Annotated in this window: 55 protein-coding genes (2 of these 55 cut by a window edge); 12 read left to right on the top strand and 43 right to left on the bottom strand. The window is 36.9% G+C overall.

Annotated features, from left to right (window positions below; all coding sequences use genetic code 11):
• Both QGM71_RS05430 and QGM71_RS05435 read right to left on the bottom strand, forming a co-directional pair.
• Window positions 1-1226: the 5' portion of a 6-phospho-beta-glucosidase gene (locus QGM71_RS05430; RefSeq protein ID WP_327606512.1), read on the bottom strand. The gene continues 94 nt to the left of window position 1, outside the view; 1226 of the gene's 1320 nt are visible here — the first part of the coding sequence; its start codon is at window positions 1224-1226; the stop codon falls past the left edge of the window.
• Window positions 1207-2193: an N-acetylglucosamine kinase gene (locus QGM71_RS05435; protein WP_327606513.1), complete on the bottom strand. Its 987-nt coding sequence runs from the start codon at window positions 2191-2193 to the stop codon at window positions 1207-1209. The genes QGM71_RS05430 and QGM71_RS05435 overlap by 20 nt, the downstream gene beginning before the upstream one ends.
• A 112-nt stretch (window positions 2194-2305) precedes the next feature.
• Between QGM71_RS05435 and QGM71_RS05440 the strand changes: the two genes are divergently transcribed.
• Window positions 2306-2899: a DUF624 domain-containing protein gene (locus tag QGM71_RS05440; RefSeq protein WP_327606514.1), complete on the top strand. Its 594-nt coding sequence runs from the start codon at window positions 2306-2308 to the stop codon at window positions 2897-2899.
• 589 nt (window positions 2900-3488) lie between these two features.
• Here QGM71_RS05440 and QGM71_RS05445 read toward each other — a convergent pair.
• The 8 genes from QGM71_RS05445 to QGM71_RS05480 form a co-directional block, all read right to left on the bottom strand.
• Complete coding sequence (locus tag QGM71_RS05445; protein WP_327606515.1) at window positions 3489-3941, bottom strand: flavodoxin domain-containing protein; 453 nt, start codon at window positions 3939-3941, stop codon at window positions 3489-3491.
• A gap of 267 nt (window positions 3942-4208) precedes the next feature.
• Window positions 4209-5708, bottom strand: a complete 1500-nt coding sequence (locus tag QGM71_RS05450) for a family 10 glycosylhydrolase (RefSeq protein ID WP_327606516.1) — start codon at window positions 5706-5708, stop codon at window positions 4209-4211.
• A gap of 716 nt (window positions 5709-6424) precedes the next feature.
• Window positions 6425-6859 (bottom strand): DUF4181 domain-containing protein, encoded by a 435-nt coding sequence (locus tag QGM71_RS05455; protein WP_327606517.1) that lies wholly within the window; start codon window positions 6857-6859, stop codon window positions 6425-6427.
• Between the two features lie 848 nt (window positions 6860-7707).
• Window positions 7708-8727, bottom strand: coding sequence for a LacI family DNA-binding transcriptional regulator (locus QGM71_RS05460; protein WP_327606518.1), 1020 nt, complete (start codon window positions 8725-8727; stop codon window positions 7708-7710).
• Between the two features lie 265 nt (window positions 8728-8992).
• Window positions 8993-11347 carry a glycoside hydrolase family 31 protein gene (locus QGM71_RS05465; RefSeq protein ID WP_327606519.1) on the bottom strand — a complete coding sequence of 785 codons (2355 nt, stop codon included), beginning with the start codon at window positions 11345-11347 and terminating at the stop codon, window positions 8993-8995.
• A 90-nt stretch (window positions 11348-11437) separates the two neighbouring features.
• The gene (locus QGM71_RS05470; protein WP_327606520.1) at window positions 11438-12277 is read right to left on the bottom strand and encodes a sugar ABC transporter permease; all 840 of its coding nucleotides are present in this window, start codon (window positions 12275-12277) and stop codon (window positions 11438-11440) included.
• Window positions 12277-13602: a carbohydrate ABC transporter permease gene (locus tag QGM71_RS05475; protein WP_327606521.1), complete on the bottom strand. Its 1326-nt coding sequence runs from the start codon at window positions 13600-13602 to the stop codon at window positions 12277-12279. Before QGM71_RS05475 ends, QGM71_RS05470 begins: the two co-directional genes overlap by 1 nt.
• 119 nt (window positions 13603-13721) lie before the next feature.
• On the bottom strand, window positions 13722-15002 hold the full coding sequence (locus QGM71_RS05480; protein WP_327606522.1) for a sugar ABC transporter substrate-binding protein: 1281 nt from the start codon (window positions 15000-15002) through the stop codon (window positions 13722-13724).
• A 440-nt stretch (window positions 15003-15442) separates the two neighbouring features.
• On the opposite strand from QGM71_RS05480, the gene QGM71_RS05485 reads away from it, so the two are divergent.
• The 3 genes from QGM71_RS05485 (at window position 15443) to QGM71_RS05495 (ending at window position 21370) form a co-directional block, all read left to right on the top strand.
• Window positions 15443-17563 (top strand): alpha-amylase family glycosyl hydrolase, encoded by a 2121-nt coding sequence (locus QGM71_RS05485; protein ID WP_327606523.1) that lies wholly within the window; start codon window positions 15443-15445, stop codon window positions 17561-17563.
• A 135-nt stretch (window positions 17564-17698) separates the two neighbouring features.
• On the top strand, window positions 17699-19474 hold the full coding sequence (locus tag QGM71_RS05490; RefSeq protein WP_327606524.1) for an alpha-glycosidase: 1776 nt from the start codon (window positions 17699-17701) through the stop codon (window positions 19472-19474).
• Window positions 19475-19687: 213 nt separating this feature from the next.
• Window positions 19688-21370 carry a glycoside hydrolase family 13 protein gene (locus QGM71_RS05495; protein WP_327606525.1) on the top strand — a complete coding sequence of 561 codons (1683 nt, stop codon included), beginning with the start codon at window positions 19688-19690 and terminating at the stop codon, window positions 21368-21370.
• 56 nt (window positions 21371-21426) lie between these two features.
• Here QGM71_RS05495 and QGM71_RS05500 read toward each other — a convergent pair whose 3' ends face one another.
• Both QGM71_RS05500 and cudC read right to left on the bottom strand, forming a co-directional pair.
• Entirely contained in the window at window positions 21427-22314 is an 888-nt protein-coding gene (locus tag QGM71_RS05500; protein ID WP_327606526.1) for a glycine betaine ABC transporter substrate-binding protein, read from the bottom strand.
• A gap of 24 nt (window positions 22315-22338) precedes the next feature.
• Complete coding sequence (gene cudC, locus QGM71_RS05505) at window positions 22339-22899, bottom strand: choline uptake/conversion transcriptional regulator CudC (RefSeq protein WP_327606527.1); 561 nt, start codon at window positions 22897-22899, stop codon at window positions 22339-22341.
• A 250-nt stretch (window positions 22900-23149) separates the two neighbouring features.
• Here cudC and betB point away from each other — a divergent pair, with 250 nt between their 5' ends.
• Window positions 23150-24619 (top strand): betaine-aldehyde dehydrogenase, encoded by a 1470-nt coding sequence (betB, locus tag QGM71_RS05510; RefSeq protein ID WP_327606528.1) that lies wholly within the window; start codon window positions 23150-23152, stop codon window positions 24617-24619.
• A 67-nt stretch (window positions 24620-24686) separates the two neighbouring features.
• Window positions 24687-25895, top strand: a complete 1209-nt coding sequence (locus QGM71_RS05515) for an iron-containing alcohol dehydrogenase (protein ID WP_327606529.1) — start codon at window positions 24687-24689, stop codon at window positions 25893-25895.
• A 69-nt stretch (window positions 25896-25964) separates the two neighbouring features.
• Here QGM71_RS05515 and QGM71_RS05520 read toward each other — a convergent pair whose 3' ends face one another.
• The 12 genes from QGM71_RS05520 to QGM71_RS05575 all read right to left on the bottom strand — a co-directional run bounded on the left by QGM71_RS05520 (window position 25965) and on the right by QGM71_RS05575 (window position 36048).
• Window positions 25965-26882 (bottom strand): type II secretion system F family protein, encoded by a 918-nt coding sequence (locus tag QGM71_RS05520; protein WP_327606530.1) that lies wholly within the window; start codon window positions 26880-26882, stop codon window positions 25965-25967.
• A gap of 2 nt (window positions 26883-26884) precedes the next feature.
• Window positions 26885-27820 (bottom strand): type II secretion system F family protein, encoded by a 936-nt coding sequence (locus QGM71_RS05525; RefSeq protein WP_327606531.1) that lies wholly within the window; start codon window positions 27818-27820, stop codon window positions 26885-26887.
• A gap of 5 nt (window positions 27821-27825) precedes the next feature.
• Window positions 27826-29223: a CpaF family protein gene (locus QGM71_RS05530; protein ID WP_327606532.1), complete on the bottom strand. Its 1398-nt coding sequence runs from the start codon at window positions 29221-29223 to the stop codon at window positions 27826-27828.
• Window positions 29220-30053: an AAA family ATPase gene (locus QGM71_RS05535; protein WP_327606533.1), complete on the bottom strand. Its 834-nt coding sequence runs from the start codon at window positions 30051-30053 to the stop codon at window positions 29220-29222. The genes QGM71_RS05530 and QGM71_RS05535 overlap by 4 nt, the downstream gene beginning before the upstream one ends.
• 6 nt (window positions 30054-30059) lie before the next feature.
• Entirely contained in the window at window positions 30060-30989 is a 930-nt protein-coding gene (cpaB, locus tag QGM71_RS05540) for a Flp pilus assembly protein CpaB (protein ID WP_327606534.1), read from the bottom strand.
• A gap of 10 nt (window positions 30990-30999) precedes the next feature.
• Window positions 31000-31920 (bottom strand): pilus assembly protein TadG-related protein, encoded by a 921-nt coding sequence (locus QGM71_RS05545; RefSeq protein ID WP_327606535.1) that lies wholly within the window; start codon window positions 31918-31920, stop codon window positions 31000-31002.
• Window positions 31921-31930: 10 nt separating this feature from the next.
• A complete protein-coding gene (locus QGM71_RS05550) occupies window positions 31931-32308 on the bottom strand; it encodes a TadE/TadG family type IV pilus assembly protein (protein WP_327606536.1) in 378 nt (125 codons plus the stop codon).
• A complete protein-coding gene (locus QGM71_RS05555) occupies window positions 32305-32811 on the bottom strand; it encodes an A24 family peptidase (protein ID WP_327606537.1) in 507 nt (168 codons plus the stop codon). The genes QGM71_RS05550 and QGM71_RS05555 overlap by 4 nt, the downstream gene beginning before the upstream one ends.
• A 72-nt stretch (window positions 32812-32883) precedes the next feature.
• Window positions 32884-33066 carry a Flp family type IVb pilin gene (locus QGM71_RS05560; RefSeq protein WP_327606538.1) on the bottom strand — a complete coding sequence of 61 codons (183 nt, stop codon included), beginning with the start codon at window positions 33064-33066 and terminating at the stop codon, window positions 32884-32886.
• Between the two features lie 38 nt (window positions 33067-33104).
• Window positions 33105-33479 (bottom strand): DUF192 domain-containing protein, encoded by a 375-nt coding sequence (locus QGM71_RS05565; protein ID WP_327606539.1) that lies wholly within the window; start codon window positions 33477-33479, stop codon window positions 33105-33107.
• 206 nt (window positions 33480-33685) lie between these two features.
• A complete protein-coding gene (locus QGM71_RS05570; RefSeq protein WP_327606540.1) occupies window positions 33686-35797 on the bottom strand; it encodes a LuxR C-terminal-related transcriptional regulator in 2112 nt (703 codons plus the stop codon).
• Window positions 35794-36048 carry a hypothetical protein gene (locus QGM71_RS05575; protein WP_327606541.1) on the bottom strand — a complete coding sequence of 85 codons (255 nt, stop codon included), beginning with the start codon at window positions 36046-36048 and terminating at the stop codon, window positions 35794-35796. The genes QGM71_RS05570 and QGM71_RS05575 overlap by 4 nt, the downstream gene beginning before the upstream one ends.
• A gap of 409 nt (window positions 36049-36457) precedes the next feature.
• Between QGM71_RS05575 and QGM71_RS05580 the strand changes: the two genes are divergently transcribed.
• Entirely contained in the window at window positions 36458-36811 is a 354-nt protein-coding gene (locus QGM71_RS05580; RefSeq protein WP_327606542.1) for a hypothetical protein, read from the top strand.
• A gap of 179 nt (window positions 36812-36990) precedes the next feature.
• Here the strand turns inward: QGM71_RS05580 and QGM71_RS05585 are convergent, their stop codons facing one another.
• From QGM71_RS05585 to QGM71_RS05620, 8 genes are all read right to left on the bottom strand, one after another.
• The gene (locus tag QGM71_RS05585; RefSeq protein ID WP_327606543.1) at window positions 36991-37332 is read right to left on the bottom strand and encodes a hypothetical protein; all 342 of its coding nucleotides are present in this window, start codon (window positions 37330-37332) and stop codon (window positions 36991-36993) included.
• A gap of 1 nt (window position 37333) precedes the next feature.
• A complete protein-coding gene (locus QGM71_RS05590; RefSeq protein WP_327606544.1) occupies window positions 37334-39184 on the bottom strand; it encodes a DUF6792 domain-containing protein in 1851 nt (616 codons plus the stop codon).
• 6 nt (window positions 39185-39190) lie between these two features.
• Entirely contained in the window at window positions 39191-39787 is a 597-nt protein-coding gene (locus QGM71_RS05595; protein WP_327606545.1) for a hypothetical protein, read from the bottom strand.
• A gap of 433 nt (window positions 39788-40220) precedes the next feature.
• Window positions 40221-40829 (bottom strand): hypothetical protein, encoded by a 609-nt coding sequence (locus tag QGM71_RS05600; RefSeq protein ID WP_327606546.1) that lies wholly within the window; start codon window positions 40827-40829, stop codon window positions 40221-40223.
• Window positions 40830-41263: 434 nt separating this feature from the next.
• The gene (locus tag QGM71_RS05605) at window positions 41264-41866 is read right to left on the bottom strand and encodes a hypothetical protein (RefSeq protein ID WP_327606547.1); all 603 of its coding nucleotides are present in this window, start codon (window positions 41864-41866) and stop codon (window positions 41264-41266) included.
• Window positions 41867-42159: 293 nt separating this feature from the next.
• Window positions 42160-42294, bottom strand: a complete 135-nt coding sequence (locus QGM71_RS05610; RefSeq protein WP_327606548.1) for a hypothetical protein — start codon at window positions 42292-42294, stop codon at window positions 42160-42162.
• Between the two features lie 7 nt (window positions 42295-42301).
• A complete protein-coding gene (locus tag QGM71_RS05615; RefSeq protein ID WP_327606549.1) occupies window positions 42302-42907 on the bottom strand; it encodes a hypothetical protein in 606 nt (201 codons plus the stop codon).
• Window positions 42908-43454: 547 nt separating this feature from the next.
• Window positions 43455-44108 (bottom strand): hypothetical protein, encoded by a 654-nt coding sequence (locus tag QGM71_RS05620; RefSeq protein WP_327606550.1) that lies wholly within the window; start codon window positions 44106-44108, stop codon window positions 43455-43457.
• Between the two features lie 349 nt (window positions 44109-44457).
• On the opposite strand from QGM71_RS05620, the gene QGM71_RS05625 reads away from it, so the two are divergent.
• Window positions 44458-44595: a hypothetical protein gene (locus QGM71_RS05625; RefSeq protein WP_327606551.1), complete on the top strand. Its 138-nt coding sequence runs from the start codon at window positions 44458-44460 to the stop codon at window positions 44593-44595.
• A gap of 89 nt (window positions 44596-44684) precedes the next feature.
• On the opposite strand, the gene QGM71_RS05630 is transcribed toward QGM71_RS05625, so the two are convergent.
• On the bottom strand, window positions 44685-44819 hold the full coding sequence (locus QGM71_RS05630; RefSeq protein WP_327606552.1) for a hypothetical protein: 135 nt from the start codon (window positions 44817-44819) through the stop codon (window positions 44685-44687).
• Window positions 44820-45119: 300 nt separating this feature from the next.
• On the opposite strand from QGM71_RS05630, the gene QGM71_RS05635 reads away from it, so the two are divergent.
• Window positions 45120-46091, top strand: coding sequence for an ATP-binding protein (locus QGM71_RS05635; protein WP_327606553.1), 972 nt, complete (start codon window positions 45120-45122; stop codon window positions 46089-46091).
• Between the two features lie 351 nt (window positions 46092-46442).
• On the top strand, window positions 46443-47120 hold the full coding sequence (locus QGM71_RS05640) for a LuxR C-terminal-related transcriptional regulator (RefSeq protein ID WP_327606554.1): 678 nt from the start codon (window positions 46443-46445) through the stop codon (window positions 47118-47120).
• A 41-nt stretch (window positions 47121-47161) separates the two neighbouring features.
• On the opposite strand, the gene QGM71_RS05645 is transcribed toward QGM71_RS05640, so the two are convergent.
• The 3 genes from QGM71_RS05645 to QGM71_RS05655 form a co-directional block, all read right to left on the bottom strand.
• Window positions 47162-47518, bottom strand: a complete 357-nt coding sequence (locus tag QGM71_RS05645) for a hypothetical protein (protein WP_327606555.1) — start codon at window positions 47516-47518, stop codon at window positions 47162-47164.
• A 132-nt stretch (window positions 47519-47650) separates the two neighbouring features.
• On the bottom strand, window positions 47651-47824 hold the full coding sequence (locus QGM71_RS05650; protein ID WP_327606556.1) for an anti-repressor SinI family protein: 174 nt from the start codon (window positions 47822-47824) through the stop codon (window positions 47651-47653).
• Window positions 47825-48224: 400 nt separating this feature from the next.
• Window positions 48225-48464 (bottom strand): indolepyruvate ferredoxin oxidoreductase subunit alpha, encoded by a 240-nt coding sequence (locus QGM71_RS05655; protein ID WP_327606557.1) that lies wholly within the window; start codon window positions 48462-48464, stop codon window positions 48225-48227.
• A 291-nt stretch (window positions 48465-48755) separates the two neighbouring features.
• Between QGM71_RS05655 and QGM71_RS05660 the strand changes: the two genes are divergently transcribed.
• A complete protein-coding gene (locus tag QGM71_RS05660) occupies window positions 48756-48953 on the top strand; it encodes a DUF2188 domain-containing protein (RefSeq protein ID WP_327606558.1) in 198 nt (65 codons plus the stop codon).
• A 41-nt stretch (window positions 48954-48994) separates the two neighbouring features.
• Here the strand turns inward: QGM71_RS05660 and rodA are convergent, their stop codons facing one another.
• From rodA to QGM71_RS05675, 3 genes are all read right to left on the bottom strand, one after another.
• Window positions 48995-50173: a rod shape-determining protein RodA gene (gene rodA, locus QGM71_RS05665; protein WP_327606559.1), complete on the bottom strand. Its 1179-nt coding sequence runs from the start codon at window positions 50171-50173 to the stop codon at window positions 48995-48997.
• Between the two features lie 106 nt (window positions 50174-50279).
• A complete protein-coding gene (gene ftsW / locus QGM71_RS05670) occupies window positions 50280-51419 on the bottom strand; it encodes a putative lipid II flippase FtsW (protein WP_327606560.1) in 1140 nt (379 codons plus the stop codon).
• A gap of 108 nt (window positions 51420-51527) precedes the next feature.
• The gene (locus QGM71_RS05675) at window positions 51528-53699 is read right to left on the bottom strand and encodes a DNA topoisomerase III (RefSeq protein ID WP_327606561.1); all 2172 of its coding nucleotides are present in this window, start codon (window positions 53697-53699) and stop codon (window positions 51528-51530) included.
• 377 nt (window positions 53700-54076) lie between these two features.
• Between QGM71_RS05675 and ytaF the strand changes: the two genes are divergently transcribed.
• Window positions 54077-54688, top strand: a complete 612-nt coding sequence (gene ytaF, locus QGM71_RS05680) for a sporulation membrane protein YtaF (protein WP_327606562.1) — start codon at window positions 54077-54079, stop codon at window positions 54686-54688.
• A 19-nt stretch (window positions 54689-54707) separates the two neighbouring features.
• On the opposite strand, the gene QGM71_RS05685 is transcribed toward ytaF, so the two are convergent.
• From QGM71_RS05685 to QGM71_RS05700, 4 genes are all read right to left on the bottom strand, one after another.
• Window positions 54708-55499, bottom strand: coding sequence for an SDR family oxidoreductase (locus QGM71_RS05685; RefSeq protein WP_327606563.1), 792 nt, complete (start codon window positions 55497-55499; stop codon window positions 54708-54710).
• A 708-nt stretch (window positions 55500-56207) separates the two neighbouring features.
• Window positions 56208-56597: a 5-carboxymethyl-2-hydroxymuconate Delta-isomerase gene (locus QGM71_RS05690; RefSeq protein ID WP_327606564.1), complete on the bottom strand. Its 390-nt coding sequence runs from the start codon at window positions 56595-56597 to the stop codon at window positions 56208-56210.
• Window positions 56597-57364 carry a fumarylacetoacetate hydrolase family protein gene (locus QGM71_RS05695; RefSeq protein ID WP_327607043.1) on the bottom strand — a complete coding sequence of 256 codons (768 nt, stop codon included), beginning with the start codon at window positions 57362-57364 and terminating at the stop codon, window positions 56597-56599. Before QGM71_RS05695 ends, QGM71_RS05690 begins: the two co-directional genes overlap by 1 nt.
• Window positions 57364-57671, bottom strand: partial view of a fumarylacetoacetate hydrolase family protein gene (locus QGM71_RS05700; RefSeq protein WP_327606565.1) — the 3' end only. The gene runs 481 nt beyond the window's last position; the window shows 308 of its 789 coding nt (coding positions 482-789); its start codon lies off the right edge, out of view; it ends in the stop codon at window positions 57364-57366. The genes QGM71_RS05695 and QGM71_RS05700 overlap by 1 nt, the downstream gene beginning before the upstream one ends.

The raw sequence follows: 57671 nt of genomic DNA on the forward strand, positions 1-57671 counted from the left end.
ATCAAGGGATGTATAGTTAACGCTTGAATAGCTGTTCCATAACTTCCAGTAACCGCAGCCTTAACAGTCAGCTCCTCATAAGCTTTAACATTTTGAAGAAGCCCACGTATCTCAGGTTTTACCTCACCGATTTGAAGCGGTGTTATTTGGTGTTTTTCCACAACACAATTTACTTCAATACATGCATCATCGGGGAGACAAGAAATAGCTCCATTATTTTTAACGTTTAACGTATGAAGTTCTTTTGTATCTAAATGAATGGATTTAATAAGATTAATTGCCGCCTCAGAATAATAAGCACCGCCACGTTGCTCTAAAGCTTTTGGTTTTTCCTTTAGCTCCTGGTCCCGATAGAGCTCAAATAATTCTTTCTCTACTTTCTGTACCTGATCTGCTCTTGTTTCTTTATTTTCATATTCTTTCACCTGATCTTGCAAAATCCTATTTTGTTGATAGTAATACTTGTGGTAACCACAAGGTATAGCCCCTAACGACTTAAGAAATTTAGTATCCCAACCGAAAGATGGAATATTTTTTGCTTCATAGCTATCCGATTTTCCAGATAAAATATCATCAATACGAGAACGACCTTTAATATACAGGTCGGTTATCCAAGTCAAATGGTTAATACCTACAAAATTGATACTTACATCTCTCACGTCAACGTTATATGTGTCAGCAAATTTTTTATAGAAATTAATTGGATTATTACATAGCCCAACTACTTTGACATTTGTGTGTTTTATTATTGCTTCTGTTACGATTCCAGCTGGATTTGTAAAATTTAATAACCAAGCACTAGGCGCTAGCTCGTCGATGTCATTACAAATGTCCAGCAAAACAGGAATCGTTCGCAAGGCTTTCATAAATCCGCCTGCTCCAGTAGTTTCTTGTCCAATAACACCGTGTTTAATGGATATGTATTCGTCATTTCGTCGCATGGCAAGCTGACCTACACGAATCTGTGTAATGATATAAGTTGCATCCTTTATTGCATCTCTTCGATCTAATGTAGCTATTATTTTTATAGGGCAATTTGCTTTTTTTATCATTCTATTTGCTAGCTTTTCTATGATGGAAAGTTTTTCTTTTCCTTCTGGTATATCTACTAACCAAACTTCCGTGATTTGTAAGGATTTATAATTGTTGATTATTCCTTCTAAAAGTTCTGGCGTATATGAGGAACCACCCCCAATTACAACAACCTTAGTCTTTTTCATAATCATCCATAACCTCCTTATACGTAATTTCAAGCATTTGTTTAACCTCATTTATATTTGTGTTGTAATTTTCAAGTGCAAATAAGCTGGCCCCTATTACCGGACTTGACTGAAGCGGAAATACTTTGCAACTTAAGTCGTAGCTTAGAAGATATGAATGAAATATTTCTTGCAGAATAATACTTTCAGGTTTTGTAACTAAACTCCCTATTAGTACAACTGGTGTTTCGTTTTGTTCATTGCTAAAAAGCTTATTATTAATTACTTTAACTGACACAGCAAGTTCTTTTGCCTGACGTTCAATAAGGCCTAAAGCGAATACATCCTTTTGTGCTGCTGCCTTAAACAATAAAGTAGATAAATGCAAGGGTATTTGAACACGATTATTAATATAAAAGTCATGCATACTCTGGAGACTTGTGAAGTTCAATTTCTTTAAAACATAGTCAACTAGTAAACTACGATCTTCTCTTCCTTGAGCAACTCTCATTACAAATCGAAAAATTTCTTTAGATATCATTTCCCCACCACCATAGTCTCCGAAAGTGTAACCAAACCCTCCTAGTTGCATTAACTCATTTGCGTGGTTAACACCTACTGCATTTGTAGAAGTACCACACACAATTGCTATGCCTTCTCCTTTTACTACACCTGCTTTTAGCCCGATAACAGCATCTACTTTTATCTCGAACTTGTCTATTCCAATGGTTGATAATATACTTTTTAACATTTCTATATCATGTTCTTTATCTGCACCAGCTAGCCCAAAACAAGCATATGATATGCTAGAAACACTTATTCTGGCCATTTTACACGCTTTTAACACAGCTGATTCTATCTCTTTTTTTGCCTTTATCTCGTCAATCTGGTAATTCCCATTACCAGCCAGACCATGTCCTATAACTCTTCCTTTTATATCACTGATTATCGCCTCTGTTTTTGTACCTCCGCCATCAACACCTAAAAAATACATATAGCAAACCTCACTAACTAACTTTTAATTTCCGTTACTGATTAATATTTTGAAATATAATTTCACAACAAGTATAATTATAGTATCGTATTTTAAATTAGGGGGAATAGATATGCTAGAATCACGTTTTTATAAAATACTTGATGAAGTAACTTCTATAGTAATTATTAATTTTTTGTTTCTAATATCATCACTGTTTATTGTTACTTTTTTTCCCGCACTATTTTCTATGATCTCAACAGTTAGAAATAAATTTCATAAAGAATCATCCGAAATTGTCCGATTCTTTTTTCAAGAATTGTGGAAGTATAGAATGAGTGCAAATATCATTGGTATACCAGCTATACTTATAGGTTACAGTTTCTTTTACTATATAAATGCTTTCTATGCAATTAACACTACATGGAGCTTATATCTATTGCCATTAAGCATTATGATATTTATTGCCTACCTTTTTTTCACTATGCAGGCTATTTTTAACATTATTCATTTTGATATGCCTATGAAAATGTGGCTAAAAAACGCTTTATTCATGGTATTTTATAAACCTCAATTTACTATAATATTAAGTATATATTTTGTTCTCATTTTACTACTTACCTATTGGTTTCAAATTCTATTATTTTTAGGCACATTTTCTCTACTGATGTACGGTCTTGTATATATAAGCTTAAAGAAGATTTCTACCATAAAAGTAAATGAATAGTTTAAGTCGCTCCTTTAACCCCTTAATTGGTAGCGTTTACATTATATGCATTTTTAATTGCTGCCAAAACATGTTTTGGCTCGACCTGTATGAAATACCCGTTGCTAAACCGTTAAAATTACAGAAGAAGGCAACTATAAAATTGAACATTCATAATCAGTAGTGTACATTAATTCTCTAAGATTTTTGTGGCGCATATTGCGCGAAGCTTTGGAAGCAGCTGACTCATATAAATCGATTCTATTGGTTTTACCTAAGCCACTCACCGCTTTCAGCGCATTTTGTAAGTCTAACTCCTTCAGTATTTCACGTATTGAATATATATTATTTTTCGATACATTTTTAACCAATGTCCTAATATCATCATCTGTGTTACGCTCTGTGGTTAGATTAGATTTAATACTTTTCTAATCGTATTATTCTAGCATTATGTTTCATATCTTTATTTCCCTTAATTAAGAAATAGTATATACTATTTGAAATTTTGCGTCAATAGTTTTTCGAATATCTAAAACTTAATTTCAAGCATTTCCTCTATAACTCAAAATTAATGAGCTGTGAAATTCTCACAGCCCTAATTTGAGTATCTTTAAATTCTAAAAAAAGCCCATAGCGTCTCCACAAACTTCTCGCATCGTAAAATATCATCACCCTCGGGAGTCAAATCAACCTTTAATCGTTCTGGAACTAGGATGGCTCCTTTGTTTTTCAGTCGGTCACTCATCAAATCAACTGCTCCGCCATACGTATCATAACAGGAATCAGCGGAGCCGAAGACACCAAAAACTTTTCCAGTTATATCAACATCATCCAGCTCCTCGTAGAAATCCTCTACTTCATAAGGGAGATCACCATCATCCCATGTATGTGTACCAACCAGGATAGCATCATAGTCTAAAAGTTCTTCTACATCTATTGGGTCGTATTCAAATGTCTTTGTTACTACTGTAATATTTTTATCTTCAAGATAGCCTACCATTGCTTCGGCCATTAACTCCGTATTTCCAGTTGTACTAGCATAAAGCATTAATACTTTGCTCATCAGGTATCCCTCCATTAAAAGCAACTCACCTTACTTCTATTTTAACTGATAATGATAATCGTTTTCAATTAAATTCATGATATTATTAAATTAGTTGTGTCTAACATGTGGAAAAAGCCAAACTGTGCTCATTTCAGGTGATGGATCGCTCGTCTGGCGGGGCTGTTTCGTTCAGGCATATGTATAGTCGCACAACAAATAAGAATAGCAACCCGCTTCCAGGTTACTATTCTTACATTTGATCTAAATCTACTGCACATCTTTCTATTATTCTATTGTTATAGTGGATACCTGTTGTGTATTTATTTTAACTTTTTGTAAATCAGATTCACCATTTACTTCAATATAATAATTACCAGGTTCTAAGTCTGTTAGAACGAAATGACCATTCGCATCCGTCACCACTTTATCGATTACCTCTCCAGCTTTTCCTCTTCTAATGGTTACCTCCTGGTTTGACAATTGACTACCAATTGTTCCAAGTAAGTGACCATGCGATGCTGTTTTCCATTCGGGTGTTGGTACTGCTACTGGTTCAGTAAAAGGAGGATTCCCATCATTGTGTTCTGTTGGTTCATACAATGAGCGGATCAATTCTTCTTGTGGAAGCCCGTCATTACTCCAAACGTTATAAACATATGGACTGATACCTTCCACCCTGTTTCCTAATGGTGATGGATCAATTGCGCGACGGATTTGATTGATACTGTCTGATATAGTGTTTAAGTAAAGGGCAGGCCCGATAACAATACCACGATTTCGCGGCAAGTCCTTTTGCCACTCGATCCATTGGTTAAAGCGTTCTTCTCTTCTTGGATCTGCGTCACTATCATAATTCATAACATAGGCATAATCCAAATAGCCTTCTTGAACCCATTCTTTCCAATTTTGATGTGACCGTTGTATTGGGTCCATATTCCACCAGTCAGTGGAACGGGGATCAGCAAAGCCCCATGATAAAACTGCTGCAGATAATTCTGCGCTCATATCTTCAGCCATAGTTTCTGCATATATTCTTTTTATTAATGAATCAACCTGGTCAACTTTCCACTTGATCCATTCGGAATCCCAAGGCTGAGGACGATCGGAACGTCCCGTTTCTTCATGAAATCTTTCCAGTGAAGTAGCGTTATATCCTTTTCCATCTTCCGGATAACGGATATAGTCCAGATGTACACCATCCACATCATAATTTTTTACAATATCCGTAACCATATTAACTACGTGATCTCTCGCATCTGGATGACCTAAATCGAGGTATGGCTGCCAGTAAGGAACGTTACCGCTATAATCCTCCGTTACCCATGTTTCATCCTCGGGTGCATTTGGACCATGCTGATTCCAAATATGGTTTGGATCTTCAGGTTCCCCACCATAAACCGTGTGCCACATAGGACCAACAACTACCCAGGCATGTACTTTTATACCTTGTTCCTTTGCCTTAGTTAATAAATAACCCAGTGGGTCAAATCCTTCAGGAACTGCTGGGTCTTCCGTAAACGGTAAAACATCACTATGGTAATAGGCATCATGTCTTCTGCTGACTTGCGCAACAATAGTATTCATGTTTGCGTCTTTAACATCTTGAACCAGTTTATCAATTTGATCTGGAGTTTTTGCCCCAGGTTCGAATGCTTGCACCCAAAATGCACGAATAAACCCTTCATTTTCACTTGCTTCGACCTGATTATCCCATTGGTAGGAAGTTAACAATAAAACAAAAGAAACCATAAGTATGAAACCAACTCTTACACTTCTCCTTAGCATATTAAGTCCTCCTTTAGTAGTGAAAAACAAAATTCATCAGAATAACTGGAATTATGCTTGATTCACCCTCTTTCTTTTAAGATTTTTCTGTACTCGCCTATCTGTTGATGGGTGTATTGAAAAATCTCTGGAGGACAGCGAGGAGTTCACTTGAGATGTTACTCCTGATGGCAGTAGTTTAATAGAGTTATTCTATAGTGAAACTATCTTTCATCTTTTATTCTACTTTTTGTTATATTAGAACGATAGTGGCAAAAGTAGTGTTTATTTTCTGATTAATGGAAATATTAGGGATGATGAACTACTACTAAAGATATTGATTCTCTCAAAAACAATATAAAAAAAGAAAGCCTATGCTTATAAGTGGTTGTAGATAACGTGGAGAAATTGCGAAGAAACAATAAGAAAAACAAACCAATTAGCACCATAAACGCACACTAAAATAACAGTGTAATTAACAAGGAAATAGACCTACTTTATTGAGTCGGCCTTTAGTCTTTCCATATAATGTTATTTTAACTAACGCACGTTGTTAGTAGATCTCTTGGTACAGAATCCAACACATCTAAATATTTTAGCCTTTCATTTATAATTAACAGAATATCCCTGAGTTTATTATAAAAAAAATGACAAACAAATTCTGATTGCCTTATTTAACTCTTGCACCGATTTGTTTAATAACGATAATATAAATCTTGTAGCTTGCTTCATAGATATCAAAATAAACCGAAAACGTTTGTACTAAACATTGAAATTAATAATATTCCGATAAATAATAACTCACTAATCGTTAGAATATACGCTTTTCGATTTCCCGCATATTTCCATTCCATAATTGCCTGAACCGTCTGAGACACCATTATAAATATAAACATTAAAATCCATATCTCAAGAAACCAAACCCTCTCATATGGTTCTGCCGAAATGTTATAGAAGTATCCGAACAAAAAAATAGCAATAAACGTTATTCTAATCGTCCAATCAATTTTTTTATGTTGTTGATTTATATGGTTATATGAAAATAATCTCTTCTTTTCTACTTTTAGCCATCTTCTCATTAAAGCATTAAAAACAACTAACAATAATACAAATATGATTAAAACCAGAAAAAACTTTATCCAAAATATTGGCTCAATAATATCGAATAACATACAAAAGGTTTCCCCCCTTCTTCATTAATTAATTTCTATGGTTAAAGCACCATATAGTTTTACAACAAAAAAGAATTAGTAATTTGAAGTTAAGGTGTGTTTCAGATTTATCACCATCAATTTCGAGTAATATTTTTGATGTTTTCGGAGTTTTAGAATCTAATTTGAAGGCCTCACCACTGTTAAAATGGCCTTGTTTGTCTAATTCTTTTTCTTCTATCCCCCAACCTCAGAAATCAGAACTCTCAATTAATAAATTGGTTTCTTTCAATTCTTCAGGTTCTCTCCTATATAACTAATCTTAATACTTTGTATCTTATAACTTGTGACCAATTCTCCGTTCCAATTTTCTCCCTTTCCCTTAAAGGCAACACTACTCTTATCGTTATTACAAGATACTAATAACAAAAATATGCTTATAAAAAGAAGGCTCATTAAGAACTTTTTCATTTTTAAATCCCTCTAACTAATTTTCTTCTTAGCTATAGATATTCTCCATATAATTGTTATATCCTTCTTTGACAATCTGCCAGTTAGTCAAAGAACCGAAATTTCGCAACCATCTATATTTAGTTTAACGAAAAAAATATTAATTACCCTTTGTAGCTTTTTAGGAAGAATTAAAATAACGTGGCGATTAGCAGAAATATTAGCAAGCTAATAACAAGATGACTATAACTTGTCACTCTGCTATTTGTATGTTATTTACTATGCTAATTCACACATAAATTAAGTAAAAACATTGTTATATCAATTAAAAATAGCATACCAATTTGAGTGATAACTGATATGCTACTCCATATGCTATTTATTATGCTTCTCCAACTTAACGGAACTACTTACCATGCTTAGGCTTTCTTACTCACTGAATCACGATAGACAATTTTATATGGCACAATGATCCGCTTCGATGGTTCGGTTTTAGTAACCGTTTTTTCAATCAGTGCTTTGGCTGATTGTGCACCAAGCTCGTAAATGTTTACGTCTACTGTGGTCAAGGCTGGACGGGTGATCTCGGATAGATATACGTTATTAAAGCTGACCAGTGAAATATCCTGGGGAACATTAACTCCGGATTCTTCCAAGGTACTTAACACACCCAGACTCATTAGGTCATCACTGACAACAATCCCTGTTGGACGATTATCCAATGCCAGCAAGTCCTCTACAGCCTCACGTCCACCGGATTTCAGGAATTCTGTATGAATTTTATATTCATCGCAGTCCATCAACCCGGCTTCTTTCAGTGCTGCTTCATAGCCTGCCTCACGATCCATTGTAACGAATAAATCCTTCGAACCACCAATAAATGCAATTTTTTCATGCCCCTGTTCGATTAAATGTCTCGTTATCTCTTTTCCAGCTGCGAAGTTGTCATTATCGACATGAGTTATTTTATTTATATTCTCATAAGGCTTACCAACAATTACAAATGGAAACTCATTCTCCTGCAGGAAATTCATAACGCGGTCATTCACTCTGGAGTAAAGCAGGATAACGCCATCAATATAGCTGCCATAAACCATCCGTTGCACTTCTGCATAAATCTCTTCATCCGATTCCCCACTTGATAACATCATTGAATACTGCATGTTATGGGTAACGGAGCCAATTCCCCGTAAAATTTCCGGGAAGAATGGATTCTGTAGTGCTGTGTTGGCAGATGAAGGCATGATAACACCTATCGCTTTTGTTGATTTCACAACAAGGTTCCGTGCATTGATGTTTGGATGATAACCCAATTCTTTCATAGCTTTACGTACCTTTTTCTTTGTATCAGGGCTGATCCTCGGATTATCTGCAATTACTCTAGATACAGTAGAGGGTGATACACCTGTTGCCTTTGCTACATCTTTAATTGTTACCATTTCTTTCACCCTCTACATTTATTTTTCAGCTTCTTTTTAGTAAGGATTGCCGCTTTATTTTACAATTTTAAATAACCAGTGGAAATCTACTCGTTTTCCACGAACAATCTGCAAGCCTCCTCTGTCTGTTCCACGTTTGTGAGGTCCGCTTAGTTTTTACCCGCAGGAGTCTTGCATAATGCTACTACTGTGCTGAGTCGTTTCTTTATTTGGCACATCTTATTATTCATTTACAATAATCTTTTAGAAAACTACCTTTTTCGTATTACATATCTAAAGCTAGTTTATGGTTTTTACGGCTAATTTCTCCGTTAATTATAACATTTTGACCTTTCTTTAACCCAATAACATTTACATTTATTTCATTATAAGCAGGTTTGTATTCCCCTTTTACATTTAAAACTGTAATTTCTATCTGTTCTGGTGAGGAAACAACTTCTAGTTCCATCTCTAAAAAGTCTCCATTTTCATAGGCAAAGGTTTCTCCATCATCATCATAATGGGTGAATCGGTATGTTGTATTCCATTCACCTGCATAAACATTCATACTAACATTCTTAGGTGCTTTATCCGTATTTGAAATCCATTCACCTTGCATGATCGCCGTTCCTTTCTTTATAAAAATCGGCATATCTTCAAGTTCTGCATGGATTAAGTGAGTCTTTTCCCCTTCAAATACTTCACCTGTTTCGTATTCCACCCAATCACCTTGTGGTAAGTAGACAGCACGATCCACAACAGATGGTGCCAAAATCGGTGCCATCAACACATTATCACCAATCATAAATTGATCATTCATGTTATATGTTTTTACATCTTCAGGGTATTCCAGCAATAATGGACGCATTACTGAAAGTCCTTGTTTACTTGCTTGATAGAACAATGAATACAATTGCGGCATCCACTTATAACGCATTTGAATATATTTTTTCATAATATGCTCATACTTCTCACCAAATTGCCATGGCTCCTGGTACAGGGTTCCAATCGCTGAATGATTTCGGAAATAGGGAGTAAATGCTCCGACCTGTGTCCAGCGCACAAGCAATTCAGCATTGGTATCATGTGCAAATCCACCCACATCCGGCCCTGTAAATGGAACGCCCGATAATCCAAGGTTCATCACCATTGGCAAGGACATTTGCAGATGCTCCCAGAAACTGCGGTTGTCCCCTGTCCAAACGGATGCATAGCGCTGTACACCAGCATATCCAGCACGTGTCAACAGGAATGGGCGCTTGCCGTTCAACTGTTCCTTCATGCCTTCATAGGTTGCCTGCCCCATTAAAAATCCATAAACATTATGAAGCTCCCGATGGGTTGTAGGATTGCCATCATTTCGATGCATTACTTCAACATCCATTGTCTTTGTTTCATTGAAAACAGCAGGCTCATTCATATCATTCCAGATACCTTCTATTCCCATACCCGTGTAAAATGTGTGTTTATCACCCCACCATTTACGGACTTTCTCATCCGTAAAATCAGGGAAAGCACTAATCCCCGGCCAAACTTCACCAAAATAGGTCTCACCTTCAATATACTTACAGAACTGATCCTGATTTACACCTTCCTGGTAAATCGTGTACTCAGAATCCTTTTTAACACCTGGATCAACAATTGGCACGATACGAATCCCCATTTTACGCAAATCTTTAATTAACTGCTTCGGATTTGGAAACCGTTCTTTATCAAATGTAAATACACGATAGCCATTCATATAATGGATATCTAAATGGATAACATCAACCGGGATATCACGATCCACGAAATTCTGTGCCAGTTCGCGTACCTCAGCCTCTGTTTCATAGCTGTAACGGGATTGATGATAGCCAATGGCCCATTTCGGTGGTATTGGCATTCTTCCTGTAAGATGTGTGTACTGTTCCAACACCGCTTTCGGTTCAGGACCAGCCATTACATAATAGTCAATCTGACCTCCTTCAGCAGTGAACGAATAATACTCTGAAGAAGACTTCATATCAAACGCAGAACGGTATGTATTATCAAAAAACACACCATGAGCTCGACCATTTCGTAATGTCATAAAATAAGGAATTGATTCATACAATGGGTCTGTTTCCGGGTTATGTGGCGCATAAACATCGGAGTTCCACATTTCATATTTTTCCCCGCGTTTATCAAGAAAACCTGTTTTTTCACCAAAGCCATAAAAATGATCAGCTTCATGCATTTCTTTAAAGGTAACTACTTCCCCATTTTCCCGGTAAGCCATGCCTCGGTCACCTTCAGAAACTATAATCTTCCCATGCCCATCTTTTACAGTTAAGCGAAAAGGCGTTTGACTGATGACCAGCTCAACCTTGCTTGTCTTTAATTTGTAAACATCATTAGAAAAATTCTCAGTCACAGCTACATTGCCTGCTTTGGCCACGACAGTCTGGGATCGATCCAGTTGCGGATCCTCTTTCTGATTCATTATTACTCGTACAATTGAATCCGTGTAAAACTGTACAGCTACCTTCCCATTTTCACAATTAAACAAATAAGTATCGTCTGTTTTTGTATTACTAATCATATTTCCTATATCCCGATATACGACCGCAGCCGTTTGTTGTTCTTTTCCTGGGTGAATCGCAAAACTAGTGTCTTCAAGCATTGGTTTTCCTCCTGTAGAATAGGTTACTCATAAATTTATTTGTTTCTTTATTCTCTAGTTGTAATAAAAATGATTATTTTATCCATAAATTTAACCCTTTGATCCTCCAGCAGTTAACCCTGAAATCAGGTATCGTTGAAGATAAAGATATACCGCGGCAATTGGTATTGCTACTAAAATAGACCCCGCTGCAAACCTCGTAAAGTTGTTTGCAAATTGGTCGTTAATAAAATTATAGAGACCAACTGCCAACGTATAGTTTTCCGAACTGGAAAGGACAATAGTTGGGAGTAGAAAGTCAAATAAAGGCATCATAAAATTAAATAATGCAACAACAGCTAATATTGGCTTAGCTAGTGGTAGCATGATACTCCAGAATACTCGTAGATGTCCTGCTCCATCTATTCTTGCAGCTTGATCAAGTTCACGGGGAATGGTATCAAAGTATCCTTTCACCAGCCATGCATTAAAGGGTATTTGCCCTCCTAGATAAATAAGTATTAGCCCGGTAAGTGTATCCAATAAGCCAATCATATTTAAAAATATATACAAAGCAACCATAGCCATCATAACTGGGAACATTTGCAATAGTAAAAAGACATATAACCCATTTTTTCGACCTACAAATTTATATCGAGAAAATGCATATGCTACAAGAGATGTTAGAATAACACTTCCTATAGCAGTCGCCGTAGAAACAATCAAAGAGTTTTTATACCATAACAAATAATCACTACCGTCACTAAATAGCCATTTATAATGATCTAATGAAAAATTCTCGGGTATTATAGAGGAAGAGTAAAGACTACTTCCCTGATTAAATGACATACCAACTGTCCAAACTAGAGGGTAAAATATAATAATAGAAACAACGGCTAGCAATATATAAATAGCACTAACTTCAATTCTCGATTTCTTTTTTTGATTCATTAGATCTCACCCTCTTCTTTGAATGATCTTGTCCTTCTAAACTGATAAAAAGCAAATGCAGAAACAATTACACCCATTATAATAGAGATAACCGCTGCCATGCTGTAATTATTTGTATCGAAAGTTAGTTTGTATACCCATGAAATAAGGATATCTGTACCACCTGCATTTTGACCTCGAACTGGTGGTCCACCTTCGTTAAAGAGATATATAACATTAAAATTATTGAAGTTCTGTGCATATTGCATAATTAATAAGGGAGCAGTTGCAAACATCACGTGAGGAAGTGTTATATGGCGAAACTTTTGAGAACGAGAACCCCCATCGACGTCTGCTGCCTCATACCATTCTTTTGAAATACTTTGTAGTACACCTGTAAATAATGCGAAGATAAATGGAAACCCCAGCCATGTCTGAATCATAATGATAGCAATTCGTGCGTAGAGTGGATCGCTTAACCAAGGTAATCCTCCACCACCGAACAGCGGAATAATAATATCTCTGTTTATCGCACCAAAATCATCATTAAACATGGCAGAAAATATTAGAATTGTAACAAAAGCTGGAACAGCCCATGGAAGTATTAAGATGGTACGAATTAACTTTTTAAATTTAATTCGAGAATCATTTACTAACAACGCAAGAAAAAGACCTAAAGCGAGCTGCAGCGTTGTAGCTACAACAGTCCATACAATTGTCCAGAAAAACACACTTAAAAAAGTGTCTTGCCAGATTGGGACCGTAATCAGGTTAACGAAATTATCAAAACCGACCCAATCAACTAAGTTTCGAGGTGGTGAGTTATATAAATTATAGTTAGTAAATGCTAATAAAACTGAAAATAGTAATGGAAATATTACTACAAAAATCATTAGAACTAAACCAGGAAATGTCATTAAGTAGGGAAATGCATTTTCATAAAACGCACCTATAGTCTCCCTTAATTTCATTGGTTTCCAGCCATTCTGTATCTTACGTGCCTGCCTCCTAGCATCGAGTACATTATAAATATAAAGTGTCACAGCAAAGAAAACACCAATTAAAGAAAGGACGCCCAAGACCAGTAGTCTGATAGAGTGGTCAGTTCCTGGAATCGTACCTAATGTACGCAGACCCCATAATCCATAATTTATAGATTCTAGTAACGTAACAATAAATGCCAATTCTATTATTATAAAAGTAGAACCTTTTAAAAATCTACGGTTATACAACTGGCCTAAACCTGCAAACAAAATGGATAAGATCATAGCTATTTTAGGGTTATGTAGTTTTGGTTCTCTTTGTATTTCTTTAGACTTTGAATCGTTGTCCGTTTGTATAGACATTGCTAATACCCCCGTTATAAATCTTCTATCCTACTAAAATTCTTACATGATTATTTATCTAAATTAAAGAAGTAAATGGGAAGAAGGTATCTCCCCATTTTCCTCTTTAGTAAGATCTGTTATTCGGAACCACTTGCTTCTACATTTGCTTTTATTTGTTCTACAGCCTCATCTAGTACAGACTGTACATCCTCTCCTTCAGCCAGGAATTGCAAAGCATTATTCATTGGTTCCCACACCTGAGCCATTTGAGGGGTACTTGGCATCGGCACTCCATATTCAATCTGCTCTGCAAATGCTGCATAAATTGGATCTTCAATAGATTCAAGCGCATTAGTGTTAGGTGGTAGTTCACCTGCAACCTCAAAGTAGTGTTGAAGATTTTCTTCGTTTGTCATGAAAAGTGCTAGGTCTTTTGCCCAATCTTTTTCTTCGGAGTAGTAGGACACCATCCAAGACTTCACCCCTACCAATGTTGCACTAGGCTCACCATTAATTGTTGGAAATGGAGCAAAGCCAACACTATCTCCTAAGGCTTCTGTATATCCAGAAATACTCCAAGGTCCGCCTATTACAGCCCCTACTTTCCCTTCAGTGAATAGACCATCAACTACGTCTACAGTAGTTGATGCTGGTATCATTCCTTGGCCAAAAAATGATTGGAATAATTCTCCACCTTGTATTGATCCTTCATTATTTAAGCCTATATCAGTAGTATCATATTCTCCGATATCCCCACCAAAAATATAACCACCATAGTTCTTAAAGAAAGGATATGCAAAATATATATCGTTTGGCTTCATTAAAAAGCCGTATTGGTCTTCAGATGCGTTTGTTTTTTCTTCAAGAATTGTTTTTAAATCATCAATATCTTGTGGTGCTTCAGACACAATATCTTTGTTATAAAATATTCCATATGTTTCGAAAACAGCTGGAACACCATATCTATCAGTATCTCCATCAAAATTATATGTCACCGATTCAATAGCAGCATCGCTATATCCACTTATTTCTTCATCTGATAAATCAAGAGGTTCTGCAAGGCCTTGAGCGACTATATTTCCAATTTGATCATGTGGTTGAAAAAATAAGTCTGGGCCGTTACCCTCGGGACCAGCAAGTGATAATTCCTGTAATTGATCTAGCATTGGCTTCGCTACTACATTGACGGTTATTCCTTCTTGTTCCTCATAATCAGCGGCGATCTTTTCGATAGCTGTCATCTGATTGTCATGATCATTTGCCCAGATTGTTAATTCCTCCGGCTTTTCGGAAGCTTCACTTTCATTTGCACCATTGTCATTTCCTGATTCTTCTTCACGATCTGGAGCACAAGCTGATAACAAAACTAATAGCGACATTAAGGCTGCAAGAGTTATAAGCAAAAACCTTCTTTTCATTTTAATTCTCCCCTTTTTAAAATAGATTTGAGCTAACAACAAGCATTGCACTTATTTTTTTGTGCAAACGTTTGCGCTCAACTTACACTTATTTTATAACTAATTCTTTTTTGTTGCAAGCGTTTTCGCTAAATTAACTAAATATTTATGAAATAAATTTGTAGAATACTATTACCCTGTCAATTCAAGAGATAAAATTTTATAAAATCCTATGTAAGTCATTGATAAAAAGAGCACAACTACCTATTGACGTGATTTTAATTATCGTTTAATAATTGTAATTAACAACAAAGATAATTGGCAATTGTTAAAATAATCGGACGATACTTTTGTTATATACAACCTGAACTCTATAAATAAATGAAGGGTTTAATTAATTGAAAGGAGGAGCGAGCAAATTAAAGGAATACAGAATCAAAAAAGGAGGCGGATATTTTATTATGACCAAGATAACTAGAATTTTTATGAAAACGTTTGCGCTAATTCTGTTAATATTAATAACTACTACTATTACATTCACCAATACCCATGCGGATGTTTTTAACAAAGTTGACTACTCTAGAGACGTTATTTACCAAATTGTAACAGATAGATTTTACGATGGAGATTCTAGCAATAACCCATCAGAGGACATTTATAGTTCAGATTGTAGCAATTTGCATAAATATTGTGGTGGTGACTGGCAAGGTATAATAGACAAAATCAATGATGGATATTTAACTACTATGGGAATAACTGCTATATGGATATCGCAACCAGTAGAAAACGTATATGCATTACATCCAAGTGGTTATACATCATACCATGGATACTGGGCTAGGGACTACAAAAGAACAAATCCCTTTTATGGAGACTTTTCTGAGTTTGATAGGTTAATTAACACAGCACATTCTAACGGGATTAAAGTTATAATGGACTTTACACCAAATCATTCTTCACCTGCTCTAGAGACGGATCCTTCATATGCTGAAAATGGTGCAATTTATGATGACGGTAATTTATTAGGCTCCTATTCAAACGATCCATTGAATATTTTCCATCATTTTGGAGGAACAGACTTTTCCTCTTATGAAGACGGTATTTATCGAAATTTATACGACTTAGCAGATTACGATTTGAATAACGAAATAATTGATCAATATTTAAAAGAATCTATTAAGCTATGGCTAGATAAAGGCATTGATGGTATAAGGGTAGATGCTGTTAAGCACATGTCACAAGGATGGCAGGAATCACTAATGAGTGAGATTTATAATTACCGTCCAGTATTTACATTTGGAGAATGGTTTTTGGGGACTGGAGAGGTTGATCCTCAAAACCATCATTTTGCAAATGAAAGTGGGATGAGCTTACTTGACTTTCAATACGGCCAAACTATCAGAGAAGTTCTAAGGGATGGTACCGCTGATTGGCATGTATTTAATGAAATGATTGAAAGCACAGCAGATGATTATAATGAAGTTATCGATCAAGTAACGTTTATTGACAATCATGATATGAGTCGTTTTTCTGTTGATGGTTCTTCAAATAGGCATACTGATATGGCTTTGGCAGTGCTGTTAACTTCACGAGGTGTTCCAACAATCTATTATGGAACTGAACAGTATCTTACTGGTAATAATGATCCAGAAAATCGAAAGCCAATGTCAAGTTTTAATACTTCTACAAATTCTTATCAAATAATTAGTCAACTAGCACCATTAAGACAATCAAATCCTGCTCTTGGATTTGGGAATACCAAAGAACGTTGGGTTAATTCTGACGTTTATATTTATGAAAGAAAATTTGGTAACAACGTTGTACTAACAGCAATCAATAGAGGAAACTCTAGTTATGAAGTTACTAATCTAAATACCTCTCTACCTGAAGGTATTTATAACGACGAATTAGATTATCTTTTAGATGGTAATAATATAACAATCAACACGGATGGTTCAGTTAATTCGTTTAATTTAAGCCCAAGGGGCGTCGCCATTTGGCAGTATACAGAAGAGTCTTCAATTCCGCTTATTGGACATGTTGGACCAATGATGGGGCAAGCGGGAAATATAATTACAATTAACGGTGAGGGGTTCGGATCTGTTGAAGGTACTGTTCAATTTAATTCAACAAATGCAAACGTTCAGTCTTGGTCCAATACTGAAATTGAAATTAAAGTGCCAAATATAACTCCTAGAAAATATGACATAACAATCTTAAATGCGAGTAATATAAAAAGCAACACATATGACGATTTCGAAGTTTTGACAGGTGAACAAGTAACAGTACGATTTGTCGTTAATAACGCTTTCACAGATCCTGGCACAAATGTTTATATTGTGGGTAATATTAGCGAGCTTGGTAATTGGTATCCGGATGAAGCGGTTGGACCCATGTTTAACCAAGTAGTTTATGAATATCCAACTTGGTATTATGATATAAGTGTCCCCGCTGGAGAAACAATTGAATATAAATTTATTAAAAAAGGGAGTTCTGGAAATGTAGAATGGGAGAGTGGATCAAACCACATTTATACAACACCTATGCAAGGTACTGATACAGTACTTGTAAATTGGCAGTAAACTCAATTGACAAAATACAAAGCTTACAGTAAATTAATAGTATAAAAACATAAGGGCAATGCTTTGTATTGTGACAACAACCCCGTTTTCCTCCTGGAAAACGGGGTTTTCTTATTATGAAAGGGGATTATTAAAATGATTAAAGAAGCTATCTACCACCGCCCGAAAAATAATTTTGCATATGCATATGACAAGGACACCCTTCACATTATTCTACAAACGAAAAAAGATGATATGGACACGGTGTCACTACTATTTGGTGATCCGTATGATTGGAAAAATGAGCAGTGGCAAATGGAGACTGCAGCAATGGTCAAATCCGGTTCCACAGCAATGCACGATTATTGGTTTATTGCGGTAAAACCTGAATTCCGACGTATGCGTTACGCATTTCGTTGTTCTGATATCTGTGAAACATTCGTTTATACCGAGGGTGGAATATTCGTCTCTCCACCAAGTGATATTGCCAATTACTTCTGTTTTCCATACCTAAACAAAGCAGATGTTTTTACTGCGCCATCATGGGTAAAAGACACCGTTTGGTATCAGATTTTTCCAGAACGATTTGGAAATGGTAATCCTGATTTAAATCCTGAAGGTACACTTGCCTGGGGCTCAACTGATCCTTCACCTACTAACTTCTTCGGTGGTGACTTTCAAGGAGTTATTAATCATCTGGACTACCTGGTGAAACTTGGAATTGGCGGCATTTATTTTACTCCTATATTCAAAGCACATTCCAATCACAAATACGACACGATTGATTATATGGAAATAGACCCTCAATTCGGGGACAAAGAAACATTTCGCCGTTTAGTAGAAGAATGTCACAGACGGGGTATCCGGGTTATGTTGGATGCAGTGTTTAACCATAGTGGCTTTTATTATGCACCGTTTCAGGATGTCTTGGAAAATCAGGAAAACTCCGCTTATACAGACTGGTTTCATATACGCGACTTTCCAGTAGTACCTGGGCCAAAGCCAAATTATGATACATTTGCTTTTGTTGGGTCGATGCCTAAGCTGAATACCGAAAATCCTGAGGTCAAAAAATACTTATTGGATGTAGCACGTTATTGGGTAGAAGAATTTGATATAGATGGTTGGCGCCTTGACGTTGCCAATGAAGTGGATCACGCTTTTTGGCGCGAATTCCGGCAAACAGTTAAAGATGCAAAACCTGATGCGTATATTCTGGGAGAGATCTGGCATGATTCCATGCCATGGCTGCAGGGTGATCAATTTGATGCAGTAATGAACTATCCATTTACGAATGGAGTAATTGATTATTTCGCTAAGAATGAAATGACTGCTGGTGACTTTGCTGACTCCATTACGAAAGTGCTGCATATGTATCCTTCGAATGTAAATGAAGTCGCATTTAATCTGCTCGACAGTCATGATACACCGCGAATCATGACAATGGCTTCTGAGAATCGTGAACGAGTTAAACTCCTCTACCTATTTCAACTTTCCTTCATTGGAACACCTTGCCTTTACTATGGTGATGAGATAGGTATGGCTGGCGGACAGGATCCCGGGTGTCGAGCCTGTATGGAATGGGATGAACGAAAACAAGACCGTGACCTGTTCCGATATGTGCAATTACTTATTGACTTACGAAAAAGCCACCCGGTGTTTGGAAACGGTGGCGACTTCCGGTTTCTCTATACAGATAATGAACAAAACTGCATCGTCTATGAAAAGTACGATGCAGCCAACAGACTTATCTTTGTATTAAATAATAGTGAGCAGAGCAAACAATTACTTGGTGAGCACGTATTCAAAGGTAATGATGGTTGGAATGAATGGATCTTAGTAGATAACGGGTCTGTAGATAAACAACCAGTTGCTGAATTGTCAACGGTTGATCTGCCAGGTTATGGCTTTCGTATTTTTGAACAGAGATAGTTTTCGGGGAGATACACTGATTCGCAGTTTGGATTGGTAATACGGGATGTCGGCATTTGCGATTTATTCAGCGGTTAACTGTTGGGATTCAGCGGTTATGGTGGTTTTTTCTGCGCTTAGACCAGTTCATTCAGCGATCAGTTGATTTAATCCAGCGGTTAACCGCGTTTATTCCGCGTTTCATCAATTTTACTAACAGAAAGGGTGATCAACATGACAAAACAATGGTGGAAGGAAAGTGTTGTGTATCAAATATACCCACGAAGTTTTAATGACAGCAATAATGATGGGATCGGCGATATTAATGGAATTACCGAGAAGCTAGATTACTTGAAAAAGCTAGGGATTGATGTAATCTGGCTATCTCCCGTCTACGAATCACCTAACGACGATAACGGGTATGACATTAGTGACTATCAGAAGATCATGAAAGATTTCGGCACCATGGAAGACTGGGATCACATGTTAAATGAGATTCATAAACGTGACATGAAACTGATCATGGATCTCGTTATTAATCACTCATCAGATGAGCATCACTGGTTTGCCGAATCGCGTAATTCAAAGGATAACCCTTACAGAGATTACTATATATGGCGGCCGGGCAAGGATGGAGCAGAACCGAATAACTGGGAGGCTGCATTTGGTGGCTCTGCCTGGGATTACAATGAAGCAACCGGTGATTATTTCCTGCATTTATTTTCCAAAAAGCAGCCTGATTTAAACTGGGAAAATCCTGTATTGCGCGAAGAACTATTTAGTATGATCAAATGGTGGCTCGATAAAGGAATTGACGGTTTTCGCATGGATGTTATCAATTTTATTTCCAAGGATCAGCGATTTCCAGATGGCGAGCCTGTAGAAGGGAAAAAATATGTATCCGGACATACCTATTTCATGAACGGACCAAAGATCCATGACTACTTACAGGAAATGAATCAAAAGGTCCTGTCCAACTATGACATCATGACTGTCGGTGAAATGCCTGGTGCTACTCCTGAAGAAGGACAATTATACACAGGGAAAAATCGTAATGAACTGGATATGGTTTTTCATTTTGAGCACATGGATATTGATTCTGGAGCGGGAGGTAAATGGGATGTTAAGCCATGGTCACTCGTTGAATTAAAAAAGATTCTATCAAAATGGCAAACAGCACTTGAGCATGATGGCTGGAATAGTCTTTATTGGAATAATCATGATCAACCGCGTGTAGTCTCTCGGTTCGGCAATGACACTACGTATCGCATGGAATCAGCAAAAATGCTGGCAACTACACTGCACATGATGAAAGGAACCCCCTATATCTATCAAGGTGAGGAAATCGGCATGACTAATGTTCAATTTGATTCTATTTCTGACTACCAGGACATTGAGACACTAAATATGTATCACGAAAAAATCAAAGATGGTGCAAATCCTGCTGAGTTAATGCAGGCAATCTATGTTAAATCACGAGATAACGCAAGAACACCTATGCAATGGGATTCTACTAAACATGCTGGATTTACAGAAGGAACACCATGGTTAGCGGTCAATCCAAATTATCCACCCATCAACGCCGAACAGGCTGTTGCTGATCCTGATTCCATTTATCATTACTACCGACAGTTAATAGCCTTACGGAAAAAACACGATATTATTGTCCATGGCAGCTATCAATTACTACTTCCAGATAGTGAGGAAATTTTTGCTTATACTAGAAAATATGAAAGCGAGTGTCTATTGATAGCAAGTAACTTCACTGCAAATGATATTGATTTCACAGTACCTGAGGAAATAAACATGTATAATGAAAAACATTTATTAATTGGAAATTATAAAACCAGTACTCTCTATTTTAGGCATTTGATCACCTTGAAACCATATGAAACAAGAGTGTATTACTTGAAATAAAAAAACCAGCGCTGACCTCTTTTACAGAAGGTTCGGCGCTGGCTTTTTATTGTTAACTAGTTCACCCATTCATCAATAAGGTCCTGATTCTCTTCAACCCATTTTTCTGCACCGTCAATTGGTTCCTCGGCTTCGCTCACGTAGCTCATTAATTCACCAATAGATTCATCATCCATATTCCAATTCTTCATCCATGTGTCTACTTCTTCAAAGTCATCCTCAAAGCCATGTCTGGTTGCATGATGAATTTGTTCTACATCACCGTACGTATTTTTTGGGTCATCCAAGTACTTCAAATCATGTTCAGAGAACACACGATGTGGATTCCACAATGGAGCTACGATGGGCTCCTTCGCTTTAATTGCCTCACTGATTTCAGTCAGCATCGCAGGTTCAGAGCTTGGAAGCAGTTCGAAGTCAAGGTCATATTCCTCAATTAGATCTTCTGTTACTTCCATTGTACCTGCACCTGGTTCGAATCCTGTAATCTGTCCATCAAATAACTCTTTATGTTCATTAAGATCTTCAACACTGTTAACGTCTTCCATATAAGTAGGTACAACTAAGCCAACTTTTGCATTCTCATACCATACCTCATCAGAGAAATTCACATCATCTTCGTATTGCTCCAAATAATTCGCATCCTGAACGGGAAGCCACACCTCAAGCCCTATATCAAGTTCATTAGTTGACAAGGCTGCCATAGTCGTACCCATATCAAGTAAATTGAAGTTTACCTCGTATCCTTTATCCTCTAAAATAACTTTCCACATATTCGTTACTGCAATATTCTCTGCCCAGCTGATTTGTCCCATTTCAATTGTTTTTGTTTCACCTTCTCCAGCTGACTCACTATTTTCAGTTGCCGTATCTTCACCACATGCAGCCAACACCATAATTAATATAATACTTAAAACAAAAACCTTCCCATATTTAAAAAACATTTATTTCCCTCTCTCTATGCTCTTTTATTTCTTCTCTTGTTGTTCTTTAGGTAAAAACTCAAAGATTTCTTCACTGCGTATACTTGCTGTCAGATCTGCCAGCCAGTGATAATAAACTTTAGATTTTTCCAGCATATCGTAATGCGCCTGTGCCTCTTCCCTTATCTCAGCTGTAACAGTATCATCATCCGCTATTTCAGAAAGATGTACTTCGGCTGCTTTTATTGCTTCCATATTCATTTTCACTTCCCGATCCCACATTTGACAGTAGAATGACATAAAGGAACGGAAGAAATCTTTTTCAGCCATGTACGTGTGTTTTCGGGAGCCACGTTGGAAAACTTTTTTTACCATATCTATTTCCTGTAATTTGCGGACACTTGTACTCATACTTGGTTTACTCATGCCAAGTTCTTCTCGCATTTCATCCAAGTTCATGTGACCTTTGAAATACATCGTGGCATACAAATTGCCTGCTGATGGCGTCACACCATATAAGTCCATTGTTTCGGATATAGCATCAATGACTTCACCTTTAGCCATCTCCATCTTTTCAATTGCTTTTTCATCTGTGGAATCAGCCATTAGATCACCTCTTTGTTTTAATTGTTAAATACATTAAATATTTTCTGTACAGACTTAATGTTAACGTCTTAAATAAAAATGTCAAATGAAAAATAGAATCCCCGTTCAGCTATTTTTTACTATTAGATGAAGAAAAACTATATAAATTTTTTCTTTTGACAAAGAAAATTGCACATGTTACATTTAATTTGTTCAATACGTTAAATATTTTCTTAACAAACTTAACGAAAACTTTAAAGGAGGGAATGCTTTGACTGTTAAAAGACAATTTATTAATGGTGAATGGGTACATTCCAATTCAAATAAGGTAAGAGATATCATTAATCCTTTCAATCAGGAAGTAATTGCACAAGTAACTGAAAGTGATGAGACTGATACGGAGGATGCCATTTCTGCAGCAAGAAAGGCGTTTGATCTTGGGGAATGGTCAACCACACCAGCGACAGAAAGAGCACATATCGTAAATAAAATTGCTGAATTTATCTTAAGGGATAAAGAAGAATTAGCTGAACTGGAATCACTTGATACTGGAAAGACAGTTGAAGAAAGCCGTGGGGATATGGATGATATCGCTGGCGTATTCCGTTACTATGCAGAACTTGCGGATAAAGACGGTGGAGAGATTATTAACTCCCCTATCCCGAACTCCGTAAGTAAGGTGGTTCACGAACCTGTCGGTGTATGTGCACAAATTACTCCATGGAACTATCCTCTTTTGCAGGCATCATGGAAACTGGCACCAGCACTAGCAACTGGTAACACATTAATTATGAAGCCAAGTGAAATCACACCACTTACGACCATTAAAGTATTTGAATTAATGGAAGAAGCGGGTGTACCTAAAGGCGTTGTTAATCTCGTACTGGGAGCAGGAAATTCAGTAGGGGCAGAGCTTTCAGCAAACACAGACGTGGACTTAGTTTCATTTACTGGCGGAATTGACACAGGCAAAAAAATCATGCAGGCAGCAAGTTCCAATGTGAAAAAAATTGCCCTGGAACTGGGTGGTAAAAACCCTAATATCATATTCGCTGACGCTGACTTCGAAGTTGCAGTCGACCAGGCAATGAACGCCGTTTTCTTTCATGCAGGGCAGATTTGCTCCGCCGGAACGAGGGTTATTGTTGAAAAATCTATCCATGATAGCTTTGTCGATGCACTTAGCAAACGAGTAAATAAGATTAAACTTGGCAGTGGATTTGATAAATCTACTCAAATGGGTCCAATGATTTCACAGGAACACTTAAATAAAGTCGCTAATTATGTAGAAAACGGAATCAAAGAAGGTGCAGCAGTTGTAACTGGTGGCAAACGTCCTGAGGATCCTGATCTGCAGAATGGATTTTTCTACTTACCCACCATTCTCACAAACTGTACGACAGACATGAAAGTCGTACAGGATGAAGGATTCGGCCCGGTTATTACAATAGAAACATTCAACACAGAAGAGGAAGCTATTAAACTAGCAAATGATTCTATCTATGGTTTAGCTGGCGGTGTTTGGACAAAAGATATCGCAAAAGCTGAACGCTGTGTTGCAAAAATGCGCATGGGCACCGTTTGGATCAATGACTTTAACCTGTACTTCCCTCATGCACCATGGGGTGGATTTAAACAGTCTGGTATCGGGCGTGAACTAGGAAGATTAGGTATGGAAGAATATACCGAGACCAAACATATTTTCCATAATCTCAAACCAGAATCGATCGGGTGGTTCTAAGATCTCAATTATAAGAGCATTTTAAACCAATTTTTTTAAAAAAACATTATATCAGGAGGAATTTATTATGAGTTTAAATATGAAAGTTGAGCAAATGTACGGGTTCCATCAATTCGAATTACCAACTGCTATCAAGCATGGTATTGGATCGATCAAACACATCGGTGAAGAAGTTAAAAATCTTGGTGTAACAAAAGCTCTTTTAGTAACAGATCCGGGAATCTATAAAGCTGGCGTTACAGATCCAGTAGTTAAACACTTAAAAGAAGCTGGTGTTGAAGTAGTTGTATTCAACAAGGTGGAACCAAACCCACCAGTACGTTTAATCGCTGAAGGATCCCGTGTATATAAAGAAGAAAATTGTGATGGCCTGGTAGCTGTTGGGGGCGGGAGCTCTATGGATACCGCTAAAGGAATCGGTGTAGAAGCAACACATGAAGGTTCTGTATTGGATTATGAAGCGGCTGATGGCAAAAAGCCTTTAGAAAATCGTATCCCACCATTAACAACTATTCCAACAACTGCTGGAACTGGCTCTGAAGTAACACAATGGGCGGTTATCACAGATGAAGAACGTGAATTTAAATTCAACACTGGCGGACCATTAATTGCAGCACATTTAACTATTTTGGATCCCGAGCTGCATGTATCTATGCCTCCACATGTAACAGCTATGACTGGCATTGATGCATTAGCACATGCTATCGAATGTTACACTATGCACTATGCGCAACCTGTTACCGATGCAGTGGCCTTACTGGCAATCGAATATGTAGGAAAATACATCCGTCGTGCCTACTCTGATGGTTCAGATATCGAAGCTCGTTACGGAATGGCGCAAGCTGCAATGTTAGCAGGACTATCTTATGGTAGTGAATCAGCTGGTGCAGCTCATGCTATGTCACAAACTCTAGGCGGAATCATTCCAGTAGCTCATGGTCAGTGTGTTGCAACAATGATGGGACCCGTTATGGAATATAACTGGAAAGGACATCCTGATAAATTCGCTCGAATTGCACAAGCATTAGGTGTTAACACGTTCAACATGACCATAGAAGAAGCTGCCAAAGCATCTGTTACTGAAATGTACAGATTAGCAGAAGACCTTGATATCCCTGACTTGGAAGAACAAGGAGTTTCACCAGACATGATCGACAGACTTTCAAAAGAAGCAATGAAGGATCCACAAACAATCGGCAATCCACGTGACCTTACTGAAAAGAATTACAAATGGATCTATCAACGCTGCTTTAATCAAGTACCGAAAACAGTATAAGGTAGAGGTGCCTGTCACTCGAAACTATTCTCAATGGTTCCGAGTGACTGCACTATGTTTTCAATTTAGTTAGAAGGCTTCCAAGAGTTGAAGCATTGCAGGTCCCAATAATATAATAAATAGCGTAGGAAAAATAAATAATACCAGTGGAAACATCATTTTAATAGGTGCTTTCATAGCAGATTCTTCAGCCTTTTGTCTTCTAAATTCACGTATGTCTTCTGTCTGCACGCGTAGAACAGAAACCATACCAATCCCCAATTTCTCTGCTTGTACAATATTATATATCAATGACCTTAATTCTTCAGAGACAAGTCGATCATTTATCGCGTTTAACGCTTCTTTTCTTGTTTTGCCTAAACGCATCTCTTCTAAACAAATCTTGAATTCCCTAATAATTTCGCCCTTTTTCTTGGAAACTAATTGACTTAATGCTGCATCGAAACCAAGTCCTGCTTCCAAACTCATTGTTAATAAATCCAGTATTTCAGGAAGCTCTCTCCCAGCAAATCTACTTCTTTTTTTGATCTTCATTTTTAAATAACAATTTGGCAGAAAAATACCCACTGCTGAACCAAGTACAGCAACCAGTAACATTGCTGCTGTTCCCAAACCTAGCAGCAAGCCATATAGTATTCCAAACAATGGGATCACAATAAGCAAAACAGTCTTAGCCAACTTAAATTCTACTGGACCTAAACCAAATGGCTCCCCTGCTTGTAATAGAGTACTTTCAAGCTTTGATTTTTCTTCTCTACCCAATCTTTTATTATATTTCCTTGTTAAAGAGGTCCAAACAGGTTGAACAACACGCTCGAAAAACGTGCTTTCTTCCTCCGCAATGTCCAATTGATTATTAGGTGTGTTCATGACAAAATAGCTTTGTATTCTTTTATTGATATGCCCTTTTCTTTCCGCCTGCATGCCAATTACTGCATAGGAGATCAGACATATAAATATAAAGAAGCTTGTATATAACGCCAGCATAATTACACCTCAATTGTGGTTATTTTACGTATCATAAAAAATCCGATGATACCCCCTATAAGTGCTGCTCCCAACATAGCTTGTCCTATAGGGTTTGTGAATAGTGTTCCAATATATTCGGGATTCATTAAATAAATAATAAAACCAAGAGCAACTGGTAATAAACTAATAACAACTCCGGACAACCGTCCCTGCGCTGTTAAGGTTTTAATTTGATTTTCAATCTTGGACCTCTCCCTTATCGTCTCTACAATCTTATTAAGCAAATAGGCAAGATTTCCACCCACTTGACGTTGAATAATTATTGCTTCGATCAATAGACCTAAATCGTTGCTTGGCATTCTGTTCTTCCATTCAGTTAACGCACCCTCTAAACTAGTACCATATCGCATCGTCAATAATACGTGTTCAACTTCTTCCTTAATGGGGGAATAGGATTCTTCTGCCACCATCTGCAATGATTGTGGCAAACTAAAGCCCGCTCTTAATGAACCCGTAATGGAAGTTATCATGCTAGGTAATCCGGCATTAAATTGCTTGATTCGTTTTTCCTGTTTTCTTTTCAGCCAAATTGTTGGTAGTGAATATCCCAGAACCAATCCGAAAAAAGATAATAGAAAATTGCTCGTTAATAGATGTAAGAGCCCTCCAGTAAAAATAGCTCCTAACCATTGAAATGCTAAGAATTCTTCAGGTTTAACAGGGATACCCGCTACACTTAAACTCTGTTCCAGGTTCGTCTTCTTTTTACTTTTCTTTTTGTTCTTTAATAATAGGATTGTAAGTTTCTGGTTTGCTTGTTTTAATGTATCTCGTATTGTACTTTTTTTCTTCATTTCTGATTCAACCGTGGTATGCGTCGTTTTTCGACTGAAACTTAGAGCAAGGAGAACTAGGAATATAGACAAAAACATGAAAATGAATAGTATCTCTCTCATACGTATTACTCCACCTTTTCAGAAAATATAGATGCAGGAAGATGTATACCTTCATACTCCATTCGCTCATAGAATTTTGGTCGTATACCTGTTGGTACAAGTTTCCCTAGTATTTTTCCATTTTCATCAATACCAGATTGTTTAAATGTAAAAATATCCTGCAATACAATAATCTCACCTTCTAAACCTTGCACTTCTGTTATGTTGGTAATTCTACGGGTACCATCCTTTAGTCTTGACTGCTGGATAATCACATCCAATGCACCTGCGATTTGTTCTCGAATTGCCTTTATCGGTAATTCCATTCCTGCCATCAGAACCATGGTTTCTAACCTGGCAACCATATCCCGCGGACTGTTCGAGTGACCCGTTGCAAGAGATCCGTCATGCCCAGTGTTCATTGCCTGCAACATGTCCAACGCTTCCCCGCTTCGCACCTCACCTATTACTATTCGGTCTGGGCGCATACGCAGTGAATTCCGAACAAGATCACGAATCGTGATTGTCCCTTTTCCTTCAATATTAGGCGGCCTTGTTTCCAAAGATATAACATGTTCCTGACCAAGCTGAAGCTCGGCTGCATCTTCTATGGTTACAATTCGGTCTTTATCAGAAATAAAAGATGATAATACATTCAGGGTTGTAGTTTTTCCTGATCCAGTTCCCCCGCTTACAAAAATATTTAATTTAGATTCAACACATGCTTTCATGAAATTAGCCATTTCTTCAGTTAACGTTCCAAAACGAACTAAATCATGAATTGTAAAAGGATCTTTGGAAAATTTACGGATCGTTATTGTCGGTCCGCCCAATGCCAATGGAGGTATAATCGCATTAACACGAGAGCCATCCTGTAATCTTGCATCCACCATTGGACTGGTTTCATCAATCCTTCTGCCAAGTGGAGCCACTATCTTTTCAAGGACCGCCATTACATGCTCATTGTCGCGAAATTTAATATTTGTCAACTCCAGCTTCCCTTTTCGTTCAGCGTATACATAGTTTGGTCCATTAACCATAACCTCAGATACACTCTCATCTAATAACAGTGGGTTGATGGGACCATACCCTGTCAGGTCATTTTTTATTTCTTCTTTAAGGCTTCGCCAATCCTTAATATTAGTTAATCCTTCATTTTCTTTCAATATTTCAGAAATAATTGAATCCAGATCAGATACAATTTCGTCAATTTCCTCTTCATTACGTTCTTTAAGAATATATTTAAATATCAGGTTTTTAAGTTCCATATAATCACGAGAAGGTGCAGGCGTCGGTGGGAGAGGAACCGGTTCGCTTTGCTGTACTTTCTCTAAAGAAACGGCAGCTTCTTCTGTTTTATCCAATACAGCTCGTTCTCCTGTTTCTTCTTGACTCTTCGATTGAAGTCTGGCTAGTAAACTCATCGTTGACTCCCCTTTACCTTATCCTTATTTTTGTCCTTCATCTTAACTTTGGAAAATAAACCCGCTTTTTTAGTTTTTTTATTCTCAGCACCTTGCCTATTTATATCTAGCAGAGCGGCAAGTTTTTCTACTTCTTTGGAAAATGCCAGCTTTGGATTCATCGTAATAAGTGGTTTTCCTAAGTCTAAGGAACGATCCATCTGCTTTTCCTCATATGGTAAGAAGGTTATTCTTTCGATCTTTGTCAGTTCAGGTATAGTATTTGGTTTAATAACTGCAGGAGACGTAAGTTTATTAATAACTAAACGAGCTTTATCTTTTAAATGAAGCATATCCAGCGTTTCTATAAAAAGTTTGCTGTTTTTTAATGATGCCATTCGTGGTGTACCTATAACCAGTATCTGATCTGCTTTCTCCATCAGTTGAATTGTGAGCTCATTTAATCCTGCCTGTGTTTCCACCAATAGGATCTCTGAATCTTCCTGTAGGGTATCAATAATCTCATTTAAAAAATCGGCCGTGATTAATTCAGCATATTCTGGACGGTCAGGTGCAGGCAAAACATCAACACCTGACTCATGGTTTAATAAATAGGCTTTAACATTTTCAATATCTTTTCGCTCTGCAACTTCCTTGATGCTATGGTTTGGGTGAAGATCGAATGCTAATGAAATATCGCCAAATTGAAAATCTGTATCGATTACACGAACCTTAAGACTTTGTCTTGCTAAGGCTGTCGCCAAATTAACAGTTATTGCTGTTCTTCCAACTCCACCGGTAGCACTGCAAACTACGATTAATTTGCTATTATTCATCTTTGGGCTCACCATAGTCGATTACTCCTCTTTATTTCTAACTATCCGGCTGCTGATCCACCCTTTTTCTTGACCAGCAGTTTCTACCTGAAGCCAGATACGGCCATCCTCATCTTTTTCCTGCTTGTCTAAAAGAACTAATGAAGTTTCTTTTGTTACAACTTCGATAGGAGATGCTGATAGATTCGGTGACTTGCGAATAACCGAGTTTTCAGGAACAGTAATTATTTCACTGGGAGTTACTGTTTCCTTTTCCCCCGCTGTCTCAGCATCTTTCTTAGTTGTTTCGTTCTCTGCTTCTTCAATCAAATCGGACCTACTGTACAAGGTCAGCTGAAGTTCTCCACGCCCATTTGCATTTATAATAGTTACCGTATCATCCTGTTCAAGCTCCAGTGTAACAGCCTGATACAAGACTTCTGTTCCTTCTGAGTCAACCTCGGTCATACGCTGACCAACTGCCAGTACACGTACTTTTTCTAAAATCACTCCCGTTTCCAATCCTTCACTCCATACAACATCCACATAATCCTCTGGTTGAATTAAATTAGAAACGCCAGTAACATACGTAACATCTATCGAAACAGCTCTATTTCCTTCATTTATTTTTCGGGATACAACCTTTTTTTCTTCCTCTTTCTGCTGCATCCGATGATTCATTAATATTTCACCCTGTTTAATGTCAGTAGAGGTATAGTGGTTAATCGCCACACTTACATCCTTTATCATCTCTGGATGAACCTGATCTTCCGGTATCTCTTTTGAAGATACAAGTTCCTCTGTAATCTGTTTATCTCCTGGTATGTCTTCCACTGCCACAATCACCTGCGTCATTTCCACAATTGGTTCTGTATTCGTTTGCGAGACTTCATTATTTATAAATGAATAAAATAATATCGTTGTTATGATACCTGAAAATAAGGCTAATAAAAGTATCTTTTTAGGTTTCATAGTAAATCCCCTACTCCATTAATTTAATCGCATATGCACCGCGATCATGTGGGCTGTTCTCTCCGGTTAAGCCTGGTCCTGCACGTTTAATGAAAATGCCTTTAATAGAATCGTCATTATCTTTCATCCGATCAGTAACATAAAAATAAGCAAATCCGGTTATTTCCACACTTTTCAATTGATTTGTTGTTTGACTATGTGGTTTATAAACAATTACCAGCATTACTCTTGGGCACTCCCTAACCTCGTACTCCCCATCCGGATACGGACAATTATCGATACGATAATTAATTCCAGTTCTCGTCGCGCCTGCAATATTACCTGTTTGTGTATTGATGATATCGCCCACCTGCAAATTATCATCAAACCCATGTGTTAAACTATCACCATATAATTTTGCCCCTGGTCCTTCCAATGCAAGTACACCAAAATTACCACTTACTGAGTCACCGGCATCCACCTTAAGTGCATAGGTGTCCCCGTAAACTAAATCTACTGTTTCATCAATTCCAAGCGGTACAGCTCCTTTTGCTCGTCCCATTGGATTCAATCCGGCCTTGGCATCCGCTTGAATAGGGACAGATTCGATTCCAAACAAAGTAGCAAAGAACAGCGGGACATCCTTCTTTAATTCGACATGGACTTGTGAATTTTCTTCTATATTTAAATGGGCCAGACTTTCCTGCTCCTGATGTGATACAAGTATTTCATCCACTACCGCAGCAACTGAACCTTCTGAGTTAACAATTTCCTGTGCACCTGACAAAGCTGCAGCGTTAGCTGTTTTCTGCAGATGACTTTTAGTTACAAATAAATTACCGCCATCAATGACCAGACCTATTGCGAGAAGTAGTGCACCCATCGCCAGTGCAACTAGTATCAATGCATTTCCTTGTTGGTCTTTTTGAAATTTACGATATAAACCGCCCATCTTCTTCACCTCATTCGACCCGGATCGTAGAACTTGTTTTCACTGTATAAGGTATGGCAGCTTCACCAAGCACATTTAAGAATTCCTCTGGATAAGCTATCGTTATCGTTACATAATCTCCCGCTTTCCGGGTTCCTTCTTCTGGTGTAATGGTGACATTCAATTTGCTAGAATCTCCTGATTTAAACTCATTAACCGCATACGATCTAATTTCTGTATCACTCCGGCCCAAACCACCCATTCGAACTGTTTCCTGAGTGACCAGTTCCAACTGTAAATGAATGTATAATATCCTTCCAAAATCAAAGATTCCTACAAGCAGCATCAATAACAGCGGCAGTACCAGAGCGAACTCTACAAGTGACTGACCATCTTGTTTCCTGATCACAGAAAACTCACACCCTGAAAAGCCAGCCCAAGAAATGCGCCACCCGCGATGGCAACGCCATATGGGTAAGTGGCTGTTATTGAACCTCTGGAAACACCGCCCTTAAGCACAACCCCACTTTTTAGGCTGGATACGTAATAAAGCATTGATTTCAGCATGCCCCGGCGAAGTAAAATGATAGCAATAGCCATTAATGCACCAATAATTGCTATATATAAAAAGGATTGAAAGACGAAAGCAGATCCTTTCATCGCTCCAATTAAGGCAAGCAGTTTTACATCTCCTGCCCCCATACCTCCCATAAAATAAGGTATAAGTAATAATCCAAATCCTATCAAAAAACCAATGAAAGAATGGCTGAGTCCTTCCCAGCCGCCCATGGAAAACTGAAAGATAAAGGTAGCAAGTAAGGCAGGATAAATCACTTTGTTGTAAATTTTTCTGCTTTTAATATCAGTAACTAAACAGATTAGCAAAATAATAATAAGGAAAATATCTATCATATGGTCCATCCCTTCATTCATAGTTTGATAGTTAATCTTTATAAAAGGACCCTTGGCAGGGTCCTTTTAATTTTAACCAGTAGCTTCAGTACCTTTAAACTTATTTACTATGTCTTCAAAAATAGTATTGACTTCTCCACCCAATGCTGTTAGTGCCACAATAACTACTACTGCTATCAACCCTAAAATCAACCCATACTCAGTCATCCCTTGACCTTTCTCTTCTATAAATAATCCTTTGATTTTGTTTAACATTAAAATCTCTCCCTTAATATATGTTTTTGTTATATTGTCTATTTGACTTTCTCGTAACCCCTGCCAACAAATTCTACAGCTTGACCACTGAACGTGGGTGTATTTCTAAATGTCCCAGCGGGTAATTCAACTACTGAATATGCACCTGAAAATCGTTTGCCAATTTTACCTGGTTTCAGATCTTCTTCGATTCCTACGATCTTATTTTCTTTATTAAGATAAATAAGATCAATACTGTATTTCATGAAAAACGTATGAATCGATGCACAAGGAGAAATATGAAGGCCTGTTTTTTCCGGCATACTCTTCGTCAGCATTAATCCTTTAAACCGGGTCCAGAATGTATAAGCTCCTTTTATATCTTCAGCAATTACCTCATCTGTACGGACATTAATTAATTTGATGTCTTGCACCTCCCGTTCTTCGTGGTGTGGTATAACTTGTTGACCAACTTACAATCCCTATTATGCATGGAATAAGACACTAAAAATATCCCCCACTGTTCCTGTTATTCATTTTATATATTTAATAGGAACGCACTCCTATAAAGCACATAACTATCAATCGTTCCTATTACGAAATACCTACCGAATAAAAAAAGCCCTCCGTATAGGAAGGCTTATCCTGATTTGTATTTCATTTGATAGACTTTCGAAATTGCATGTGCGCGGTCAGGAACCTCTAGCTTCCGAAAGATTTTGGTTACATGGTTTTTCACAGTATGTCCACTAATGAAAAGCTCTTCAGCAATTTCACGGTTATTTAATCCCTCTATTACTAATTCAAGTACTTCTTGTTCCCTGGGAGACAACTTCAGTTGTTTAACAGTACTAGTAACAGATAAGAGTTCTTGATTATTTAAGATATCTTCGGTTAAAGAAATTTCTTCTTCAACCACCTGACTTTCATGTATAAAATTAATAAATTCCTTAACCATATCATCTACCTGCTTAAAAACAGCAATTTCTCTTAAATCATTTTCTTTCGCATACGAATAAGCAAGTGTAAACAATTTAACTTCCATGGTAGATTCCTGCCATTTGGTAGTATCTTTTTTCTCTAGCAATGATTTACCTTGCCCAGCTATAGCTGCAATATTTTCGGATTCAACATTCATTTTTATAAAATCATACGAATAAATAGAGAGTTGACAGGTTTGGATAATATCCTTAATTGCTGAAACTGTCAGTCCTTGTTTTCCAGCAAAATCTCCTGCAATCTTTGCTGCTTTCTTTGCTGTATCATACGCTTCCTGGTCAAATTGTTCAATAGCATGGTGAAGTGAGCAGACTTTTTCATCCTCTACATCTATACTTTCCTCCTTCGCCAATTGCAATGATACCCCACCCATAATTGATAATGTTTCCAAAAACCTAAGTTGTTCAGTAACTTCCTTTTCTGATATCCCATCTATACCAACAGATAACACTCCTAGTAAAGCATCATTGTAGTATAGCGGACATTCAATTATTGAAGACTCTGGGAAGGCATATTCATCTGCTTTTTTTATTCCTATTTCAAATGAATTCTCAAGTGAACTTCTATAATACCTCTTAATCACATCACGAGCATATACACTTATTTGTTCCCGGTCACTTCCGCGGGATACTAATTGAACCTTTTCACTCTTTAAATCCTTTAATACAATGGATGCGAAAGTACCTTGTACCAAACTCAGACTAATATCAATCAATAAATATAGTATTCGCTTATAATCCGGGATGGATGCCATTAGCTTACATACTTCAACTAATGATGAAAGACGATAAAGCTGCTGAGTATTTTCCTTTCGCAGTTCTCTAGTTTGTAAGTTCTTTTCCAGGATAAGTGCCATTATCTTAGCAACTTCCATTTCATTTTTACTGACTTTATGATTCGATACACTTCCTCCAAAAAACAATGCTAAGGAACCATCTATATGTTTAACGGGAAATGCAAATAATGATTTGATATATAAATTATACCTTTGAAAAAAAATAGTACGCGGATCTTTTTCAATCGACTCCCAGAACTCACTTTTATTATTTAAAAGCACGCGGCCAAGAAAACCTTCGCCTAACGAAAAACGTGCTCCTCCCATTTTGTCATTTCCTGATATACTAGTTACTTGATACAGTTCCTCTTCTTGTTTTTCAGCAAGCCCAAAAAAGTCATATTCCATACTCTCCATACGAAATTTATTAAGTAACTTATCCATATCTGAATCCTCATCTTGAAACACTTCAAAAAGCACTTGGGTTTTCGGACCAAAACCGCTTCCTGCACCTTCTTTAATACACAAGTTAGTTAGCTTCACTAGCTTATTCATCCACTGTTGCCAACCTATCTTTTTCGTTTCATTCATTACGGGTGTATTTTCTACAATACCCACCCAGTCTATATGACTAGCAGTATTCTGCAACTGATTACTAATAAGCTGCTGTGTATCCTCTTGCAGCAATAGTCCCGCCCATAAATAGTGCTGATTAGTAATAGGAGCAACAATCGTGTAAATACCAGGCCATAATTCATAAAATAATGGCCTGGTAATGATACCTATGTCGTTTATGTTTTCCTTAATCTTATGATATAAATCATCTTGTTCTACATGTATTAGTGTATTGAATAAGGTATTATTGCCTTTTGCGGGTAAAAGAAGTTCTCCTTTATCATCAGTAATTAACACGGACAACTCATAACGTCTAGCATAAATATCTATTAATTCCTCAAGCAATTCATTACTTTGTTTCATATACCATCAGCTTCATCACTATCAAATTCCGTAATAATTACTGGCTCACTGTAACGATATAAAGGAGTTGGTTCTTTTCCCATCAATTGCACGATACCCTGCTTCACTAATAAATCCAATATTGGATATAATTCTTCCTTTTTTCTTCCGAGTCTGGTCCCGATCCCCTCGACCGATTCAGTCATATATGGATTTGATTGAAATAACATCATGCATTCAGCTTGCAATCCTAAAAACTCCTCTCTGCTCATAATTCTCCCCCTTTTTTGGATATGACATAGAGTTACACCATTTCATCTAATTCGGTGTCCCCGACTAATGTCTATCCTAGACGAATAACCTAGTAAAACATATCCCCTATTGTTCCCTTTTTACTTTTAAATCTAATTAGCCTATACCCTTAATAAACCTTTTTCATGTATACTATTAGTGAATCAAACTTTTTCTCAAAAGGGAGCTCTAATAATTGATTAAAGTTAAAATGAATGTTCAAACCGCATATCACGGGGAACTACTGCGTGAGGGTAAAGTCTATGAAATTGATGAAACAATTGCCAATTAGTGGATTTGGCTCGTTATTAATATACAAAAATAAAAAAAGCTCCTAGTGTAGAAATGAGACCATACTTGTTCCCAAATAACTACAAAGGAGATTTTCATTTGCCAACTAAAAGTATAGGTCATAAACAGTTAATTAGTAAATGCTTGTCCGTTTTACCTACAGAAGCAATTTCATCTCCACTCTTAAATTACGAGTATGACAAGCTTTCTGTAGATGCTTTAATGAAAATTTTTGTGGCTGCACAACTGGATAAGTGGGAATCTTATGAGGATATATGTATAAACGATATCAAGCGTTTATACATGAACTATTTAGGGAGAAAAGCAAGACTTCCAAAGGACAACAGAAAATCCCAATACCGAAGAAAAAGGAGACAGTGTTCGAAGGAAATGAAATGTAGCCATTATCAAGCCACAGAAGAAGAAGTAGCGCTTATTTTTTTGATAATTTAATATAGGCAAAAATGGGAACGAGGTTTATATAAGACCCTGCTCCCTTTTTTAACTTAAAAATCAAAATTAATTGTAAAAATTTAACATTTATGGGTTTAGATTCCATTAATGCAAGGTCAATGGGACTGACCCTTTTATTCCGGGAATGAAGCAGTTTTTCCCTTTCGTAATTCTTCCTGTTATTCAAATACCAAAATATTTTCATACGTTATTGTTATACGCTGTTGTTTCATTTCATCTACTTGGTCATTGAATCTATTAACTACTTGACCAATTCTAAAATTAACATCCATCAGTAGGTTCGTATTCCAAACCTCTAATTGTTTAGTTTTTAAAATCATCTCATCCACTATTTCTCCCTTTTCCTCTTCATCAACGAAAATATTATTTACGAGCGAGAAAAAGTCTTTGTCACACTTTCCAATATAATCTGCGTATTTTCGTAACAAATCTTTTTTATATGAAAAATCTTCATATGGAAGCAGTTTTTCCGTAACCGAGATTGAATGCATCTCATCCATTTTATACACCTCTCATTAAATCAAACTGTTTACCTATACGCTCATCCTCTTCAAACAAGGATTCAATTGCATTGCGATAATTTTCTATTTGTAATCGTGCTTTTTCTACCATCTCTCTTAATCTTTGCAATTCGTGATCGAGATCTGCTTGCTCGAGTGGATAAAGCACCTCGTGTACCCGAATACTTGTGATTCTCTTCGTGAAAGTTGGATACAGCCCATGCTTGGCAAGTAGATTATGATGCAATCGTGGGTTTCCTTCCATATCATTTATTTTCTGGATGACTTTTCTTCTTTCATCCTTATAAGCATCCATGATTTCCATCTCAATTGCCCTGCTAAATTTCTCTATTTCGAATTCCTTTTCTTGTAGTACTCCTGTGCCTTTTTGGTACATTCGAAGGGCAGCAGACATATTGACTTTAATTTCCTTTTTGCCTTTACTTGCCGTCAGCACCATATCTGTCCCTATGTATGATTTATTCCCTCCAGATATGGATTCTAATATTTCCTGGATACTGTGACTTTCCGCTATCCTGTGGAGGATTTCGAGAAACTCTTCTTGGTTTAATGTTTCTAGACTTTCTTGAATGGCATCCATATGTCTTTTTATTTTCAGAATAGATCCAGCATCTCCACCTAATTGGGCATAAAAGTCACCCATATCTCGAATTCCTACATTGCTTTCTATCGATTTTTGTATCCCAAGCAGTTCATTCTCAATCTTGGTTATTTCCGTGACAAGCAATTGTTTTTGCTTACCTGTGATATATCCAGCTTCCTGAATACGCCCGAAAATGACATCTGCATTGCTTGTAATCGTTTGGATATTGGACACTAATGCTGGGATGTTATCATTTAAATTCCTGATCATCGTATCCCACTCAGACTGTTGCGTGAAGTATGATTTAGCAATGCTCCATCCACCATCAATTTCACTGATAAGGTTCATGTCCACGCCTAAAATATCGTAAATCGCGGCATCCACCCCTCCTTCATTAGAGGCTACCGTGTATTGAATGGCTAACTCTTGGAAATCCTGAACAACGTGGTCCGGAATATCGTCCATGATTTCACGAAGACCGGGATAATCTGGATTTGTATCTATATATTCCACTTCACCGAGTGTAAAAAATCCACGCGCTCCACTAACGGCATAGAGGGGATCATCGAGTGAAATGATTTGATGAATGTTGTCTGCTTTGTCTGCGTAGTAGTCTGTTGCGAATGCTTGGAGTTGTGTGGGGTCTAGGTTGTAGATGGCATCGGGATTTGCTAAAGGAATTGAAAAATGCTCTATAATCTTTTCTGTAAATTCATCATCAGCGTAATAAAGCTGGTAATAGTTGGTTTGTGCACCATTAAAGCTATAGACTTTATCGAATGTATCATATAATAGATGAGCAGTTGCATTGTTATTATGGGCTAAAGAATGGGATAACCCAGTAATATGGGTGGAACTTTTTTTAATGTTATATTTCTCTTTTACCTCTTTTACAAACTCATTGGTCATCTCAGCTTGGCTAATATTTAATCCAGCGAACATTGCTTGTAAATTATAATTCCAATCCACTGTATCCTGTGTGCCTTGTGAAATAATATAAAGCTCATCGATATTATTCTCTTTTGAATGAAAATATACAGCTGTACCGTCATAACCTGATTGATCATCAGATAGTCTAATTGATTCAGAAGAGTTAAAAATCTTAATCTCAGCACCCAGTTTTTTTCCATACTCTTCTATATAAATCTCTTCTATTCTCCGAATCATTTCATTATCTGGAAAATTTTTATACTCCAAGTCAATTAGTCTTAATCTAAACTCTTGCGTAAGCACTACTTTCTCAGACATTGAACATCATTCACTTCCATCACTTATTTGAATGAAATTTATGGATTTCATCCAGTCTACAATGGCTTCCATACTTTGTTCACATTCTTCTACCGTATCAGCACATTTGGTTTTATATATTAATTCAATCCCTCCATTTTGCTTCTTATTTTGAACATAACCAACATAGTTAGATATATCTTTACTTCTTTTATAATCGGAGAAGTAAAGCACTTTATTATCATCTTCATATTTTTCAAATTCAACTTTCAATCCAAGCCTTTGCTCTAAATTTTCTAAATATGAGTCAACTTCCTTTATGCCTTTAAATTCATCATAGTTTACATTAATGGATGATTCGGAGTCGTTCTGATTGTCAATCCCGATTAAGTACCCTTCAGATGTATCATTTTTGACTGCATAACCTTTTTCACCCATAATTCCTACGGATGGAAAGTCCATCTCATACTTTCCCGTTCCGGATAAAAAAGGATAATAGCCGGGTCTCGTTTCTTCCGTCGATTGTAAGAATCGACGCGTAAATTCATCCTCGAATGCCCTTACATCTGGCAATTCCTCCGGGTTCATTTCTGACGGCTTCTTCGATTGTTCTTCATTATTCACTTGGCAGCCTCCTAGCAGAATGATTAATATAAATAAAATTAAATGGATACAATACTTCACAATCTAGCCTCCAATACATCCAATTAGCAATTAAAAAAATTCAGTCTCTTTAATAATTATAATGAGGAATACAATAAATCGGAAGAACGAATTGGGCTTTTAATAAAAAGGGTTCTAAAGGCTTGGTTCTTTAGATTTATATGGAAGAAATATAAGTTTTTTGAGGTATTTGTAATATTAATTGCATAGACTTTTTTTGTAAAATATATTTTTTGTTCTAATGAATATATAATCATGTGAAGTATCCATATTCTTCGATGTACATTTTCTTTCCTTTACTTTTAAAATCTTGTTCCGTTAGATCCTTATATTCCAATCAATCATGCGTAATCTCATTTCATTAGTAGATATCATATTTTCACTCATAGATTGTTCATTCGCTTTCATTTGATTGTAAAATAAATTGGATTGACTCAATCTGTTGTTTCATCATATCTTTACTTTCAGCCTTTATTCCTTCACATTCTTCTTTACCACCAACGCATTTCGTCTCATATATAATTCTTATTCCACCATTTTCTACTTCATTTTGTAAAAAGCCTGCATAAGCATAATATGTTTCATCATCTTCAAAATATGAAAGATATAAGGTGCTGTTTTCTGAAGTAAATTTATCAAATTCAAGTTCCCCATTAAATTGATGATTAATCATATCTAAGATAGTATCTTCTCGCCCCTTTTCATCTAATGAATTATAATTAAGTTTGATATAAGATTCTGTTCCATTATAATTATCAACTCCAATTGATATTCCTTCGTAATCTTCCTCTTTTAAGGCATAGCTCTTTTCTCCAACGACTCCTCCAGCTGGAAAGTCCATCTCATACTTCCCGTTCCCAGATAAAAAAGAATAATAGCCAGGTCTTGTTTCTTCCGTCGATTGTAGGAATTCACGAGTAAATTCATCTTCGAATGCCCTTGTGTCTGGTAATTCATCTGGGTCCATTTCAGATGGCTTTTTCGTTTGATTTTCATTGGTCACTTGGCATCCTCCTAGTAGAATGATTAATATGAATAAAATCAGATGTGCACAATACTTCATAGTCTAGCCTCCATTAACATCTAATTAACAATATTAGAAAATTTAGTCTTTTGATAAGTATAATGAGGAACTGAGTAAATTGGAAGAACTAATGGGGTTTTTAATAAATTGGGGTCTAAAGGTATGGTTTTTAAGATTTATATTGATGAAATATAAGTTTTTTTTGGTATTTGTAATTAATTGTATAGACTATTTTTTGTAAAATATATTTCTTCTTCTAATGAATATATAGTCATGTGAAGTATCCATATTCTTCCATGCACATTTTCTTTACTTTACTTTTAAATTCTTGTTCCGTGAGACCCTTATATTCCAAATCAACCATACGCAATCTTATTTCATTAGTAGATATAAGATTTTCACTCATAAATGGTTCATTCGCTTTCATTTGATTGTACAGTAAATTGAATTGACTTAATTATTTCTTTCATCACATCTATACTTTCCGCTTTTATGGCGTCACATTTTTCTTTACTAGCAACACATTCCGTCTGATTTATAATTCTTATTCCCCCATTTTCTGCTTCATTTTGTAAAAAACCTGCATACCCATAATACATTTCAGTTTCAAAATAAGAGAGATATAAGGTGCTGTTTTCCGAGGTGAATTTATCATAATCAAGTTCCTGATTTATTCGATCATTAATCATGTCTAATTTCAAATCTTCCCGCCCTTTTTCATCGGTTGAATAATAGTTTAGGGTAATTGCACTTTTAATCTCACCAGCATCTACTCCAATAAATATACCTTCATAATCTTTATCTTTTAGAGCATAGCCTTGCTCACCTATTGTACCATCCTTGGGGAAATCCATTTTATACTTCCCCGTCCCTGACAAAAAATGATAATAACCAGGTCTTGTTTCTTCCGTCGACTGTAAAAATCCACGCGTAAATTCATCCTCGAATGCCTTTACGCCTGGCAATTCGTCTGGGTTCATTTCTGATGGCTTTTTCGTTTGATCTTCATTGCTCACTTGGCAACCCCCTAGTAGGATGATTAATATGAATAAAATCAAATGTTTCCAATACTTCAAAATCTAGCCTCCAATACATCCAATTAGCAATTGATAAAAAATTTAGTATCTTTAATAAGTATAATGAGGAACTGAGTAAATTGGAAGAACTAATGGGGTTTTTAATAAATTGGGGTCTAAAGGTATGGTTTTTAAGATTTATATTGATGAAATATAAGTTTTTTTGAGGCTTTTGTAATTAATTGCATAGGCTTTTTTTGTAAAAAATATTTTTTGTTCTAATGAATATATAGTCATGTGAAGTATACATATTCTTCGATGTACATTTTCTTTACTTTACTTTTAAACTCTTGTTCCGTGACACCTTTATATTCCAAATCAACCAGACGTAATCTCATTTCACTTGTAGATAAAAGATTTTTACTCATAGATTACTCATTCGCTTTCATTTGATTGTACAGTAAATTGAATTGACTCAATTAATTCTTTCATCACATCTTTACTTTCAGCTACTAGCCCCTCACATTCTTCTTTACCAACAATACATTCCGACTCATATAGTACTCTTATCCCACCATTTTCTACTTCATTTTGTAAAAAGCCTGCATAACCATAATATGTTTCGTCATCTTCAAAATAAGAGAGATATAAGGTGCTATCTCCGGAAGTAAATTCATCAAATAAAAGTTCGTCATTAAATTGATGATTAATCATATCTAAGATAGTATGTTCTCGTCCCTTTTCATGTAATGAACTAAAGTTTATTCTAATTGAACTTTTAATCTCACCAGCATCTACTCCAATAAATAGACCTTCATACTCCTTATCTTTTAATGCATAGCCATGTTCATCTATTGTTGCATCCAAGGGAAAGTCCATTTTATACTTCCCCGTCCCTGACAAAAAAGGATAATAGCCGGGTCTCGTTTCTTCCGTCGATTGTAAGAATCGACGCGTAAATTCATCCTCGAATGCCTTTACGTCTGGCAATTCATCTTGGCTCATTTCTGACGGCTTCTTCGATTGTTCTTCATTGTCCACTTGGCAACCCCCTAGTAGAATGATTAATATGAATTAAATCAAATGTTTCCAATATTTCACAATCCAGCCTCCAATACATCCAATTAGCAATTGAAAAAAAATTTAGTATCTTTAATAAGTATAATGAGGAATACAATAATTCGGAAGAACGAATTGAGCTTTTAATAAAAAGGGGGCTTAAGGCTCGGTTTCTTAAGGCATGGTTCTTAAGAATTGCATTTTAGATATATAGGTTTTTGAGAGGGGTTTGTAAAATTAAACCCATAAGACTATCTTTGTAAAATCTATTTATGTAGTACATGAGCCTATCGTTATGTATTCATGAGAAATAATCTGATGAAAGCTCTCTGCTTTGTCTGTGGTGTCTAGGTTGCAGATGGCATCGGGGTCAACTTTGGAGAGTGAAAAGTGTTTCATTACATCTTAAAATCTGTGTCGGTCCTGTAAAGTTGATATTGATTTCTCCTTTTTGATAAGTTTTTATATTCTAAATCAATAAGCCTAAGATGAAATTCCTCACTTACAACAATTTTTTCTGACATTTTTCTCATTCGCTTTCGTTAATGAATTCAATTGTTTTTAGCCAATTCATAATCGTTGAATCTTCCTCTTCCATAACCTCAGAGCATTTTTCTTCTTCTGCGGTACAGCCAGATAGATAAAATATATGGATCCCACCTATATCCACGGTGTTCTGTATAAACGCTGCATATCCAAAGTCGCCGTTTTCTAATTTAAATGGAGCGAAATATAATTCCCTGTCTGCTAATTGTGCTTTTTCAAATTCCAAATCTTTATCCATACTTGTACTCAACATATCTAGAACTACATTTTCGTACCCTTGTTTATCAGGCATGTATTTCATGTCAATAGAAGACTCAATTAGTGAATTATCAACGCCTATTATAAAGCTTTCGAACCTTTCATCTTCTTTTGAATAACCCCTATCGCCAACAACTCCTCCAGCTGGAAAATCCATCTCATACTTCCCCGTCCCTGACAAAAAAGGATAATAGCCAGGTCTTGTTTCTTCCGTCGACTGTAAAAATCCACGCGTAAATTCATCCTCGAATGCCTTTACGTCTGGCAATTCATCTTGGCTCATTTCTAACGGCTTCTTCGATTGTTCTTCATTGTCCACTTGGCAACCCCCTAGTAGAATGATTAATATCAATAAAATCAAATATCTCCAATACTTCACAATCTAGCCTCCAATACATCCAATTAGCAATTAAAAAATTCAGTCTCTTTAATAAGTATAATGAGGAATACAATAAATTGGAAGAACGAATTGGGCTTTTAATAAAAAGGTACACTAAGGCATGGTTCTTAAGAATTGCATTGTAGATATATAGGTGTTTTGAGAGGGGTTTGTAAAATTAAACCCATGAGAATATTTTTGTAAAATCTATTTATGTAGTACGTGGGTCAGTCCCTCACTTCACTATCGCTTTAACGTGGCGGGGACTGACCAGCCTATACCCTTAATAAACCTTTTTCATGTATACTATTAGTGAATCACACTTTTTCTCAAAAGGGAGCTCTAATAATTGATTAAAGTTAAAATGAATGTTCAGACCGCATATCACGGGGAACTACTGCGTGAGGGTAAAGTCTATGAAATTGATGAAACAATTGCCAAACGCTGGATTGCCAGTAAAATAGCAACACCGATTACAGATGAATAATATTTTTTTTACAAACACCTACATTTATTTTTTAATAAAAAGTCCCCGCTACTATGCCTTTTAGCATGTAACGGGGATCTTTACTTTGATCAGCTATCCTGTTCAACAATTTCACTAAATTTCTTTAACGCAACTGGTACTTTTTGGAATTCTTCTTTCTTCCAGACCGACTGCAAAAATACTTCTGCAATAGCCGCTTGCCTATTACCTATCCGAGTAGCCAATTTTACAACAACTATAGTTTATCATTAACGATAACGTCAAGTTCAACACAAATTATAATCCTAAATGAAATTCATTCATAATAGTGGGGTGATGACAGCTAATCTTAATAAAACACCTGTTGATATTCGGTTGACATGCGGATTAAAAGTTAGTACTATTTTAAATAATTAGTCATTTAGTCTTAGTCCATTCAGATAGTGTCCTAATCTATATGTAAACCGGAGATAAATTGAATCTTCATTCAGCTTGGTTTCACCTTTATAAGTTAAATAAAAATAAGTAAAAGGAGGTATAATGTTTTGGAGTTGAATAAACAATCTGTAGAAATGAAGAAAAACTTCTTTATAGGAAGAAAGAATGAAATTGAAATTTTTAAAGCGTTTATTCACCCAGAAAACCATTATCTAAAAATACTTAACATACACGGTCTTGGAGGTATAGGGAAAACATACTTGCTCGCCGAGTATTCCCGAATTGCAAAAATAGACGGCTTGCTTTTCCTGAAATTAGACAGTGATGATTTCCTTCACACACCTGCTGGATTTGCCGATTATCTGCTCATTCTACTAAAAGAGAAATCAGATTCCATCCGAACATACACCTCAGTTCCTTTGGAGAACTGTACTCGTAATTTAAATTTCATTGCATCAGAGAGACGAGTGATTATTGCGGTTGATTCCTATGAAAAGATGACCGCTCTGGATCGGTGGTTCAGAGAAGTATTTATCCGTCATATAAATCCAAATGTATTCTTTATAATCGCAGGACGAAACTCGTTAGAAGGCGAATGGAAGGAATCTCCTGCGTGGCGGAAAGTTACAAAACAAATAGAGTTAAAGGATTTCAACTTAGAACAAACCAGCTCTTATTTAAGTCATCACGGAATTAATAATATCGATCACGTCACCTCATTATGGCAATTTACAGAAGGGCATCCACTTACACTCTCACTGGCTGCAATTACGAATAAAAATCCAAATATGACCAGCACTGCAGCAGATAATTTAACTGAAAATATACCTCAAATATTAATGGAACTTACCAAAAGATGGCTGCACGAGGCGACCAGCGAAGAACAGCATCGTTTAATAGAATCAGCAGCAGTCCTACATATCTTTAATCAGGAAGGCCTCTCCTTCGTATTGAATCGTGAAATCAGTCAAGCTACTTTTAAAAAGCTAACCTCTCTCTCTTTCATAAAATCTATCCGGAATGGCTGGGCTATACACGATCAGATTAGAGATGCTATCCGAATAGAGTTAAAACATTGAGATCCCAAGCATTTTGACCTACTGAATGAGCGCAGTGCTGCTTTCTACTATCAGAAAACACTTTCAACCCGTTCAGCATATAACATAGCTCAGTTCTTTTACCATCTTGGCGATGAATTTATACAATCTGCTTTCTTTAGGGAATCCATCGATACAACTTTATATTTTGAATCCGTTGCCCCGTACAATTTTAATGAAGTAGTTGAGTTCTTTTCAAATAAAAAAGAGAATCTAACAAAAAGTGATGTTAAATTCTACGATAGGAGTACAAATAACTCCTTTCACTTCTATGCATCCCTGCAGCATAATAAAAAAGAATTAGAATTAATTAAAACAGACTACGTAGAAAAAATGGGATATCATGTTGCAAAATTATTAAAGAATCAAGCTGGTGAAACATTAGGTATTTCCATTATTGTACCTATTAATAAAGAAACACTGGAGCACTTAGAAAAAGAACCAGTGTCACGAGCCTATTTTTCAAATCTAAATGTTAGTGAGAGGAACGCCTTTGCTGTTTCTGAAGATAATAATGCTGGATGGTTTATACGAATGTTGGATTATGCTGACCCCACCGATCTAGCTGCTCGTTCTTTTTCACTGTATAATTTATTTCCTTTATTGCTGGCTGGAGGAAAGATCATTGTATCCACACCTCTGCCTTTTTTCCAGGATTTACTAAGAAACTTTGGTTTTCAGGAAGTTGAAGGTGCCCAGCACTATGACTATGGTGAGAATTATCCTTCACCCACATACTTGTTAGATGTCAGTGGTCCAAAGCTGGCTATATACTTGAAACAATTTACTAATACAACCTATCAGGTCGATATTCTTCAACAGAAGTTTGACTTCACTCCACGTGAAATGGACATTATCAAGCTTATATTAGATGAAAATAGTAACTCGACTATTGCCGGCAAGTTATACATTGCCGAAGTAACTGTTAAAAAGCATATTAGCCGGATACTTTCAAAAACTCGTGTTAATAACAGGACACAGTTGATTAAACGCATACTGGAAATGGTATAGCTCTTTTTCTCAAAGGGAGACAACTGAGTCTCCCTAATTTATTACTTTATTAATTGAATACTACCAATAAGCGGTAACGCCTTTTCTTTACCATTTGCAGCATTAATGATCCCTATTACTGCTAAAATTATAATAAACAAACTACCAATCGGAAGTATGAGTAACCACCCTATAATTGGTATAAAAGTTCCAAGGACAGATACACCTACCCCGGAAAGAAATAATGTCAATCCTTGATTTGCATGAAACATTGCAAATTTGGACTCTTTTGCTGCCAGAAGCGGAATAAAGAATAGTATATATGCTAGAATAGCCATTCCTTTATTTTCTTTAACGTCAACTGATTCTTCCGGTTGTTCTTCTTCAGTTGTTTCTTCCACTTTTAATTCTTCTGTCATAATAACACCTCCTTTTACAAACTATTCAAATAAAAATTACCACCCATTACATGAATTGTAATGTACACTTAAGTATATAAAATATAACTAAATAAAGTGCAGATTCAAGTCATAATTTTCACACCAGTAGTTCTAAAATGAATGATTAGTTAGACTGCTTTTTTCTTTAAGGTTTACATTCTTTTTAAGATAATTACGGACCTGACTTTTACTTAAACCCGTTTGTTTAGCTAAGGCAATTAAATAAATCCATTCTTGATCATAATGTTGGGTATGACTTTTAATGTTGGCTTTTTCTTTAGTCAATCTCACTTCCCCCAATCCACGGTTTTAATTATCTTTTAACCAGTAGATATATCCTATGTCAGTCCTGCTAGCTATCTATAAGAAAACTTACCATAGAACCTATATGTCTGTAATGTATCCCCAGGTATACATCTAGGTGAATATTGAAAGAATGAGTGTATGTTGAGCTAGCTTAAGATGAGGACGGAATGACTTAGGTGATGGGCGCTGACCTATGAAAACGCCACGTCCTTGAAAAGGGAGGTCAGCTTTTCTTCGTGCGATGTAACGTTGATGAAATTTTGACTATTCTGTCCGTCGGAGTTGTACTTGGCTCTTGCTGTCAGAAAGTTTTATAGAGCTAAATTCTATCTCTTAAAAAAAGCCACCCGAGGGCAGCTTTTTTCTATCTATAATTCATTTACTTATTGGCGAAAAATTCTTCAGCCTTCTCCAAAAATACTTCCTGGTCAGGCGTAAGATCATACTCTTCTTCGATTGCTTCTACCGGACAAACCGCTTTACATGCTCCACAGTCAATACAAATATCTGGATCTATGTAAAATTGGTCAGGTCCTTCTTCAATACAATCCACTGGGCACACGCTGACACATTCAGCAGCTTTTTCTGGACCACATGGATCTAATATAACAAAAGCCATATATAATTTACCTCCTTATATCCTTCACCAAAATTTAAAACTTTCTTTCTCATATATAATGATACATTAGGTAGGCTCTGCAAGTAAACTGCTTGATCTGATTTTTCATCACATTATTTTTCAAAATACAACTATTTTTGCAAAGCTCAGCTGCTAAAATAGAGATGGGTTCGGACTGTGGGCTAAACAACAACATTCATTACGCAATGTGCCACTATATATAAAAGGTTTTATTATTTACACTTTCGGGAAAAATAAATTATACAACTAAAGAAGGAGCGTATTTTTTACATGAAAACGTACAGTGTAGCCCCAAACGTAGATGCTACAGCATGGTTCATCAAGTTAGAGGATGTAGCACCAGAAGAAGTATACGACTCAAAAGATGAGGCTATTGCCGACGCAAAAAAAATGGCTGAAGAAAATAGTCCAAGCAAAGTGGAAATATTGGACAAGAATCATACAATACTGGAAGAAATAAACTATTAAAAAAAGATCCCAAAAGCTCACTTTTGGGATCTTTTCATTAATTATGGCTGTTTATCACCGAACATGTATTCCTTTGTATGAATATGCACATTTAAAACTACACCAACTGCGATCATACTCGTCAACAGCGAACTTCCCCCATAGCTTATAAAGGGCAATGTCAAGCCTGTTATAGGCATCATACCAATAGTCATACCGATGTTTTGGAAAATTTGAAAGGTGAACAGTCCAATAACACCAGCTATAATGTACATACCAAAACGATCCTTACAGTTTATCGCGATAATAATCATACGATAGATCAACACAAAATAAATTAACAATAAAACCGAAGCACCCAGAAATCCAAATTCTTCCCCAATAACCGTGAAAATAAAATCTGTATGGATTTCGGGTACCCTGCCACTCTGTGCTATAAAACCATTTTGAAAACCATTTCCAAATAAGCCTCCGGATCCGATTCCCAGTCTGGCCCCACTCAATTGATATCCGAACGATCCTGCATAAAATTCTGGTTGAAGCCATCCGTATATTCTTGTAAGCTGGTGTTCCTTAAATAACATGTTAAAAATATCTGGTTGATATATAAACAGCCAAGTCAGTAATAGTAAAAATAAAATGACTGCCAATCCTATTAACAATATATAGGTGAATGAAATCCCAGAAACCAATAGAATGGTGGCTGCTATAGCGATCGTTACCAGCGCTGTTCCTAAATCTGGTTGTGCAAAGATAAAGTAAAATGGAATAATCGATAAAATAAAGATACTTATCAAAATATACAAATCACGTTTTGAAGTAGTCTTATATTTTTCTGTAATTTTATAGACGGCCGTTGCCAGCATAATAATTAGGATCAGCTTTACAAATTCAGAGGGTTGAATCTCAATTCCTCCAATTGCTATCCAACGTTGAGAACCCTTATTACTAACACCGAATAGATCAACGAAAAGTAATGAAAGTACGCCTGCAATATACATTGGGATCGCTAACGCCCGGTAATGTTCGTATTCCAGAAACAGTATAAAAAACATAGCTACTAGTCCAATACAAAACCAGACAGTCTGTCTGATGAGAAAAAATGTAGGGTCAGCACTATATTGTCCAGAAGCGCTATATATAGCAAACAGACTTATTATAAATAATAAGATCATGCAGAATAACAGCAGATAATCTATTTTATCGAATACACTTCGTATTCGGTTGTTTATATTTTCCATAGCATACCTCGTCTTACAAACTATTTTTTGTTTAGCATTTACTATTAATTAGCCCATTGTATATGAATAAGGATTTCATCATTTTAACATACCAAGATACTACTGGCTATATTGCCTTAGAAACATTTCTTTCTGAATTCTTCTTCCTTTGACTTATTTGCATAGATATATTCATTAAAATACCCAACCCAATCAGCGTTATAAGCATGGAAGAACCTCCGTAACTGATTAAAGGTAACGTAATACCAGTAATCGGCAAGAGGCCTGATACAGCGCCTAAGTTTAGTACTGCTTGAAAACATATTTGAATTGTAACACCAAAGGCTATGAATTTCCCAAAATAATCAGGTGCATATTTAAAAATTTCAAATCCCTTGAACAGCAGCAGCATATATAATATAACTATTGCCGATAACCCGAGAATACCCAATTCCTCAATAATGATTGCCATAATAAAATCTGTATGTGCCTCTGGGAGAAAGCCCAGTTTCTGAATACTGTTACCTATCCCCGCACCTGTTATACCACCGGTACCTATCGCTACATAAGAATTAACCATTTGAAATCCCAGGCCCAAAGGATCAGCAAACGGGTCCATAAATGAAGTTAACCGGTCTGAGCGATAATCGGCCGAGGTTGCCAATAGGATAACACTCATCAGTGCTACTGCACCTAAAGCAAACAAATGATGCCACCTTGCAGCGGAAATCAGTAAGATACTACCACAAGCAACTAATAAAGATATACCTGTACCCAGATCGGGCTGTAATACGATCAGTGCAAATACCACCACAAGCAAAATTAACGGTGGTAGTAGCCCTTTTCGAAAATCTTCTATATAGTCACGTTTATTCATATAAGCTTTTGCAAAATATAAAATCATAATGATCTTAGCAATTTCAGATGGCTGAAATAAGATCGGTCCAAAACCCAACCAGCGGGTAGAATAGTTTCGTTCTACCCCAACCCCTGGAATTAAAACTAAGGTCAGCAATACCAGCATTAAAATTACCATTGGTGCAATAAGTTTTCCATACAATTGATAGGGAATAAAACTGACAATAAAAAACATAATTAAACCAAGGACAATCCACATTAGTTGCCGATCAAAGAAATGAGTTGCATTACCATATTCCAAAATAGCATATGTGTAACTAGCACTGTACACCATCATGAGTCCTATTAAAATCATCATAAATACAGTAATAAATAACGAAAAGTCTATGGAGGCGATTTTATTTTTCAATGGAATGGCTCACCATCTTTCCTGCTTTTTTTAATCAGCTCCAAATAAAGTGATTTAGATAAAAGACTAAGAAGCTTCCCACCATCACTGGCTAGAAGTCTCCTCTTCCTACTTCTTTAATTTTGCCAAAGCATCTGCCAGGGCATTATTTTTGAATCCATCATCCTGTTTATTTAAATATTTATTTACATCCTTCTTCGATACTTTATGTTTCTTTTCACGCTGTTTTCTCTCGTTAAAGGTAGAGAGCTTCTCTCTGTGTCCACACTTACACATAAACGTTTGTCCTTCTCCTTCACCGCGTAATTCTAAACGCTTATGGCATTTTGGACAGCGCGCGTTTGTTTGTTTAGCAATATTTTTCTTATGTCCGCAGGCACGATCCTGACAAACAAGCATCTTCCCGTGCTTATTATTTATTTCAAGCATGAGCTTACCGCAGTCCGGACATTTTGTGCCAGTCATGTTATCATGTTTAAACTCTTCGTCGCTTCCTTTAATTTCCTGAACAACTTCTTTCGCATATCCTTTCATCTCAGAAATGAATCGATTTTTGTCGAGTTTCCCTTCCGCTATTAAACCAAGTTTCTGCTCCCATTCGGCTGTTAGCGCAGGTGAGCGTAATTCTTCTGGTACCAAATCAAGTAACTGACGGCCTTTTGATGTAAGGTGAATATGCTTGCCTTTCATTTCCATATACATACTGTTAAATAATTTTTCGATAATGTCGGCACGGGTAGCGACTGTTCCCAGTCCCCCGGTTTTATTAATCGTGCTGGCCAAATGCTTCTGGTCTGAGTCCATATAACGAACCGGATTTTCCATCGCCTGCAGTAAGGCTCCTTCTGTAAAACGTTCCGGTGGCTTCGTTTCACCCTCCGTCATCGTTAGACGCACATCAGAGTATATATCGCCATTATTAACACTTGGTAAACGTTGATCATCGTTACTTTCTCCTTCTTCATAACGATTATCATAGATTTCCTTCCAGCCTTGCTTTTTAACAATTTTTCCTTTTGCTGAGAATTTTTCTCCCACTATTTCAGCAGTAATTGTCGTTTGTTCATACTCGTACGGGTCAGATAAAACAGCTAAAAACCTTTTTATAACAAGGTCATATATTTTTCTTTCCTTATCATTCAGTTCATCTAAAATAACATACTGTTCTGTCGGTATAATTGCGTGATGATCCGATACTTTGGCATTATCAACTACGGATTTAGACAGTTTAAATTCCTTTCGGGAGATTTTCCCTGCGAATCGTGCATATTGGTCCACCCCACAAGCTTTTACCCTGTCTTTAAGTGTAGGAACAATATCCGTGGTAATGACGCGCGAATCTGTTCTTGGATAAGTTAACACTTTATGTTGTTCATAGAGCTTCTGCATGAGGGACAAGGTTTGTTTGCCCGAAAATCCAAAAATACGGTTTGCATCACGCTGTAATTCGGTTAGGTCATACAGCTGTGGTGCATGTTTTTTCTTGTAGGTTTTTTCCACATTAATTACCTTTGCCTGCTTCCCTTTCATGCTTCCAAGTAGTGATTCTGCCTTCTCTTTAGAAAACATACGGCTGTTATTTTTTGCATCCTGCCATCTTAATGTAAAGCCTTTACTGGTTTTAGCTTCCAGTCCATAAAATTTTCTTGGCTGAAATTGTTTAATTTCCTTTTCACGTTTGTCAATCATTGCCAGCGTTGGTGTTTGAACACGACCACTCGAAAGTTGTGCATTAAATTTAGTTGTCAATGCTCGCGTCGCGTTTAAGCCGACATACCAATCTGCTTCCGAACGTGCCACAGCGGAAGCGTATAAATTTTCATAATTGCCACCTGGCTTCAGCTGTTTAAAGCCGTCACGTATAGCTTTATCGGTCACAGATGAAATCCACAAACGTTTCACCGGCTTGGTTACACGCGCCTTCTCTAAAATCCAGCGAGCAACCAGTTCACCTTCACGTCCTGCGTCAGTAGCGATTACAATGTTACTGACATCTTTACGATTCAATTGAGTTTTAACTGATTGGAACTGCTTACCGGTCTTTTTAATTACAACCAGCTTTAATTGGGACGGCAGCATCGGTAAATCATCAATCTTCCATGTTTTATATTTCTCATCATAAACTTCTGGATCGGCTAATGTAACTAAATGACCCAGAGCCCATGTCACTATATAGTTTGATCCTTCCAAATAGCCATTTCCCTTTTTACTGCAATTAAGCACACGGGCAATGTCCCGGCCAACAGAAGGCTTTTCTGCTAATACTACTGTTTTACTCAAATTAAAAATCCTCTCTAGATAAAGTGAAACATCATTGAACCAGAACAAACCGGTTTTTTACAGGCAATCATTCTATCCCTGAAAACAGGTACTTTTCAATTTAAATTGTATAGTAAGATATAACTTTCTATCAATCTGCGATAAAAAAACATCTATGGTTACTTTACCACAAATCAAGGATTTCGTGCAGGTCAGCTACTCCACTTTGGTAGAAGATTTTAATTGCAGAATCATTTTGTTGAAGGTGGATTGCGGGTACAAAAAATAAAGAGGTTATTGGATAAACGACAATAAATTGCGCATGCACAAAAATGCTTCACACCAATCTGTTGTATTCCATACAATGAATCTAGAAATAAAACAAAGGAATTGGTGTTATGCTTGTTTATTATACAGGATTGATCTTTTTAGTTGTCGCTGTCAGTCTGGATGGGTTCGGAGTTGGGGTAACCTATGGGATGCGTAAAATACGGGTACCGCTTAATGCACTGTTAATTATTATGCTTTGCTCTGGAATTATTGTTTTATTGGCTATGACAATTGGTAATGTGCTCAATTCCGTAATATCGCCCGCTATAGCCCAAGTAATGGGGGGCGGAATCTTAATAGTTTTAGGTCTTTTCTCATTAATGAATAGTATCCTCCCAAAAAAGGAGAGAAAGCATACTGCTAGAAAACAGAACATATTAACAAGCGTCCTCTCAACACCAGATAAAGCAGACCTTGACCGCTCAGGAACCATATCAGCAAATGAAGCCTTTTTGTTAGGAACTGCCCTTGCTTTGGATGCTTTTGGTGCTGGCATCGGTGCGTCCATGCTTGGCTACTCCCCCTTATTTACGGCTACTCTAATTGCAATCATGAGTGGAATATTCGTCCTAAGCGGTATAAAGGTGGGCATGTTTTTATCGAAAAGCAAACAACTGCAGCGCCTTACGTTCGTGCCACCGCTTCTATTAATTTCGTTAGGCATTATAAATATTATTTAAGATGCTTTTGGATAACGTTTTACAGGGCCTTAATTAGCCCTCCATCAACGACCAGTGACTGACCTGTTATATAGGTGTTCGCACCTGATGCTAAAAATACGATTGCTTTCGCAAATTCATCCGGCCGTCCGTACCTTTTCATTGGAATCTTCTCTTCTGCATCTTTTGTCAGCGTTTCTATTGATACATTCTTTTGCTCTGCTCTAATTTGATTCAGTTCCATTATACGATCAGTTTTAATTATACCAGGGCCTACGGTATTCACGAGAATATTATCATTACTTACCTCTTGCGCCAGTGTTTTTGCCAGTCCAACAATTCCTGGTCGCATCGTATTGGATAGTACTAAATGATCCAGGCTTTGTTTAATCGATGAAGAAGCAAGGTTTACAATATGTCCCCCACCATGTTTTTTCATGTAGGGTATTACTGCCCGGGTTGTTCGGATAAAACTAAGTAAATTCAATTCAAATGCATGGTACCAATCTTCATCTGTCATGTCTAAAAAACTTCCAGCTGGAGGGCCGCCGGCATTATTTATCAATACATCGACAGTTCCATTCAAGCTTACTGCCTTCTCTACCATAGCTGTTATTTCATCCGTATTCTTCATATTACAGGTGATATAGCCAATATTATTATTTCCGGTCTCCTGCTTAATAGTCTCAACCGTAGAGTTTAAAGTTTCTGCATTCCTGCTGCTGATTAAAACATGGGCACCCTCTCTGGCAAATTCCATAGCTGTTGCTTTTCCGAGGCCTTTACTAGCAGCTGTTACGATAACTGATTTTCCTTTTAAATATAGATCCATTCGTATCACTCCTATTATATATAAGACTCTTTCCTTAAGCTTTGTTCCTTTTTTATTTGTCGCAGTTGATATAAACTGCGACGTAGCCGCTGGGTTGCTTTCCGCTGCTGACCGTTGCTTTCACCACTCCGGGTACAAGTGCAACATCTGCTCAGCTTCATTTCATTCGCTTTGCAGTGTTTTCTTTGCCGCTGGGCACGGCTTCAGCCTCCTCGAGAAACCCACTCTGCGGGGTCTTCAGACACGTGCTATTCCCGCAGGAGTCAACGGTCCTCCGCTCCAAAGAACTGTCATAATAGCGGGAATTATTTGCTTCATGTTTTAACCAATAAAGTGATCACCATCGTTCCATTTTTGGACATCACACCAACGGCGGAAATACACGGAGACTCCTCGAAAATATAAAACGCATTTTCTTCGTGCGATGCATCGCTACCGCAGCTTTCCTTGTCCTGCGGGGGGAAAGGCATAGGTGAGACAGCGAAGTGCTTTAGCACAAGTTGGCTCACCAGCCCCCGCTAAAAAGCGTAGTGTATTTCCAAAGCGGTAGGTTACCACTACGACACATCATATATATTTTGTGTCTTTTTTTCGGTGGGACGAGTAATTGCAGGTACAGGTACAGTCTCAATCTTTTAAAAACAGCCATATATAAACTCGAAATCAGCTTCCTTTAATTATAAGGAAAGATTTCGAGTTTTACAATTTCTACTTTGTATAACGTTGATGGATGTTATTTTTCTTATACGTCTCATGAGCTCCGAATTCGTATAATTCCATAGATAGTGCGAGATATCGTGTCTCAAACACCCCTTCAAAATAGGATTCCATCTGTTTAAACAGTCGATCACATATAACCTTTTTCTCTTCAGCTGAGCGCCCTGCACCAATTTTCAGTGTTACATGTACAAAGGCATCATCCTCATCCGCTCCATCCGCAATAAAATAGTCATGCAGTTCAATCGCACGTGAACGTATACCTCCAACTGGAAAAATACCTCCTGCTGCAATTAATGTTTCATTTATTTTTTTAAGGAGTGCTTTCAAATCGCATTCTGCTTTTAAATTGCTCGTATATTCAACGGTAACATGCGGCATTATATACCTCCGTTTCTATGGAAATCCTCATCTCCAACAATGGTGTTTTTCAATGAACCGATCCCTTCTATTTCAGTTACAACCTCGTCCCCCTCATACACATGAACAGTCCCCTTTGGTGTACCTGTAAGGATCACATCATTCTCCCTCAATGTCATAAAACTGCTTAAATACTCGATTAAATAAGGAATACTAAAAACCATATCACTTGTTGAACCTTCCTGCTTCATTTCTCCATTAACATACGTGCGCAAGTTCAGATTCATTGGATCATGAATTATCTCTTTATCTACAAACCAAGGACCGATTGGTGTTAGACCATCCCTGTTTTTTACAGGTAGATTAGGACGATAATAGTTTTCCAGATAATCGCGGATCGCATAATCATTTGCTATCGTATAGCCCGCCACATAATCGTACGCTTTGTCCTGTTTTACATTCCGGGCCGTCTCTCCAATCACAACAGCGAGTTCACATTCATAATGCATATAAGTTACGTCTGATGGGCGGCGGGACTGTCCATTATGACCAACAAGTGTATTAGGACCTTTTAGAAAAACAAGCGGCTCATCTGGTGCGTTAAAACTTATCTCACTGGCGTGATCCGCATAATTTAAGCCCAATGCAAATATGGTTTGCGCTTCAATGGGAGGAAGCCAAACAACCTGTGATGGGTCTACGATTCTACCATCTGACAGCCTCAGCTTCCCATCTGTTTCCACAGCATCATATATTCCGCCAAAACAGGCAACGCGCGCTGTTCTCATCATAAAGCACCCCCTGGTTTTATAGTGCTTTCCTCAATTATAGGGTTCACTAAGGTTCCAATCTGGTCGATAACAATTTTCACCGTATCTCCCGGACTTGCAATCGGTGCATTATTTGGGATTCCAATTAGCAGCATATCGCCTTTATAAAGCGTCATAAATTCTGTCACTTCTGCAAGTAGTTGAGGAATTGAGCGAACAAGATTTTTTGTATTGGATACATGTACTAAATCACCATTACAAAATGTACGGATCATTAATTGATTAAGGTCGGGAACTTCTTCACGTGCGATTATCCATGGTCCTA

This window comes from Virgibacillus tibetensis, from assembly GCF_036026595.1.
GTDB lineage: Bacteria > Bacillota > Bacilli > Bacillales > Amphibacillaceae > Virgibacillus_P > Virgibacillus_P tibetensis.

Coding starts and splice junctions, on each gene's coding strand:
- QGM71_RS05435 (WP_327606513.1), bottom strand. CDS start 2,193: ATGTATTTTTTAGGTGTTGATGGCGGAGGTACAAAAACAGAGGCGATA.
- QGM71_RS05440 (WP_327606514.1), top strand. CDS start 2,306: ATGCTAGAATCACGTTTTTATAAAATACTTGATGAAGTAACTTCTATA.
- QGM71_RS05445 (WP_327606515.1), bottom strand. CDS start 3,941: ATGAGCAAAGTATTAATGCTTTATGCTAGTACAACTGGAAATACGGAG.
- QGM71_RS05450 (WP_327606516.1), bottom strand. CDS start 5,708: ATGCTAAGGAGAAGTGTAAGAGTTGGTTTCATACTTATGGTTTCTTTT.
- QGM71_RS05455 (WP_327606517.1), bottom strand. CDS start 6,859: ATGTTATTCGATATTATTGAGCCAATATTTTGGATAAAGTTTTTTCTG.
- QGM71_RS05460 (WP_327606518.1), bottom strand. CDS start 8,727: ATGGTAACAATTAAAGATGTAGCAAAGGCAACAGGTGTATCACCCTCT.
- QGM71_RS05465 (WP_327606519.1), bottom strand. CDS start 11,347: ATGCTTGAAGACACTAGTTTTGCGATTCACCCAGGAAAAGAACAACAA.
- QGM71_RS05470 (WP_327606520.1), bottom strand. CDS start 12,277: ATGAATCAAAAAAAGAAATCGAGAATTGAAGTTAGTGCTATTTATATA.
- QGM71_RS05475 (WP_327606521.1), bottom strand. CDS start 13,602: ATGTCTATACAAACGGACAACGATTCAAAGTCTAAAGAAATACAAAGA.
- QGM71_RS05480 (WP_327606522.1), bottom strand. CDS start 15,002: ATGAAAAGAAGGTTTTTGCTTATAACTCTTGCAGCCTTAATGTCGCTA.
- QGM71_RS05485 (WP_327606523.1), top strand. CDS start 15,443: ATGACCAAGATAACTAGAATTTTTATGAAAACGTTTGCGCTAATTCTG.
- QGM71_RS05490 (WP_327606524.1), top strand. CDS start 17,699: ATGATTAAAGAAGCTATCTACCACCGCCCGAAAAATAATTTTGCATAT.
- QGM71_RS05495 (WP_327606525.1), top strand. CDS start 19,688: ATGACAAAACAATGGTGGAAGGAAAGTGTTGTGTATCAAATATACCCA.
- QGM71_RS05500 (WP_327606526.1), bottom strand. CDS start 22,314: ATGTTTTTTAAATATGGGAAGGTTTTTGTTTTAAGTATTATATTAATT.
- cudC (WP_327606527.1), bottom strand. CDS start 22,899: ATGGCTGATTCCACAGATGAAAAAGCAATTGAAAAGATGGAGATGGCT.
- QGM71_RS05515 (WP_327606529.1), top strand. CDS start 24,687: ATGAGTTTAAATATGAAAGTTGAGCAAATGTACGGGTTCCATCAATTC.
- QGM71_RS05520 (WP_327606530.1), bottom strand. CDS start 26,882: ATGCTGGCGTTATATACAAGCTTCTTTATATTTATATGTCTGATCTCC.
- QGM71_RS05525 (WP_327606531.1), bottom strand. CDS start 27,820: ATGAGAGAGATACTATTCATTTTCATGTTTTTGTCTATATTCCTAGTT.
- QGM71_RS05530 (WP_327606532.1), bottom strand. CDS start 29,223: ATGAGTTTACTAGCCAGACTTCAATCGAAGAGTCAAGAAGAAACAGGA.
- QGM71_RS05535 (WP_327606533.1), bottom strand. CDS start 30,053: ATGGTGAGCCCAAAGATGAATAATAGCAAATTAATCGTAGTTTGCAGT.
- cpaB (WP_327606534.1), bottom strand. CDS start 30,989: ATGAAACCTAAAAAGATACTTTTATTAGCCTTATTTTCAGGTATCATA.
- QGM71_RS05545 (WP_327606535.1), bottom strand. CDS start 31,920: ATGGGCGGTTTATATCGTAAATTTCAAAAAGACCAACAAGGAAATGCA.
- QGM71_RS05555 (WP_327606537.1), bottom strand. CDS start 32,811: ATGATAGATATTTTCCTTATTATTATTTTGCTAATCTGTTTAGTTACT.
- QGM71_RS05560 (WP_327606538.1), bottom strand. CDS start 33,066: ATGTTAAACAAAATCAAAGGATTATTTATAGAAGAGAAAGGTCAAGGG.
- QGM71_RS05570 (WP_327606540.1), bottom strand. CDS start 35,797: ATGAAACAAAGTAATGAATTGCTTGAGGAATTAATAGATATTTATGCT.
- QGM71_RS05575 (WP_327606541.1), bottom strand. CDS start 36,048: ATGAGCAGAGAGGAGTTTTTAGGATTGCAAGCTGAATGCATGATGTTA.
- QGM71_RS05585 (WP_327606543.1), bottom strand. CDS start 37,332: ATGGATGAGATGCATTCAATCTCGGTTACGGAAAAACTGCTTCCATAT.
- QGM71_RS05590 (WP_327606544.1), bottom strand. CDS start 39,184: ATGTCTGAGAAAGTAGTGCTTACGCAAGAGTTTAGATTAAGACTAATT.
- QGM71_RS05610 (WP_327606548.1), bottom strand. CDS start 42,294: ATGAGTAAAAATCTTTTATCTACAAGTGAAATGAGATTACGTCTGGTT.
- QGM71_RS05640 (WP_327606554.1), top strand. CDS start 46,443: ATGGGATATCATGTTGCAAAATTATTAAAGAATCAAGCTGGTGAAACA.
- QGM71_RS05645 (WP_327606555.1), bottom strand. CDS start 47,518: ATGACAGAAGAATTAAAAGTGGAAGAAACAACTGAAGAAGAACAACCG.
- QGM71_RS05655 (WP_327606557.1), bottom strand. CDS start 48,464: ATGGCTTTTGTTATATTAGATCCATGTGGTCCAGAAAAAGCTGCTGAA.
- QGM71_RS05660 (WP_327606558.1), top strand. CDS start 48,756: ATGAAAACGTACAGTGTAGCCCCAAACGTAGATGCTACAGCATGGTTC.
- rodA (WP_327606559.1), bottom strand. CDS start 50,173: ATGGAAAATATAAACAACCGAATACGAAGTGTATTCGATAAAATAGAT.
- ytaF (WP_327606562.1), top strand. CDS start 54,077: ATGCTTGTTTATTATACAGGATTGATCTTTTTAGTTGTCGCTGTCAGT.
- QGM71_RS05685 (WP_327606563.1), bottom strand. CDS start 55,499: ATGGATCTATATTTAAAAGGAAAATCAGTTATCGTAACAGCTGCTAGT.
- QGM71_RS05690 (WP_327606564.1), bottom strand. CDS start 56,597: ATGCCGCATGTTACCGTTGAATATACGAGCAATTTAAAAGCAGAATGC.
- QGM71_RS05695 (WP_327607043.1), bottom strand. CDS start 57,364: ATGAGAACAGCGCGCGTTGCCTGTTTTGGCGGAATATATGATGCTGTG.